Annotated in this window: 64 protein-coding genes and 3 pseudogenes (1 of these 67 running past the window's edge); 14 read left to right on the plus strand and 53 right to left on the minus strand. The window is 27.4% G+C overall.

Annotation, left to right across the window (positions count from 1 at the left end):
- The 6 genes from NGI68_RS09915 to NGI68_RS09940 form a co-directional block, all read right to left on the minus strand.
- Positions 1–1,416: P-loop NTPase family protein (locus tag NGI68_RS09915; RefSeq protein WP_251861323.1), on the minus strand; the 1,416-nt coding region annotated here is incomplete at its 3' end.
- Between the two features lie 179 nt (positions 1,417–1,595).
- Positions 1,596–2,387 carry an arsenite methyltransferase gene (gene arsM, locus NGI68_RS09920; RefSeq protein ID WP_251861324.1) on the minus strand — a complete coding sequence of 264 codons (792 nt, stop codon included), beginning with the start codon at positions 2,385–2,387 and terminating at the stop codon, positions 1,596–1,598.
- A 238-nt stretch (positions 2,388–2,625) separates the two neighbouring features.
- Positions 2,626–2,943: an ArsR/SmtB family transcription factor gene (locus NGI68_RS09925; protein ID WP_251861325.1), complete on the minus strand. Its 318-nt coding sequence runs from the start codon at positions 2,941–2,943 to the stop codon at positions 2,626–2,628.
- A gap of 599 nt (positions 2,944–3,542) precedes the next feature.
- Positions 3,543–3,959, minus strand: a complete 417-nt coding sequence (locus NGI68_RS09930) for an arsenate reductase/protein-tyrosine-phosphatase family protein (protein ID WP_251861326.1) — start codon at positions 3,957–3,959, stop codon at positions 3,543–3,545.
- A gap of 61 nt (positions 3,960–4,020) precedes the next feature.
- A complete protein-coding gene (locus NGI68_RS09935) occupies positions 4,021–4,605 on the minus strand; it encodes a sugar O-acetyltransferase (protein ID WP_251861327.1) in 585 nt (194 codons plus the stop codon).
- A 62-nt stretch (positions 4,606–4,667) separates the two neighbouring features.
- Positions 4,668–5,744: a helix-turn-helix domain-containing protein gene (locus tag NGI68_RS09940; protein WP_251861328.1), complete on the minus strand. Its 1,077-nt coding sequence runs from the start codon at positions 5,742–5,744 to the stop codon at positions 4,668–4,670.
- A gap of 426 nt (positions 5,745–6,170) precedes the next feature.
- Here NGI68_RS09940 and NGI68_RS09945 point away from each other — a divergent pair, with 426 nt between their 5' ends.
- The gene (locus tag NGI68_RS09945; protein ID WP_251861329.1) at positions 6,171–6,350 is read left to right on the plus strand and encodes a hypothetical protein; all 180 of its coding nucleotides are present in this window, start codon (positions 6,171–6,173) and stop codon (positions 6,348–6,350) included.
- 439 nt (positions 6,351–6,789) lie between these two features.
- Here NGI68_RS09945 and NGI68_RS09950 read toward each other — a convergent pair whose 3' ends face one another.
- The 9 genes from NGI68_RS09950 to NGI68_RS09990 form a co-directional block, all read right to left on the minus strand.
- On the minus strand, positions 6,790–7,524 hold the full coding sequence (locus NGI68_RS09950; RefSeq protein ID WP_251861330.1) for an SWIM zinc finger family protein: 735 nt from the start codon (positions 7,522–7,524) through the stop codon (positions 6,790–6,792).
- 17 nt (positions 7,525–7,541) lie between these two features.
- A complete protein-coding gene (locus NGI68_RS09955; protein ID WP_251861331.1) occupies positions 7,542–10,199 on the minus strand; it encodes a DEAD/DEAH box helicase in 2,658 nt (885 codons plus the stop codon).
- A gap of 236 nt (positions 10,200–10,435) precedes the next feature.
- Positions 10,436–10,558 carry a hypothetical protein gene (locus NGI68_RS17255; protein ID WP_502799383.1) on the minus strand — a complete coding sequence of 41 codons (123 nt, stop codon included), beginning with the start codon at positions 10,556–10,558 and terminating at the stop codon, positions 10,436–10,438.
- A gap of 197 nt (positions 10,559–10,755) precedes the next feature.
- Positions 10,756–11,466: a Fic family protein gene (locus tag NGI68_RS09965; protein ID WP_251861332.1), complete on the minus strand. Its 711-nt coding sequence runs from the start codon at positions 11,464–11,466 to the stop codon at positions 10,756–10,758.
- 385 nt (positions 11,467–11,851) lie between these two features.
- Positions 11,852–12,073, minus strand: a complete 222-nt coding sequence (locus NGI68_RS09970) for a YdbC family protein (RefSeq protein ID WP_251861333.1) — start codon at positions 12,071–12,073, stop codon at positions 11,852–11,854.
- Positions 12,074–12,481: 408 nt separating this feature from the next.
- A complete protein-coding gene (locus NGI68_RS09975; protein WP_251861334.1) occupies positions 12,482–12,709 on the minus strand; it encodes a DUF2922 domain-containing protein in 228 nt (75 codons plus the stop codon).
- Positions 12,710–12,733: 24 nt separating this feature from the next.
- Positions 12,734–12,955 (minus strand): DUF1659 domain-containing protein, encoded by a 222-nt coding sequence (locus NGI68_RS09980; protein ID WP_251861335.1) that lies wholly within the window; start codon positions 12,953–12,955, stop codon positions 12,734–12,736.
- Positions 12,956–13,675: 720 nt separating this feature from the next.
- Positions 13,676–14,605, minus strand: coding sequence for a hypothetical protein (locus tag NGI68_RS09985; RefSeq protein WP_251861337.1), 930 nt, complete (start codon positions 14,603–14,605; stop codon positions 13,676–13,678).
- 360 nt (positions 14,606–14,965) lie between these two features.
- Positions 14,966–15,739 (minus strand): ABC transporter ATP-binding protein, encoded by a 774-nt coding sequence (locus NGI68_RS09990; protein WP_251861338.1) that lies wholly within the window; start codon positions 15,737–15,739, stop codon positions 14,966–14,968.
- A gap of 504 nt (positions 15,740–16,243) precedes the next feature.
- Here NGI68_RS09990 and NGI68_RS09995 point away from each other — a divergent pair.
- On the plus strand, positions 16,244–18,523 hold the full coding sequence (locus NGI68_RS09995; protein WP_251861339.1) for an insecticidal delta-endotoxin domain-containing protein: 2,280 nt from the start codon (positions 16,244–16,246) through the stop codon (positions 18,521–18,523).
- A gap of 291 nt (positions 18,524–18,814) precedes the next feature.
- Here NGI68_RS09995 and NGI68_RS10000 read toward each other — a convergent pair whose 3' ends face one another.
- On the minus strand, positions 18,815–20,131 hold the full coding sequence (locus NGI68_RS10000; protein WP_251861340.1) for a hypothetical protein: 1,317 nt from the start codon (positions 20,129–20,131) through the stop codon (positions 18,815–18,817).
- A gap of 587 nt (positions 20,132–20,718) precedes the next feature.
- On the opposite strand from NGI68_RS10000, the gene NGI68_RS10005 reads away from it, so the two are divergent.
- From NGI68_RS10005 to NGI68_RS17260, 3 genes are all read left to right on the plus strand, one after another.
- Positions 20,719–20,934, plus strand: a complete 216-nt coding sequence (locus NGI68_RS10005) for an NfeD family protein (protein WP_251861341.1) — start codon at positions 20,719–20,721, stop codon at positions 20,932–20,934.
- A gap of 733 nt (positions 20,935–21,667) precedes the next feature.
- Entirely contained in the window at positions 21,668–22,933 is a 1,266-nt protein-coding gene (locus NGI68_RS10010; protein WP_251861342.1) for a zinc dependent phospholipase C family protein, read from the plus strand.
- Positions 22,934–22,991: 58 nt separating this feature from the next.
- Positions 22,992–23,273 carry a YnaG family membrane protein gene (locus tag NGI68_RS17260; protein ID WP_502799384.1) on the plus strand — a complete coding sequence of 94 codons (282 nt, stop codon included), beginning with the start codon at positions 22,992–22,994 and terminating at the stop codon, positions 23,271–23,273.
- A 283-nt stretch (positions 23,274–23,556) separates the two neighbouring features.
- Here the strand turns inward: NGI68_RS17260 and NGI68_RS10015 are convergent, their stop codons facing one another.
- A complete protein-coding gene (locus NGI68_RS10015; RefSeq protein WP_502799385.1) occupies positions 23,557–23,730 on the minus strand; it encodes a YvrJ family protein in 174 nt (57 codons plus the stop codon).
- Between the two features lie 214 nt (positions 23,731–23,944).
- Between NGI68_RS10015 and NGI68_RS10020 the strand changes: the two genes are divergently transcribed.
- Complete coding sequence (locus NGI68_RS10020) at positions 23,945–24,493, plus strand: hypothetical protein (RefSeq protein WP_251861343.1); 549 nt, start codon at positions 23,945–23,947, stop codon at positions 24,491–24,493.
- 111 nt (positions 24,494–24,604) lie between these two features.
- Entirely contained in the window at positions 24,605–24,847 is a 243-nt protein-coding gene (locus tag NGI68_RS10025; protein ID WP_353505377.1) for a hypothetical protein, read from the plus strand.
- A gap of 317 nt (positions 24,848–25,164) precedes the next feature.
- Here NGI68_RS10025 and NGI68_RS10030 read toward each other — a convergent pair whose 3' ends face one another.
- From NGI68_RS10030 to NGI68_RS10075, 12 genes and pseudogenes are all read right to left on the minus strand, one after another.
- Complete coding sequence (locus NGI68_RS10030) at positions 25,165–25,650, minus strand: CPBP family intramembrane glutamic endopeptidase (RefSeq protein WP_251861344.1); 486 nt, start codon at positions 25,648–25,650, stop codon at positions 25,165–25,167.
- Positions 25,651–25,697: 47 nt separating this feature from the next.
- Complete coding sequence (locus NGI68_RS10035; protein WP_251861345.1) at positions 25,698–26,183, minus strand: hypothetical protein; 486 nt, start codon at positions 26,181–26,183, stop codon at positions 25,698–25,700.
- An 865-nt stretch (positions 26,184–27,048) separates the two neighbouring features.
- A protein-coding gene (locus NGI68_RS10040) for an IS5 family transposase (RefSeq protein ID WP_251861346.1) occupies positions 27,049–27,818 on the minus strand; the annotation gives its coding sequence in 2 pieces (ribosomal slippage) (positions 27,049–27,491 and positions 27,491–27,818; 771 coding nt in all).
- A gap of 55 nt (positions 27,819–27,873) precedes the next feature.
- Positions 27,874–28,305: a response regulator transcription factor gene (locus tag NGI68_RS10045; protein WP_251861347.1), complete on the minus strand. Its 432-nt coding sequence runs from the start codon at positions 28,303–28,305 to the stop codon at positions 27,874–27,876.
- Positions 28,306–28,464: 159 nt separating this feature from the next.
- A complete protein-coding gene (locus NGI68_RS10050) occupies positions 28,465–29,691 on the minus strand; it encodes a pyridoxal phosphate-dependent decarboxylase family protein (protein ID WP_251861348.1) in 1,227 nt (408 codons plus the stop codon).
- A gap of 355 nt (positions 29,692–30,046) precedes the next feature.
- Positions 30,047–30,424, minus strand: coding sequence for an ATP-binding cassette domain-containing protein (locus NGI68_RS10055; RefSeq protein WP_286010108.1), 378 nt, complete (start codon positions 30,422–30,424; stop codon positions 30,047–30,049).
- A 119-nt stretch (positions 30,425–30,543) separates the two neighbouring features.
- Positions 30,544–30,879 carry a DUF1048 domain-containing protein gene (locus NGI68_RS10060; RefSeq protein ID WP_251861349.1) on the minus strand — a complete coding sequence of 112 codons (336 nt, stop codon included), beginning with the start codon at positions 30,877–30,879 and terminating at the stop codon, positions 30,544–30,546.
- Positions 30,876–31,205, minus strand: a complete 330-nt coding sequence (locus NGI68_RS10065) for a PadR family transcriptional regulator (RefSeq protein WP_251861350.1) — start codon at positions 31,203–31,205, stop codon at positions 30,876–30,878. Before NGI68_RS10065 ends, NGI68_RS10060 begins: the two co-directional genes overlap by 4 nt.
- A gap of 328 nt (positions 31,206–31,533) precedes the next feature.
- Positions 31,534–31,662: a hypothetical protein gene (locus NGI68_RS16950; protein WP_286010102.1), complete on the minus strand. Its 129-nt coding sequence runs from the start codon at positions 31,660–31,662 to the stop codon at positions 31,534–31,536.
- A 43-nt stretch (positions 31,663–31,705) separates the two neighbouring features.
- Positions 31,706–31,810 (minus strand): annotated as a pseudogene (locus NGI68_RS17100) (cysteine peptidase family C39 domain-containing protein); the annotation flags it as partial.
- 93 nt (positions 31,811–31,903) lie between these two features.
- Positions 31,904–32,673 (minus strand): IS5 family transposase gene (locus NGI68_RS10070; RefSeq protein WP_251861351.1). Its coding sequence is split into 2 segments (ribosomal slippage): positions 31,904–32,346 and positions 32,346–32,673, totalling 771 coding nucleotides; the frame shifts between segments, so codons are not numbered across the junction.
- Between the two features lie 55 nt (positions 32,674–32,728).
- A complete protein-coding gene (locus tag NGI68_RS10075) occupies positions 32,729–33,202 on the minus strand; it encodes a CPBP family glutamic-type intramembrane protease (protein ID WP_251861352.1) in 474 nt (157 codons plus the stop codon).
- Positions 33,203–33,572: 370 nt separating this feature from the next.
- Between NGI68_RS10075 and NGI68_RS10080 the strand changes: the two genes are divergently transcribed.
- Entirely contained in the window at positions 33,573–33,788 is a 216-nt protein-coding gene (locus NGI68_RS10080; protein WP_251861353.1) for a hypothetical protein, read from the plus strand.
- Between the two features lies 1 nt (position 33,789).
- A complete protein-coding gene (locus tag NGI68_RS10085) occupies positions 33,790–34,089 on the plus strand; it encodes a TIGR04104 family putative zinc finger protein (RefSeq protein WP_251861354.1) in 300 nt (99 codons plus the stop codon).
- Between the two features lie 174 nt (positions 34,090–34,263).
- Here NGI68_RS10085 and NGI68_RS10090 read toward each other — a convergent pair.
- The 12 genes and pseudogenes from NGI68_RS10090 to NGI68_RS10145 all read right to left on the minus strand — a co-directional run.
- Positions 34,264–34,590: pseudogene (locus NGI68_RS10090) on the minus strand (beta-barrel domain-containing protein); the annotation flags it as partial.
- A gap of 9 nt (positions 34,591–34,599) precedes the next feature.
- Positions 34,600–35,790: an ABC transporter permease gene (locus NGI68_RS10095; protein WP_251861355.1), complete on the minus strand. Its 1,191-nt coding sequence runs from the start codon at positions 35,788–35,790 to the stop codon at positions 34,600–34,602.
- Positions 35,791–35,792: 2 nt separating this feature from the next.
- Positions 35,793–36,479 (minus strand): ABC transporter ATP-binding protein, encoded by a 687-nt coding sequence (locus NGI68_RS10100; RefSeq protein WP_251861356.1) that lies wholly within the window; start codon positions 36,477–36,479, stop codon positions 35,793–35,795.
- Positions 36,472–37,728, minus strand: coding sequence for an efflux RND transporter periplasmic adaptor subunit (locus NGI68_RS10105; protein ID WP_251861357.1), 1,257 nt, complete (start codon positions 37,726–37,728; stop codon positions 36,472–36,474). Before NGI68_RS10105 ends, NGI68_RS10100 begins: the two co-directional genes overlap by 8 nt.
- A 96-nt stretch (positions 37,729–37,824) precedes the next feature.
- On the minus strand, positions 37,825–38,085 hold the full coding sequence (locus tag NGI68_RS10110) for a P-loop NTPase family protein (RefSeq protein WP_251861358.1): 261 nt from the start codon (positions 38,083–38,085) through the stop codon (positions 37,825–37,827).
- Positions 38,086–38,224: 139 nt separating this feature from the next.
- Positions 38,225–38,512 (minus strand): ATP-binding cassette domain-containing protein, encoded by a 288-nt coding sequence (locus NGI68_RS10115; protein WP_251861360.1) that lies wholly within the window; start codon positions 38,510–38,512, stop codon positions 38,225–38,227.
- A gap of 5 nt (positions 38,513–38,517) precedes the next feature.
- On the minus strand, positions 38,518–38,694 hold the full coding sequence (locus tag NGI68_RS10120; RefSeq protein ID WP_251861361.1) for a hypothetical protein: 177 nt from the start codon (positions 38,692–38,694) through the stop codon (positions 38,518–38,520).
- 1 nt (position 38,695) lies between these two features.
- Positions 38,696–38,998: a hypothetical protein gene (locus tag NGI68_RS10125; protein WP_251861362.1), complete on the minus strand. Its 303-nt coding sequence runs from the start codon at positions 38,996–38,998 to the stop codon at positions 38,696–38,698.
- Positions 38,999–40,180: 1,182 nt separating this feature from the next.
- Positions 40,181–40,375 (minus strand): hypothetical protein, encoded by a 195-nt coding sequence (locus NGI68_RS10130; RefSeq protein ID WP_251861363.1) that lies wholly within the window; start codon positions 40,373–40,375, stop codon positions 40,181–40,183.
- A gap of 55 nt (positions 40,376–40,430) precedes the next feature.
- Positions 40,431–40,931: a hypothetical protein gene (locus NGI68_RS10135; RefSeq protein ID WP_251861364.1), complete on the minus strand. Its 501-nt coding sequence runs from the start codon at positions 40,929–40,931 to the stop codon at positions 40,431–40,433.
- 16 nt (positions 40,932–40,947) lie between these two features.
- Positions 40,948–41,433 (minus strand): stage II sporulation protein M, encoded by a 486-nt coding sequence (locus NGI68_RS10140; protein WP_251861365.1) that lies wholly within the window; start codon positions 41,431–41,433, stop codon positions 40,948–40,950.
- Positions 41,434–42,428: 995 nt separating this feature from the next.
- A pseudogene (locus NGI68_RS10145) lies at positions 42,429–42,539 on the minus strand (cysteine peptidase family C39 domain-containing protein); the annotation flags it as partial.
- Between the two features lie 178 nt (positions 42,540–42,717).
- Between NGI68_RS10145 and NGI68_RS10150 the strand changes: the two are divergent.
- The 5 genes from NGI68_RS10150 to NGI68_RS10165 all read left to right on the plus strand — a co-directional run bounded on the left by NGI68_RS10150 (position 42,718) and on the right by NGI68_RS10165 (position 45,528).
- Positions 42,718–42,897: a leucocin A/sakacin P family class II bacteriocin gene (locus NGI68_RS10150; protein ID WP_251861366.1), complete on the plus strand. Its 180-nt coding sequence runs from the start codon at positions 42,718–42,720 to the stop codon at positions 42,895–42,897.
- A 77-nt stretch (positions 42,898–42,974) separates the two neighbouring features.
- On the plus strand, positions 42,975–43,100 hold the full coding sequence (locus tag NGI68_RS16955) for a hypothetical protein (protein ID WP_286010103.1): 126 nt from the start codon (positions 42,975–42,977) through the stop codon (positions 43,098–43,100).
- Entirely contained in the window at positions 43,093–43,413 is a 321-nt protein-coding gene (locus NGI68_RS10155; RefSeq protein ID WP_286010104.1) for a bacteriocin immunity family protein, read from the plus strand. Before NGI68_RS16955 ends, NGI68_RS10155 begins: the two co-directional genes overlap by 8 nt.
- 89 nt (positions 43,414–43,502) lie before the next feature.
- Complete coding sequence (locus NGI68_RS10160) at positions 43,503–43,988, plus strand: MarR family transcriptional regulator (protein WP_251861368.1); 486 nt, start codon at positions 43,503–43,505, stop codon at positions 43,986–43,988.
- Positions 43,989–44,283: 295 nt separating this feature from the next.
- On the plus strand, positions 44,284–45,528 hold the full coding sequence (locus NGI68_RS10165; RefSeq protein WP_251861370.1) for an MFS transporter: 1,245 nt from the start codon (positions 44,284–44,286) through the stop codon (positions 45,526–45,528).
- A 408-nt stretch (positions 45,529–45,936) separates the two neighbouring features.
- Here the strand turns inward: NGI68_RS10165 and ilvD are convergent, their stop codons facing one another.
- The 12 genes from ilvD to NGI68_RS10225 form a co-directional block, all read right to left on the minus strand.
- Positions 45,937–47,658: a dihydroxy-acid dehydratase gene (gene ilvD, locus NGI68_RS10170; RefSeq protein WP_251861371.1), complete on the minus strand. Its 1,722-nt coding sequence runs from the start codon at positions 47,656–47,658 to the stop codon at positions 45,937–45,939.
- Positions 47,659–47,668: 10 nt separating this feature from the next.
- Positions 47,669–48,670, minus strand: coding sequence for a sugar kinase (locus NGI68_RS10175; protein ID WP_251861372.1), 1,002 nt, complete (start codon positions 48,668–48,670; stop codon positions 47,669–47,671).
- Between the two features lie 3 nt (positions 48,671–48,673).
- A complete protein-coding gene (locus NGI68_RS10180; RefSeq protein WP_251861373.1) occupies positions 48,674–49,288 on the minus strand; it encodes a bifunctional 2-keto-4-hydroxyglutarate aldolase/2-keto-3-deoxy-6-phosphogluconate aldolase in 615 nt (204 codons plus the stop codon).
- A 53-nt stretch (positions 49,289–49,341) separates the two neighbouring features.
- Positions 49,342–50,388, minus strand: a complete 1,047-nt coding sequence (gene uxuA / locus NGI68_RS10185) for a mannonate dehydratase (protein ID WP_251861374.1) — start codon at positions 50,386–50,388, stop codon at positions 49,342–49,344.
- 58 nt (positions 50,389–50,446) lie between these two features.
- Positions 50,447–51,202, minus strand: coding sequence for a YhfC family glutamic-type intramembrane protease (locus NGI68_RS10190; RefSeq protein WP_251861375.1), 756 nt, complete (start codon positions 51,200–51,202; stop codon positions 50,447–50,449).
- A 35-nt stretch (positions 51,203–51,237) separates the two neighbouring features.
- Positions 51,238–52,584, minus strand: coding sequence for a glycoside hydrolase family 1 protein (locus NGI68_RS10195; RefSeq protein WP_251861376.1), 1,347 nt, complete (start codon positions 52,582–52,584; stop codon positions 51,238–51,240).
- A 15-nt stretch (positions 52,585–52,599) separates the two neighbouring features.
- On the minus strand, positions 52,600–53,436 hold the full coding sequence (locus NGI68_RS10200; RefSeq protein ID WP_251861377.1) for a type I phosphomannose isomerase catalytic subunit: 837 nt from the start codon (positions 53,434–53,436) through the stop codon (positions 52,600–52,602).
- 59 nt (positions 53,437–53,495) lie between these two features.
- Positions 53,496–53,801, minus strand: coding sequence for a PTS sugar transporter subunit IIB (locus tag NGI68_RS10205; RefSeq protein WP_251861378.1), 306 nt, complete (start codon positions 53,799–53,801; stop codon positions 53,496–53,498).
- Between the two features lie 25 nt (positions 53,802–53,826).
- On the minus strand, positions 53,827–55,257 hold the full coding sequence (locus tag NGI68_RS10210) for a glycoside hydrolase family 1 protein (RefSeq protein WP_251861379.1): 1,431 nt from the start codon (positions 55,255–55,257) through the stop codon (positions 53,827–53,829).
- A 92-nt stretch (positions 55,258–55,349) separates the two neighbouring features.
- On the minus strand, positions 55,350–56,717 hold the full coding sequence (gene celB, locus NGI68_RS10215) for a PTS cellobiose transporter subunit IIC (protein WP_251861380.1): 1,368 nt from the start codon (positions 56,715–56,717) through the stop codon (positions 55,350–55,352).
- 38 nt (positions 56,718–56,755) lie between these two features.
- Positions 56,756–57,082 carry a PTS sugar transporter subunit IIA gene (locus tag NGI68_RS10220; RefSeq protein WP_251861381.1) on the minus strand — a complete coding sequence of 109 codons (327 nt, stop codon included), beginning with the start codon at positions 57,080–57,082 and terminating at the stop codon, positions 56,756–56,758.
- A protein-coding gene (locus tag NGI68_RS10225; protein ID WP_251861382.1) for a BglG family transcription antiterminator crosses the window boundary here: on the minus strand, positions 57,072–57,671 show its 3' portion. 1,344 nt of this gene lie beyond the right edge of the window; only the last 600 of its 1,944 coding nucleotides appear in the window; its start codon lies beyond the right edge, outside the window; the stop codon is at positions 57,072–57,074. Before NGI68_RS10225 ends, NGI68_RS10220 begins: the two co-directional genes overlap by 11 nt.

Below are 57,671 nucleotides of genomic sequence, written 5' to 3' on the forward strand. Positions count from 1 at the left end.
AAATCTTTTTTCTTCTCCGCCTTTTACTTCTTTAAATGCAAATCCATTACCATTTATAATAGGGGCTAAAAATGCTAAGAATACTAATCTTCCATCTTCCTCTAAAAAAGTTTCTCTTTTCTTAGAGTATTCATGCTTCATAAATTCTTGAAAACTTAATAAAACTTTTTCCACATTTAATGTTCTATCTTTATTTAAATATTTTTCTTTTTCATTATAAATTTGAACATTCATTTTAGTTTGTACTAATGAAACCATATAATTATATATTCTTTGCTCATATATTCTGTTATTAATTTGAATCTTACCCTTTGAATTTTTAAATATTCCATATATTATTCCCATAGTTATTAGTGGATTATCCTGATTATAAGTAACTCTATATCCATCTAAAATTATTTTTTTTATTAATTCCTGTAAATCTTTATTATTTTCTATATTCTTAATTAAACTATCGAAATTGGTATTACTCTCTTCTAAAAGTTCTTTTACCGCCAACTCTAAATATTCTTTTTCCCATTTTAATTTATTTTTATCCATTATTTTTTCATCTATTATTTTGCAAAGTTTAGTTACCAAAAATGGGTATCCTGAAGTGTAGAAATAAATCTTTTCTCCATAGTATTCTTTATCTAAATCCACTGATTTGTTTTCCACATAATCATCTAACATAGTTTTTATTTCTTCTACAGAAAAACTCATGTCTATATCAAAATCTGAAGCTATATTCCATGGGCTATTGTACTTATGTTCTTCATCTGGTCTTATCTTTAATCTTTTTGTGAGGAAACTCCTGCTCATTTCTTCCCATGAGTAAGCGATCATATGAAAATCAGAGATTTTGGATGCCTGCTTAATGTCATGTACTCCTGCTAAAATCACACTATGAAAAGTATAATCTTTTCCTTCGTTTCTTAGCAGATATTTACTTCTAAGCATACCTAAAAAATCTAAAAAAAGCTGATTATTGCTACTTTTGTCCACTTCATCTACTATTAGAACTACTTTTCTTTCTGAAAATTCAATTAAATCTGTTATGAAAATGTTAAAATCATTCATAGTTATAATTTTATTTTCATGATGTTTTGTAAATTTATACATTTCTTTATTAGTAGAAAATCTAAAATAGTTAACTATTTGCATCATTATACTACTTAAAAATTTTTTAACTTCACTATAAGCTTCTGTATCTATAGCCTCAAAGCTTATTTTTATAGGCAAATATTCTTTCATAGTATTCAATCTTTTTTCTAATAAATATAATGTAGTTGTTTTTCCATATTGCCTTGGTCTATTTATAATAAAATACTCTTCATTATTTACTAATTCTAATATACTGTCTAGTTTATTAGATATATCCACCATATAGTGCTTTTCTGGTATACAGGTTCCAGTTACATTAAATCTCTTTTTCATATAACTTTCACTCTCCTCACATTATTATATTACCATAGAATAAAGCATTTAAACATATAAAGAAATTATACTGACTAAGATGAAAATTTTATATGTATAAATATTTTAAGCCTAGTTTAATCATATAAAATACATGATTAGACTAGACTAGACTTTAATTTAATTTTCTACTTTTCAGCTTATAATTTTATTGCTTTTATTGATGCAGACATAATGTATTCTCCAACTTTTAAGTTGTGTCCCCATTTTTCAGCATATTCCTTTGACACTTCTTTAGTTTCAATTGTAATATTACTAAAACCAGCCTTTTGTAAATATACTTTTAATTCTTCAGCTGAAGATGCTCCGGTAACTCATCCACAATAAAGCTTCTCATCTTGCTTCATTTCATCGGTCAATTCTCTAACAAGAACTATATCAGAAATAGCAATTCTCCCACCTTTTTTTAATACACGATAAGCTTCATTATATACTCTTTGTTTATTTGGAGATAGATTTATAACACAATTTGAAATAATTACATGGGAAGTATTATCTGCTGCAGGGAGATTTTCAATTTCACCTAGTCTAAAATCTACATTTTTATATCTATATTTTTTAGCCATAACTCTGGATTTACTAATCATCTCTGGAGTCATGTCAACTCCAATAATATATCCCTTAGGGCCAACTTTTTTTGAAGCTAAAAAACAGTCAAATCCTCCACCACTTCCAAGATCTATAACAGTTTCTCCTTCTTCAATATTAGCTATTAATTGTGGATTTCCGCAACCTAATCCCATATTAGCTTCCTGTGGAACGGTTGATATTTCTTCATCAGAATATCCAATTTTACGTGATATTTCTATAGAAGATTTTTTTAACTTAATAGTTCCACCACAGCAGCCATCCTCTTTTGCATTTCCTATAGCTATGTTCTTATAGCTGTTGCGAACAATATTTCTAACATCTAGCTTTTTTAAATCACTCATTCTTTTCCACTCCTTAACTCAATCCTTCATTAATAATTAAAAGTTATACCACTTTATCACTATTCTCATGTAATTTAATTATTTTTAACTATCTCAATTAAAGTTTTTATTTTGTAATGGTATATTTAACGCTTTTCCCTTAATTTAATCTATTGTTCTAATTAAAATAGCTTTACAAACCATATTTCGCTAAGTTAAACTTTGAGCCAATCTTACTTAAAGTTAAATTATTAAATTTCTAATTTCTATTTTTTTGCATATTACATATACAGTCATCCGTATCCGTTATAATATTCATCAAAAATAAAATTAATTTATTACAATTTGTAATATTCAATGAGTAGTGACTCCATAATCCCTGTTTTCTGGATTTTACTAATCCACAATCTATTAGAACCTTCATGTGATGAGAAAGTGTTGGCTGGGTAAAATCAAACTGTTCCAATATATCACAAGCACATTTTTCTCCACAGGATAATATATCAATTATTTTTAATCTACTACTATCAGATAACGCTTTAATAATTTTTGCATTATCCTTATAATTTAAGGCCATCAAATCCCTCCTATGTACATATTTATATTTATAATATAGATTATTATCTATGTAATGTCAATACATATTCTCTTTATAAGGATATTACTAAGTTATATATCTATAATTATCTATATAATAATATATATTCTGAATAACATATTAAATATAAATTTGAAAATATTAACTATAATCTAAGTATATATTATTTAAACCAGATTAATTAATATGAGTATTATCAAAATGCAAATCAATATAAGATTAAAATAATAATTAAGCTTACAAATATAACATAGATAATGTTTTTATCCCATGACTAACCGCTCTAATACTCCCATGGCACTCTGTGAAAGCGATTCGCACCAAATCGAAGATTTGGACTCTCTGCTTTTCTTGAAAGTTGGAGTAAAGAGCAGTTACCTCCCTGGATAACCATTTTCTCCTAAAGGATAACGACTTCTAAGGAGTAAAACTCCTTAGAAGTCTGTTAATAAGCTTTAGTGGGAGTAAAAGCTCCCTCTAAAGCCAATATAAAAAAAGATACTATGAGTATTAATCCCTATAGTATCTTTTATAAATACTTAATCTATATTATAAAATTTTATGTTCTTTATATCTCTTTATTTATCTAAATCAATTTGTTTATTTTTAATTCTATTTGCTAAATCCTTAATTTTATATTCTATAATTTTTGCTGTATTAATAAATTCTTCATCACTTTTCCCTATAGGGTCCTCTAACCCCCAATCTTCTGTATGTTTTGCTGGCAAAAATGGACATACTACATTACATCCCATTTTTATGGCAATATCAATCTTAGGAATATCATCTAAAAGCTTGGAAGCATGGGATTCATTCATATTTACTCCATATAATTTTTTTATAATTCTTACAGCATCTTGATTTATTTCAGGCTTAGTCTCTGTTGCAGCAGAATAAGATTCAAAAATATCTGATGCAAATAACTTTCCTAAAGCCTCTGCCATTTGGGATCTACAAGAATTATGAACACATATAAAGGCCACCTTTTGTTTCATAAAAACCACCTCTTTAAATATTTGCTTTTTATAATAAATATAATAAAAACTAAACTTAGAATTATTTTTGTAAATTGATTCTATCCTCTTCAGTAATTAACCGTAATACTTTACATGGGTTTCCAACTGCTATGACCCCTGCTGGTATACTCTTGTTTACCACACTGCCTGCTCCGATTATGCTCCCAGCTCCTATTGTTACACCTCCACATACCGTAGAGTTAGCACCAATCCATACATTATCCTCAATTGTAATTGGCTTTGATGTCCCAATTCCAGCAGCCCTTTGTTCTGGAATAAATGCATGTCCCGCACATGCCAAACAAACTCCTGGTGCAATAAATGCATTTGCACCAATATGAACAGGTGATGTATCCAATATAACACAATTATAATTAATCACAGTAAGGCCATAAGTATGAATATTAAAACCATAATCGCAACGAAATGATGGTTCTATAAAAGTAAGTTGGTGGCATGTACCAAATAGTTTTTGTAGAATATCACCCCTTCTTTCCATTTCACTTGGTTTTGTTTGGTTGTATTCCCAACATAATTCTTTAGCTTGCAGTTGTAAATCCGTAGGCATATCTGAATTATAAGAACAATATGCCGTATTTTCTTTCATAATTTCTAAAAAGTCCATATGTTATTGCTCCTCTCAAGTTGTAATTTATTATCTAAATCTAAGTGAATTATAGCATTTTTTCATATTTTACCTGAAGCATCTATTAATTCTTTAATAGCTTTTTCATAATCTTCAATTCCAGCTAAGACTTTAAAGTCTTCTTCATGTATAATAGATTTAAGCATTTTTTTTCTAATTATTTTCTGACCTTCAGGATTGATTTCTAGGTTGATTTTTTCAAAATATGGATTATCTTTATGATCATACTTCTGACACAGCACTTGTTCTACATAAATTTTGAACCACTTTGTAGCAGATTGTTTTTCATTTATTTTAATATATAGTTTACTATAATTGTATGCCGCTGAACCTAAGCCTATTTTAAACACTTTCTCTATATTATAGCATGTATCCAAATAAAACATTGCTTTATCGTAATGTCCTTTTTTCTTAGAAATATTAGCTAACATAATAAGCATAGTGGAACTGTGGATCATATAATTCAACAATTTATTACTGCATAATTTTATAGCATCCTCATCTTTTCCCTGTTTTAGATAAAGATTTACATATGTAACAGCTGGATCTATAGGACACAGAGGGAGACCTTTAAGTGCTTTCTCACTTTCTTCATAATCCTCCATTTCCATGTTAATATGTGCAATAGAGAAAAGTGCCATTGGAGTGTACTTAGGATCTTTACTGTTAACAACTTCATGGAGCAAATCCAAGGAATACATTTTTTTAGATTTTATAAATTCTTCTGAAAGCCCCTCTTCCATAATCAAATACATATAAATCAAACCTGCAACCTCATATTTAAGGCTAATGCTATTTGCATATTTATTTAAGTAGTTTAAAGACTTTTCTTCTCCTTTTTTATATCCCTCATGTAAAAATATTTCAATTAATTCTTGTTTAATATTCATAACTTCTTTTTCTGAAAGCTGAGGATGAAAACATAGTAAAATATCAATGGATGTATCTAGTGCACGAGCTAAGGGAGCCAACAGTGAAATGTCTGGAGTAGAGTTTCCATTTTCCCATTTACTTACTGCCCCTGCTGAAACTTCCACCATTGAGGCTAACTGCTTTTGAGTAAGCTTTTTACCTTTTCTTAATTGTAAAATTGTTTCTCCAATATTTAATCTATTCAAAGTGAATACCTCCAATTTTTATAATTCAAAGGTTTGGCATAAATTTATTATAATTGGAAATCCCTATACTAACAATGGACAGAAAGTTGAGTTTAAGTAAAAAAACTTGAATAGCGTTCAATTTTAGATTTTAAATACTTTAAGTTAAATTTTATAATAATACAAAACTTCACTGAAATCTAAACATATGTGCGTCTTAAGGAATTTTATTACCTTTATCTTGAAAAAACTAACAAACATTGAAATAAGATTTTAATAGAAAGTATCTATTAAAATTCACTAGCTATTTTTCAAGATAAACCAGGGTAATGCTTTTTCAAGTAATTTCACATAAAATATGATCTATATATAAAGTTTTTAAGTTTATACTTTTAAAAATCTGGGAAACAATAATATATATAAATATGAAGGGAGCAGTTTAAATTTATGGATAAGATGAAAAAAATTGAAGATTTGAAAAATATTCAAATAAAATCTTCATCAAAATATGCTAAGCCTTCAAAAGAACCTAATGATGGATATTTTATTGAAAAAGATCCTAATGATACTTTTAGTAGTGAAGGAACTGTTAGATATGGTGAAGAGCAGGATGCAGATGATTTATAGCATTAAAAACAGGACTGTTGCACTAAGAATAAATCCTACAATATATTTTGTTAACTTTAAACTTACAAAGCCATATATTGTGCTTAAATTCTTAAGTGCCACAGCCACTGAAAGAATATGTATCTGTTAAAAAAATTTACACATTAAAGTTTTTTAATAAATCATCACCTTATAAATTAAGTAATGATAAAAGTTGTTTCACTATGTAAAATTTTTTCAAACTAATAACCTAGGAATATAAATATCTACTATTAATTAATCATAAAATTTACTAACATTTATTTACATGTTAGGTAAAATAAATAGTTTATACTGTTCTACATTAAGTGGATTTTAAATTCAAAAACAACTAGAGCATTGAAATTACTTGTGTTGTAAGCTAATGGATGTAAAAAATCTCATTTATACTATCTATAAAAACTTGTTGCCAAATTTGAGTTTAATTATCTTCTGTATCAATTCCAAACATATCAAATATTTCTTCATTCTCAATAACTCTACGGCCTTTAATTTCTGATTTTTCAAGCATTGATTTAGCTTTTTTACTCACAGCTTGTGAAATAAGGTCATTTATATTAACCCCTCTTAAAATAAAAAACATTTCTGGATTATTATCTAAATATACAGCTACTCCATATAATGCAGCGGCTATATGTTTGCACATAATTGCAACATCTGGACAATTACATTTTAAATCTATTTCATTTGGCGAAGGAAATAATCCTTTTCCTTTTGATGTAAACAATGTTTCTAAGGATTTTGGAAATTTACCTTCTGTTAATTCTTCAATGGATTCTATCTTTCCTAAGCATTCTTCTATAATATTTTCCCATACTTTTTTATTAAGAGCATTTATTTTAATATTAACATTATAGGGTTCCCTTGAGCTTCCTAGCACTAATGCTTTTATATTTCCTTTTGCAATTTTAAGATCTAATACTGAACCATGCTTAACGTAACTTCTACCTCTTCCAATACGATTAGAATAATCTGCGTAATTCTCTAAATTTTTGGCCCAAGCTTTTCCCCACCAGCTTTTAGCAATAATCCTTCCTTCTATAATTACTGGTGAAATGCTAGGATTTTTCTTTTTTAATTTTTCTATAGCCTTTTTCGCTTTATTTTTTCTTTCTGCTACTGGTACATAAGGTGGAAATTCTCCGTAGTATCCCATATTTTTTCACCTCAAAATCATATTTTTAATTTAAATAAATCTAATAGTTCATTATTACTCATTTCTGTAATCCAATTTTCCTTGCTATCAGAAACAATTTCCTTTGAAAGTTTTATTTTATCTTCAATCATCATATCAATTTTTTCTTCAACAGTTCCTTTAGTTATAAATTTATGGACTATAACATTTTTGTTTTGTCCTATTCTAAAAGCTCTGTCCGTTGCTTGATTTTCAATTGCTGGATTCCACCATCTATCGAAGTGAATAACATGATTTGCAGCTGTAAGATTCAATCCAACACCACCAGCTTTTAATGAAAGTATCATAAAAGGCACATATTCTTCTCCTTGAAAAGCATCTACAAGTTCTTTTCTTTTTTTAACTGGAGTTCCTCCATGAAGTATAAGTCCCTTGTGATTAAAAATAGTTTCTAAAAAATCACTAAGTGGTTTAGCCATTTCTTTAAACTGAGTAAATACAAGTGCTCTTTCCCTTTTTTCATAAATAGTTTCACATATTTCTCTAAGTCTTTCATATTTACCACTTTCATTTTCTAAAAAAGATTCTTGCCCCAAATATTGTGATGGATGATTACATATTTGTTTAAACTTCATAATAGATGAAATTATTATTCCCTTACGTTTTATTCCTTCTTCTTCTGATTCTAGCTTTTCTTTAATATCTTTTACAAGATTACTATATAAAAGGACTTGCTTTTTAGTAAGTGAAGCATAAGTCTTCATTTCTATTTTTTCTGGTAGATCTGAAATAACAGACTTATCTGTCTTTACCCTTCTTAAAATAAATGGATTTACAACTTTTTTAAGCCTTGAATATCCTATTTCACTTTCTTTTAGGTTCTTTACAAAATCTGAAAATTCTTTAGACGTTCCAAGAAGTCCTTTATTTAAAAAGTCAAATAAAGACCATAAATCCGAAAGTCTATTTTCTATTGGTGTTCCTGTCATTGCTATTTTATATTTAGCTTTCAACTCTTTTACTGTTCTTGTTTGCTTTGTACGTGGATTTTTTATAGCTTGTGCTTCATCCAAAATTACAGTATCCCAAAGTTCATCTTTAATCCACTGATATTTGGAGATCATAGCATAAGTTGTTATAAAAATATCATATAACTCTAAACAATTTTTATCCATTTTATCTAGGTCTTTATTTTCTGATGGATGCAAAACATAATATTTAAGATTAGGTGCAAACTTCTTAATTTCACTAACCCAGTTTTGAATAAGGGACGCAGGAACTATTAGTATTGTCTTCTCTTTTTTATTTGTTTTTATATGATTTAAAAGTGAAATAACTTGAATTGTCTTTCCAAGTCCCATATCATCCGCAAGGCATGCTCCAAGTCCTAAGTTTTTCATATAATTAAGCCAACTTAACCCCTTTTCTTGATAAGAACGAAGCTTAGCATTAAAGTTATCCCCACAAGTTATGGATTCTATCTTATCTGGATTTTTTAACTTATCAAAAACTGAATTTAGCCACTGTCCATTAGTAACTTCTAATTCATCTTTATCTTCTTTAATCTCTAATACTTTTTCTGCATTTAATTTAAATCTTAATGCTTCTATAATACTTATGTCCTCATTTTCTGTTAATCTTTGGGCTTTTTCATAAGCTTTTAACATTTCTTTTAATTTTTTATGATCAACTTCAACCCATTTTCCTTTTATGAAAGCTAAACCTTCTGTTTCTGTAAGCATTTGTCTTATTTCATCTTCTGTAATCTCTTCTTCTCCTAAAAATATCTTAGCATTAAAGTCTACCAAAGCATCTTTATTAACTCTTGATTTTACTCTATCTCCTATGCTCACTGACATTTTTAAAGACTCATTTTTATTTTTCCACCATTTTGGAATACGGCACAATATACCTGAATCTTCATACATAGGTATTTCTTTTAAAAAGGTATAGGCCTCTTCAGCACTTAATCCTATAGGATGAAATATTTCTCCAGTATCTATAAGTTCATTTATAAATTTACTTCTTGAAGCTGCTTTATTTACTGTTGAAAGCAAGAATAGTAGTTTTTTGCTATTTTCTCCATATTCCATTAAAGCATTTTTTAAAGGAATATGCTTTGACTTGTCCTTATCTTTTATTGAATAAGTAGCTAAAAATGCAAAAGGATACTCCTGTTTTTTACTTTCTACCAAATGAAAAAAAACACGACCAGCTAAATTAATATTAGAATTAAATGTTGAAAAAAATTCTGAGACGTTACCTTTATACTTTGATATTAAATTACTAAAAGATTTATTTAATCTTTCAAAGAAACTTTTAATCCACTCTTCATTTAGATTCTCATTTCCAATTAAATAAGGTGCATCATCTAATAAATCTTTAATATCTGTATCCTCTATAGTAACTTTTGTTTTTTCTCTTAAATTTTCAATATCAGGATTTTTTGTTAATTTGTTTATAAAGGTAGCTATAATAGTCTTTAAATATCCAACAGAATCTGAAATCATTATTTTTTCATCCAAAAACCCTAAAAAAAACAATCCTTTATCTTTATCATCTTTAAAGTTATCTATTATAGTATGTTGTATATGAATTTGTTTTTCTTTCAACTTTCTAAGGGATTCTAAAAAATCAAACTGAAAATCTCCATTTTCTTTTATTATTACAATCAATTCATTTTTATCCTTAATCATAAAAAACTCTCTTTCGTAATTATAATTTTCAACTTAAAATTAAATTTCATTAAACCAATATTTTAATTATGCAATCAACTCAATTATAAAAATCACTTGATAAATCTAATAGCACTTATTGAAAATACGGTCTTGGCTATATATAAATTTCAGATATATAGTTTAAGCTTTTTTACAAAACTCAACACAGACCAAGGATTATATATAGCCTTATCTCTAAATCCATAACCATCGTATCATTTCTTAGCATTTTCTACTTCATATTGTTTATTATAATACTTTAATAACTCTTCTACTTCCTCATCCAAAAATCCAAAATAATCATTATATTCGTATCCAAGAATAGTTGAAACAGCCAAATTATTAAGTCCTGAAAAAATACTTTCCTTTGCTACTCTAAGTATTCCAGTTAAAACAGCCTTTTCTAAGTAAGTGTTGTCTTTAAGTCCACTGCTTAAAAATATCCTCCCTCCAAAATAGGTTTTTATTTTTCATAATTAAATAAACACTATAAAACAGGCTTTATTACTTAAGCTAATATTTGTGTCCTACTTGGCTAAAACATTCCTTCATTTTCTTTAATAAAATTCTTTTGTTTTTCTAAATAATCAACTAATGGTTTAACATTATTCCATGATGATACTTCCAAAGCCCTTTTGTATTCATCTGCTGATTCTCCGTTCATATATTTTAAATCTAATCTATTATCTAATAATTGCTTTAAATATATAAATCTACCTATTCTGCCATTACCATCTTGAAATGGATGTATACGCTCAAATTCAAAATGGAATCTTGCTATATCATAAATTGTAATTTCCTTTAAACTATAAAATTTCTCTATAATTGCATTTAATCTATCTTCTACTTCCCATGGATTTGATGTATCAAATTCAGCACCAAGTATTCTATTTTGATATTTTTTAAATACTCCTGCTAAACCCATATCATATAATCTTGTTCTATACATTAAACTTGCATGCCATTCTTTTATCATTTCTAAAGTAAGTTTTTCATCTATTGTATCTAATACCATATCAAAAGTATAAAAAGAATTAACAGTTTCCTGAACATCATCTAATGTATGAGTTCCCATTACTATATTTTTTTCAAATAAAAATTGAAGTGCTTCTGTTGTAAATGTACTTCCTTCTATTTTATTTGAATGATATATATAATCATATTTTAAAATTTCATTTAGAGAATTATGAATTCCCTTTGTTTCCTTTAATGTTTTTAGAAATTTATCATAATATTCCTTATCCATTCTACCCTTTACACTCCCATTAATTAAATTTCTTATATATTCTATTTTAAAATTTTTAATATACTAAGTAATGCTTGTAATGTACTTATATAATATATTTCTATTCTATACTAAACGAACTTCCAAGTACATATTATAATTATTCTCTTTTAATATTTTGTTTAATACATCAAAACATAAAAAGTTTTACTAACCTTAGCTAGCATTATTAACTCACTTTCAAATAATCTTGGTGAGGAATTTGGTGGAGAACTATATAAAATTAAGCCTATTTTATAGGTTATCAATTAAAATAAACTCTATAAAACAGGCTTTATCATTTTTAATTATATATGTTTTTTATTCCCACGGAATAATAATTTATTATTTCCGCCAATTATGAAGGTTACAGTTCCATATCATTTAAAATATCTCTAAGCTTTTTCAATTCTTCACTTGATAAAGTAATACCTTTTCCCATCTTTTCATGTTGTGGTGCCCAATCTCTTAAATCATATTTTGACTCTCTTCCATTCCAAGAAATTAAATTTAATTCTTTTGTCCATCCTTTTGGTGATTCTGATATAGTTCCTAATTCTTTTTCTATTTCAAATTTAATATCTGCCATATGGTTATCCCTCCCTTATAAACTACTTACCTTTAGCTGTAAATCTCTTGTATTTAATATAGTTAATATAAGATTTGTAGTCAAGTTTTTTAAGTGTATATCAATTATTAATGTAACTAAACTAGCTTTAAAACATAATATTTTTACACATTCCTTGAAAATTAACATTAAGTTTCTTGATCTTAATATAGAAGTCAAAAGCAAAAGCACACATTGCAACTAAGAATAATTGTGGTCTCTCTAATAATTTATTATGTTATCACCTAAGATACTCTAAAAATTTAGTCATAAAAAGCTCCCACATTTGTGAGAGCTTCTTAATTATTATTTTATCTCTTATTTAACATTGTAGGCAAATTGGATAAACGCTTGAACTTTTTAATGTTTAATTTAATCTTTAGCTTGTAACTATTGTTCTATCTGAATTTCTTCTGTGTCTGTGGTTATAATTCTAGCAACTCTTAAGCTTGAAAGATCTCCATTTTTAGTTTGAAATATATTTTGGTCTACTATAGCTTTTCCACAACTCTTTATTTCCTCTTCTGTTACTTCATCTTTAATCTTTGGAATTCTTATGGTTGAACTAGTATTCTCTACAGTTTTAAATACTAAATTTAAATATTTCTTTGTACTCATGCTTTACAGCCCCCTCTCATTTAATTATTTTAATAATTCATAGTTTTCTAATACTGTAGCTTCTGATATGCCCTCTGGCATCAATGGTTCTATTGCATCTACCACTGTCACAAGAGCCTCTGGTTCTGCATCAAATTTCACATTTTGGTAGGTAGATTTTTTTATGATGTTTTTTCCTTTCTCATCTAGTCCATCTTGATAAGATATAGCTAGACTTCTTTCTAAAAGATTTTTACTTGCTGCCATAAATTTGTACCTCCTTTATTTTGTTTAATTTCCCTTTCGCCTATATATATGACCTACAAGTATAAATCGCAGTAAATTTTATTAACTACCTCATAATCTACATCTTTTCTCCCCATAAGAATATTTTCAAGTATTGTTCCATTAAATATGAATGGTTTCTGACCAATACATGCAACATATAATTTGTTGTAAAATAAATGGTTTTATTAGTATTTTATATAGATTTTTAATCCTCTTATTCATTATTTATTTCCTCTCTTTAAATTATTAATATTGTTTTATGTTTCTCAAATATATAAAATAAGTAAACACAAAATAGCTTAAATATAAAATAGCAAACATACTTAAAGGCAATACCAATCCTGTAGTCAAAAATCCATTCTCTTTAAAAATTATATTAAATTGAGTACTAAACGCTCTATAAAAATTATACAGAAATAATAAAAAGCCTAGTATAGAAGATATAAAGGGTAAATTAAAAGAAATAAAAAGCTGTTTAAATACCAATAATCTTACTTGTTCTTTACTTACACCTAATTTATACAATATGCTATATTTATATTTGTTACCTATAGATTCTATTGAGTGTTGTACCGAAAGAATAGTTAAGCTCATAATAAGTAATAAACTTCCTATTAATAAGCATGTTATTTTTATAAGAGTCTGACCTATTTTACTAGATAGTTTTTCTTTTGAATCTGTTTTTATCTTAATTATGTCTTATTGTTCATACTCATAAGAAGGAATCCGCATTTTATATTTAGATTTATACCAATTACCTATATCCTCAAATATTATTTTATTTTCATTAAATGGTATTGGTTTCATTAAATTTGCAATAAAAGTTGTCTTAGCAACCTTTAAATCATTACATAAATCATCATTAACAATTATTGTATACTCAACATTATTATTAAAAATACTTCTCCCTAAATATTCATTATAGAATGCTTCATTTTTAAGTTGAATATTTTCATTTTTAAAATTAATGCCATTCTGAGTTATACACAAATCCTTTAATTGTTGTAGTAATATTCCTATATTTTCATAATGAATAGCAAATTCATTATTGTGTAAATTTATACTTTTATATCCATTTATTTTTCTTAAATCATTATAATCACTTAATTTCATAATTAATATAGGAAACTTCTTCTTTTTTGTTATATTAAAATCTGCATCTTTATAAAAATATAAATTATAGGATTTACTTTTATCTATATGAAATTTATTATTAATATAAATAAATATATCTTTAAAATCTGTTTCTATATTAAGTTTTTTATTTTTAATGAGTTCATAGTGAGTATCTATTTCTAAATCATATATATTGTATCTTTCAAGAGTTTTATTAGACCATAATTGTAAAATGTAACCTATAGAAAAAGCAATTAAAGAAAAAAATATTATCAAACATAATATTGTGTTAATCTTAGATTTGCTATTTATTTTTGACATAAGTTCATTTATAAAAAACACATTTGTTTTTATTTTGGTAAAATTTTTAAATTTATTTTTAAATAATTTTAGTAAATAAGATATATAATAATAAAATCCATATATTCCTGGTATAATTAATAATGTTATAACAAAATATATAATTCTATATTCTCTATCTCCACTTGTTATACTCTCTAAGAACTTATTCATATAATAAAATCCTAAGAAATATAAAAACATTGAAAGAATTAGAAATACAAGATTAACAAATCTATTTTTTATTAATACCTTTTCGTTTTTTGTAGATAATTTTAAGAAATGGATTATTTTAAACCTATATATTTTTAAATATGTTGAAAAATGTTATCACACAAAAGATTATAAAATAAAAAAACATAAGCTATTAATTTTATTTGTCTATACATAGAGTATATTCCTGGAAGTGCTTTTATAATATTAGTATCATAAATCAATGCATTACAACCATAAAATAAACTAGAACAAAATATAATAGTAATAAAATATATAGAGTATTCTTTGAATAATTTACTAATGTTTTTAAATGATAATTTAACGTATAACATCATCATATCTCTCCTTACTATATTCAGATGTTATACTTAAAATTTCTTTATATAATTTTTCTTTATTATTTTCATGTCTCTTTAGTTCTGTTACAATTTTACCATCTTTTATAAATAATACTCTACTGCAATAACTTGCTACATAAGAATCATGAGTCACTATAATTACGGTAGCATTAAATTCTTTATTTATATTCTGTAATATTTTTAATAGATTTTTAGCAGATTTAGAATCTAATGCTCCAGTAGGCTCGTCCGCTAAAATAATATCAGGATTATTAATTATAGCTCTAGCACAAGAACATCGCTGTTTTTGTCCTCCAGACACTTCATATGGATATTTATTTAATATATTATCAATTCCTAGTTTTTTCGATATGGATTGTATTTTATCATCCATAACTTTGGGGTTGCATCTATTTATGGATAAGGATAATTGTATATTTTCGTATAGTGTTAATGTATTAAGAAGATTTAAATCTTGAAAAACGAATCCTAATTTTTCTCTTCTAAATTTTAATAACTGTTTATTATTCATCTTTGTTAAATCTTCATTATTTATAAGTATATTACCACTATCTACAATATCTATTGAAGATAATAAGTTTAACAAAGTACTTTTACCTGAACCAGATGAGCCCGTTACAGCCAATAATTCTCCTCTTTGAACATTAAAACTTATATCATTAACAGCTTTTACCAAATTATTATCTTTCCCATAATACTTTTTTACATTGTTAACACTCAAAATAGTATCCATTATTTCACGCTTCTTTTTTAAATAATTTTTCTATTTCTTCATCACTTAATCTTAAATATATATGTATTAGAGCTTCTTTTACATATTTACAATAAAGTTCATGTGGTTTATTTACATCTACTGCATAAACATTTCTACCTATCTAATTCCCCCTATTAATGTATTTTTAATATATATGCAAAATGCATTTTGGATAATTTGTGAATCATAGTAATAATATACTATTTATTTTCCCTTATATAAATACTTTTTTTATAATAATTATATAAATATTGCGCATTTAAGTTTTAAAATTTTTATTAATATATTAAACAAAAAATTCTATAATATTACAAATAAATTTTACAAAACTTGTTAGTATGAAAAATATTATAATATTATTAAATTTTTAATAATATTATATTGAAAATTCTTAAAATTTATATTATTATTATTTTAGCAAACATGAATATATATCCATATTCATTAAATTTAACTAATAATAGATAAAAGAGGTGAAAGGTAATGAATAAAAAAAAGTTAATGAGTCTCATTATATCTGCTGTAATAGGTTCTCAATTAATATTAGGAACTTATAACAGTATCTATGCAGTAGATATACCAAAGGAAATTACTAATAATTTAAGTACCGATGTTAAAAATTTGTTAGATCAATTAAAAGATGAAGAAAACCCAACAAAAATAAGAGAAATAGTAAAGGATAATATCTTTGACAGGAATATGCCTATAGAAAGCATAGAGCAAGTAATGAAACAATTTACTAGTGTAGCAATTGGAAGCTTTTCTGCACCAGGATATGATCAAGCTAAAAATTTTATTATTTCCCCCCTTATGAATCTGCTTTGGCCTAATGGTGATAATGACTATCTTTGGAAAGCAATGAAACCAGAAATACAAAAAATGATAAATAATTCAATAAAAGATTATGATTTTGGTCTTAAAACTCAACAAATAAGTGGTATAAGAAGTGTGTTTGAAGATTATGCAAGCTGGCTTGGGGATGAAAACAAATCACAGTCTGAAATTCAAAGAAAATTTAGCACTTTAGATAGTTTATTTGTACAACTTTTAGGAGAACTTAAAAGTGAAAACGCTCAAGGTGCCCATAAACTAGAATTACTTCCATTATACACTGTTACTGCTAATTTTCATTTAGTAGTAGTTAGCGATATGGTAAGACACGCTGAAGCAAGAGGTTATGATACTAATACTGTAAATGGATATAAAAATAGATTAAAAGAAAGAATTAGTGAATATACTAATTATATTGATACAGTATACAAAGAGGGTCTAGCAAAAAGAATTCAAGACTCTTCAAGTATACAAGCTATAAATGGAGCTGGAGCCAGTGGAGACTTAAATGACAGAGATGGAAATCATCAAAAAGAAATGACAGCTAAAAAGCAGTGGAATTACGTAAATGATTATAAAAGATTTATGCAACTTTATGTGTTAGATTTTGCTGCTTTATGGCAATATATGGACCCTGATATGTATAATAAAAATGTCAATTTCCAGATATCAAGAGAAATTTATACTGATATAGTTGGCCGTCAAGTAGGAGTTACAGATAAAAATAACATAAACTTTTCAAGAGGAAGTTATGAAGATGGCGATTATCTTGGAGAGTTCGTGGGAGCAGATATATGGAGCTATAATAGAATAGATAGGTTTACTCCTTTATATAATAGAGGAAATGTAGGGAAAAATTATTGGCCATACAGCCTTGGTGGGAGTGGTGGAGCTCGTCTTTGGCTTACTGGTAATGGAGATGTAACTGAAACTGGATTAAATAATCCTAATCCAATAACTAAAGTTGCAGCCTCTGCTGAAATTGTTCCTTGGGGGCTTCATTTTGATCATAAAACTGCCACAGGTGAACAAAACTTTGGTTCTTGGCGTTTTGGTGGTAATGCACCAGGAGCTATCAAGACCACATACTATTCTTATGCTAACAATAAATTATCTTCTATTCATGGCCTTGGAATAGGAAACTATCCAGGAGGAGAAAGAAATGTTTCAGGTCTTGTTTTCGGATTTAGACCAGATACTTTAACTCCAGCTAATAATTTATCTGAAAACACAATTTCTGTATTTTCCTCTCAAAAATACTTAGATAAAAAAGGTTTTTCTCCACAAATAGAGCACATACTTGGAGGAAATGCTATGAAAACTTCTAAACAAGGAGATTTTATGACCTATTCTCTTAATTCAGAGAAGGATGGAAAATATAAAATAAGGCTTAGAGTTTCTTCTAAGACTCCTTCTAAATTGGCTGTATATGTGGCAGGTACTAAAGTTGGTGAAATAAATGCTGATGCAACTAACACAGGAGTTCAAGGAGAATATGGCAAATATCAAATTGTAGAAGGTCCTGAAATTAATCTTAAAGCAGGAGCTAACTTAGTTAAAATAGAGAATGCTAACGGAGGAGAATTCTCTGTATCTAATATTGAATTGGAACATATGAGAGAAGTTCCAAAGCTAATATCTATAGCAACAGTAGATCATTTACCAAATGTGGAGATAATTGAGGTTACTAAAAGTAATGGACAGTCCCCTGTATATGATATTAAAAACAAAGGATTTAGTGTAAGTAAAGGTTCTACTCTAAATATAACTATCAAAAAAACAAGTACAGACACATCACTATATAGATTAATGGGAACTTTCGGTGGTTCTATGATGCAATTAGGTAACTCTATTTCATTATCACAAGGAGTGAATAATATTGAAGTAAAAATACCAACAGATGGTGTGCTAAAAAATATTACACTTTATTAAATGAGATGGTTTATCTGTACAAATTTTAGTATGATTAAATAATAAATAAAAAAGATTTTATTTAAAAGAAATGCCCTTGATGCAATTAGCTATAGAAATGAAAATGCGAGAGTGTAAAATAATCTGTGTAAACTCCACTACACAATTATTTTACATTTGGTCTTAACTTTGTGTAAAGAGGATTGATGTAACTCCAAATAATATTATTAAAAGCTTTTCATTATAACATAATCTAATAAATTTAAAAGTGAAAGAATACCACAAAATTGAGGTATTCTTTCACTTTTATTTTTATTTTATATTATTTCCACTATTTATGGTAGCTTGTCCTTCTTCAATATCTACAGCAGTGAACTCTCTGGTTTTTACTTCACTAGTTCTATTAAATCTATACTCTATACCATTATCTTTAGTATAGTGACTTGCTAGATCAAACTCTTTCATTCCGAAATTTTCGTTATATTGACTATTAGGAATTTGCTCAAATGTTTCTACAAATTGATATAATCCAACTTTACGATTTGTATCTCCTTTTTCAAATACATGTCTAATATTATCTGATTCTTTTTGAGATACTGAAATAGTTCTACTAAATGTTTTAGTTAAACTATCTTGAATAGTATAGTTTATAGTTCCACTGCCTGTACCAATTTTACTGGCACCAATATTTCCACTTATTGAAAGGCTAGTTCCTGCAGTTTTTGCAATACTAATAGCTTCTCCTTTATCTACGCCATAAGTTGTATCCTTTGTTAGATTAGTGCTTTGATTTTTTCCTAAGGTAGTACCTATACATAATTGCCAGTAAGATCTATTAATTACCTTTGTTCCTTTTACCATAGGATCATTAGCATTTATTAAAACACTGTACAAAACATCCCCTTTTTTATAATATCCATCAGGTAAGCTTTTAGCATCTTTATATACATTTCCATCTTTATCCATATATCCTTCTATTTTTGTGTGGGCTAACATGGTAAGGTCAATTGAGTAACGTGGTTTATAAGTAGATTCAAAATAATCTACAGCGTTTGCATCGTAGCAAATACCATCCTTTATTTCTTTATCTTCTTGAGCTATTATATCAATTATAACCACATCAGGAGAACTTTCTACCTCTCTAACCTTTACTTTTTCAGGAAGTCCTGAATTGTACCAATTAGGATTTTGAACTAAAGGTATACTTTCAGAATTTTTGTAAGTATTACTTAATCTTTTTTGTTCTCTTTCTACTTTAATTTCTGTAACTTCTGTAATTCTTTTTCTAAGACTTTGAGTTTTATTTTTTATTTCCACAACTAACGGATCCCATGTATTTAATTGGTGTTTTTTAACTAAATCCCTTCTTACCTGAACTACATCATTTAATACTTTGTTCATTTCTATAAGATTTTCAGTAGAAATAACACTATATACCTTTCTCATGGCCTCATTGACCATTTCTACTGGTGTTTTGCTTTCATTATTAACAGCAGTATTTGTATTTGGGTCATTATTATTTGTGTCATTACTGGCAAAAGCTTGTGTCGCTGAATTGGCTACCAAAATAGTTAATACAGTGGCAGTTGTTAAAACTTTCTTTAATTTTTCATTCTTTTTGTTTAACATGTTTTTACCATTCCTTTCACTTTTTCTTAAATTATACTAAAATGATATCAATAAAATCCAGAATTGTAAACACATTTCATTACATTTATTTTAAATTTTTCAATAAATTTCAATATTATATGGACTATTTTCGAGACTTTATGACAATAAAATACATTTCTTAAAATGATTTGTAGAGTTGTATGACTAATTAACTAATTAAGAATAGAGTAAATATATAGACTATTCATATATTTATCGGAATTATTGATAAAAAATCAACAACAAAATTATGTTTTTATTGATATAAATAAACATTATTACACTAAAATAACTCTATAATTATTTCCAATAGCTATAAATCTTATTATTTATATAAAAACCATATTATTTATATATTAAGAATACTAGGTATAGGCTTCTCATTATATGGTGTGATCTGGATGGGAGTAGAAAAATATTCTGATCTTCCATTCTTTTATGGAAAAAGCAAAGTGCAGGTTCCAATGCTAATGGGGTGTTTGTCTATTCATCAGGAATTGTTATGATATCTCATTCTTTTTTACAAACTATAATTCTTATATTGATTTTTGCCCCAATAATTTCTATTGAACGATATGTTATTGAATCCAAGAGAAGAAAAATTTCTTTGGCAACAAGGAATAGCTTCTGAGGATTTCAAATATAAAGGCAAAGGATTATTCTCAAATGGCGTAAAAAAAGTTTATTCTAAAGATGGTATAATAAAAAAAGGTGAACCAATTATGGTAGTGGCAATAGCTGGATTTGATCTAATTATAAAAAAAGCAACCGTTGCAAAATAAAATTGAAAATTAATTGTAATTTAGGAGTACCCCATTATAATGAAAAATTTTTTAATTAATTACAGCTTTCTGTGATAATATACAAATTCACAGAAAGCTTATTTTTTATGTATTCTTTACAATGATCCTATTAATATGCATTCTTCACTATGCTTCTACTAATATAATAGATTTTCCATTAATTTAATGTTGAACCTATGATTTTATAAACTAAATTCGTCATGCACAATAAAATAAATGCATCCTATATAATAAAACAAATTCATCCTATACAATAAAATAAATCCATTCTATACAATAAAACAAATTCACCTTGGAAAATAACGCAATTTAAGAAATCCCCCTAATAAATTTAAGTAAATATATGTAATTTTAATATTAAATATAATTATATATAAAAATTTATTAAAAATATAATAATTTATAATAAAGATTTAGAAAATTCTTACGACTATAAAATAGAAATACAAATAAAATATACCAAAAGCCTATTAAGAAAGTTTATATTATCAATATTTGTAAACGTATTCTTTTTATAGGTTTAGGCATATGGGCTATCAAATTTTTTTATTCTATATAGATCTAATAAAAAAACTAACTCATTATTTAATTAAATATACCTAAGCAATGTATATGGTAATATTTTATAACCTTATTAAAAATCCTATTACACAGCATTAACTAGAATAAATTTTATAAAAAATAAATTAACAATATATTAGGGGGTATACAAATGAAAAGAACCAAAGCAATAATTAGTTTTTTATTATCAACAGTGATTACTCTTACAGTTAATGTATCAGTACTAGCTTTTCAGCCAACCAGTCATTGTACATTAATTGAAGAAATATCAAAGGATCTGCCAAAAGAAAGTTTAATTGCCAAGGCAATAAACACATATCCTAATGTGGCAAATTGGGGTGCAAATGCTCCAGATTTACCTTATCTGCAACCTGGACAAGTTCTTGAACGCTCTCCTTGGGCAGATAGATTTCATTATTATAAAGTAGGTACTTTTGCGTCAACACAACTAAAGAAAGCATTAGATTCTAAAGATCTAAAAAATATAGCTTTTGCAGCAGGATGGGTTTCACATATAACTGGTGATTTAGCTTGTCATGGGGTATTTGTTAATGCAGAATGTGGGGTATATCTTCATAATGATTGTACAAGAGGCCTTCATAAAGAATTAGAAAATAACGCTGAAATATATATTTTCACTAAATTTGGTGGAAATAAAATTTCAGATTACAATAAAACAACCATATCTAATAAATTTAATAATTCTGGTGATATTCCTTTTGCATTTATGAATGAAGTTACAAATGAAGTATATGGACAATCCTCTAGTGAAACAGAAGAATCTATGTGGACCAAAGCCCTTCAATTAGGTATTAACACTGGAATAGGATATAATTATATTGATTACGAAAATTCTCAAAAAATACTATCCCAAAATAATAGAATATCTAGACTTGAAAGTGCTTTTGAACAAGCAAAAAAACATGGGGTTACCCTTTTGACTCAAGCAGAATCTGGTGACTATTCAGGATTTACAGATAGATGGAACTTGGATGTTGGCTTAAGTAAATCCCCTATGAGCTCTCTTACTGTTACTGTAGAAACTGGTAAATCCCTAGGCGCTGGCACTGATGACCATATCTATTTTTCTGTTGAATTGAAAGATAGTACAGTTAAAGAATGGAAACTGGATAAAGTCAATTATAATGATTTCGAATATGGAGATTCTGATGAATACTATTTATATATAAATGATATAAACTTTAATCCTAAAGATGTGGCAAAAACTTATTTAACTAAGAAAAATGTATCTAGCATAGGTGCTGATTGGTATTTAAAAGGATTCAATGTTAACGTTAATGGTATGGATGTAGTAGAAAAAGAATCCAATAAGTGGATTGACTCCAGCAATAACAAAGAAATTGTAAATGTTGATTGGAGTAACGTAACTAACACATCTGACCCTTCCATTGAATAACTTCATATATTTATATGTAAGATGACATTACATGACATTACATGAAGGAGGCATTAAAATGAATAGAACTTTTTTTAAAGTTTTAAATTATATATGCGTAATTTTACCTATATGTAGTATATTCATATTTGTAAACTATTTTTGTAAAATAATTCCATTTATAAAACTAAATAATATTTCTCTTTATATTCCCCTATATATATCAATAATTGGCATTATTATCTGCATTATAACTTTAATTCTTAATAATTCTAAAATAGTTAAAATAGCTTTAACAATTAATATCTTTATCGTTTTATTATATTTCCTATTTTTATTCACAGCAAAAATAGGTGGTTAATATTCTAATAATATTTACTGATAAAATTTTCTTATATTAAATCAAAAGAAAATAAATAGATTAATATATTAATTAATCCATTATACTACTTAAAATGACTTTAGCAATGATATTTGGCTAAGTTAAACTTTCAGCCAATGTTATAACAATCTATAAAAATATTAAAGCTTACCTTCTCTTATAGAAATGTAAATTAAGATCTCAAATAATAATAAAGCATATAAAAACTTTAAAGAGAAAGGCCTTAAATTAAGACCTTTCTTTTTTGGTGCTCCGTAGCATTTTATAATCTTTTAGTGTAATCATTGAAAGCCTTAATTAAATCATCCAGCTTTTTCTCAATTCTAACCAAAAGATATACACTAACTGCTACTGGGAATCCTACATTACTTATAAGCTGTACAATGTTGTCATACATATTCCCACCACCTTTAAGTAGAGAATCCCAATCTATCATTTACTGAGAATCACTTACTTAGATTAAATACAAATCTGAGTTACATTTCCTATACTCATATTTATATATGCTTTTTAAACCTATTTTGTATTTTATATTATATTATTTTTTATATTATATAGAAATGATATAATGTAATTGGTAACAAATTACATACATAATACTATAACAATATCTATAAAATACACACTTACTAAAACTAGGAGGATAAATCATGCTTTTTAAAAGAACAATTAAATGGATTTTTTTAATTATTATGTCTTTAGGATTAATTGGTTGTAGATTTGTTAAACCTATAAATCCAAGTAAAGCCCTTGAGGAATACCCTATTCCTAAAAACTCATTAGATAAAATAATTAATGAACATGTAGAGCCAATATCTGTAAAACCTTCTTTCGGTGGCAAACCCTTTTGTAATTATACAATAATAGGCTCAGATAAAAATAACAATACAATTAAAATATATCTTATTTTACTAGCTCAAGAATATTATATTAAAGATGATAAATTGGTTGAGGGTACAGGTGGAGAATTTGATGGAATTCTTACAATAAAACAAGAAAATAATAATTACAAATTCATAGACTGTAATATATCACAACAAATACAAACTGAAGAATCTATTAAGATATTTCCTAAGCATATTAGAAAAAAAGCACTTAAAATACATATGGAATCTTCTTCTAGTGATTCCTCAATAAAAAAGATTGAAAAAAAGGCTGAAACTTATTTCAAAAAAACTGTGGTTAAAACATATATGTGAAAAGTAAGCACCTGTCTTGCTACTGGTGGTGACTTTGTATTTTCAGTTGAGCATCCTATATTTACATCCTATGGAACACAGGATTGGTATTATGATGATAATGGAGATATAATGCATTGTCCTGTGGATAGATATTTTACAGAGGGAATTAGAAAATCTAATTTTTTAGGCACAGATGTTATGAAATACCATAAAACCCTAACTACTTATATAAATGGATTAATTAAATCTAGTTTTGAAATAATAAAACTTGTGGAACCAGAACCAGAAGAATCTATGTTAAAAGATAATGTTGAAATGCAAAATGAATTACGTAGACCAATGATGCTACTTATTTCAGCTAAAAAGAAATAATTGTTATTTATAACACACATAAACTCTGTTGTTTAGGCTTTATGATAGATTTAAAATTTTTGTTTCTAGTTAATAAATTAATCTATTGTGCTAGTTAAGGTAGCTTTAAAAATCATATTTTGCTAAGTTAAACTTTGAGCCAATCTTAATTTTCATAAGCTGAATAGGACGTTCAGCTTATGCCTACTGATAGGAAATCAGATTAGGTATGTTAGGAAATTTTAAATAAGCTAATATTACTGTCAGTTAATTTACCGTTGGTTTAATATGCAAAATATGATCATGTAAGCTTAGTTTAACTAGCACAAGGAGTTAAATCAAAGTGCAAGTGTTGCTAAAAATGCTATTAAATTTCTTAGACTATGAATTATAGCGGTTACCCAAAATCCGGACTGTCCTTTGTGTTCATAAACAATAAAAGAATAAGCTAACAAAATCCCTATTATAAATGTATCTAAAATATATATGGCACTATAAAAATGACCTAACCCAAATGTTATTGCTGAAATTATAATCAAGACTAATTTCTTATCCTTAAATTTTCCAATATTGCTGAACAGTGCTATAACCCCACATTGATGTATTAAAGTTTCAAGTATAGGGGCAATTATAACAACTGCTAAAAAACATATTATCTTATTGTTTTCTTGAAATCCACCCATGGGTCCAATATGGTTCTCATATAAAATATGTATTGGAATCAATGGAATTAGTGCTAAATAAGTTAAAGCTAATATAGCAAAAATAAACTTAATCTTAGACAAATTATATAATTTGTTATGTATCTTCATTATTATATTCATGGCAATATCCTTTCAATTATTAAACTTAAATTATAAAAATATTTTCCTTAACCATTAACTATGGAGTATTTAGAAAATATGTCAATTAGTTTGTCCTTATTTAAATTATCCTTTAATCTTATATTTTTTATCTCATCATCTTTAGAATTTATTACTAATTTATCATCATAAATATCAACTTGTCTTATTTCACTCCACTTAAAATAATCAAATGAGTATAATAATCCTGATTCACTAACTAATATATTTCTAGAAAAGCAGTAATCAATTATTGCCCAAACTAGAAACGTCAATCTAAATGCAAAATTATGTATATAACTTGTGGTAACAATCCCTTCTACTATTTTTATACCACCATATATTGAGAGAATATATATAAAAACTGAGCTTTTAGATAACTTAGTATTTATCTTCATAGAAAACTCTTTTTTGTTAAATGATTTAGCTCTCTTTATAATTTTAAATGTTTGAAATAACATTACAATAAAACAAATAAAATAAGCTATATCTAATATGGTTTTTAACTTATTCATATGTTTACGCCCCTCCCCCTTTAAAATAATTTATATTTCTATAAAAGACTAAGCTCTTTAGTTATTATAAATGAAAACTTATATTTACCTAAATATAGTAATAAATACATTTTCATTAAAACGTTCTAATTAATAAAACCATTTATTCTAATTAATGTCAAATAAAAAATAGTTAATATTTTAACAACATTTTGAAACACCTCTTAAATACCCATTATTTTTAAGTTTCTGTAATTATTATAACTAAATTTTAATCTTTATAAATAACATGTACTAATAGTATAATTTGATATGATGGATTAGCTATACTTGAAATATGCACTTAAACTAGATAATTATTGAGTGATTTTTTTATATCATACTAAGGAGTTGAGGACTTGAATAAAATTCTAAGGTCTTTCATAATGCCTTTATCTTATTTAGTAAGTTATATAATTGTTATTAAAATAGATAACAATTATAAACTGCTAAATAAAATAAATATGAAAATACCTATATGTAAGAAGTGGAAACCTACATTATATATAACATTTTATTTTATGTGCATTATATTAATAGCGCTTTGTGGATTATTTTCCGATATAACTATTAATATTTTGAATGGAGTTTTATTAAGTATAATAATTAATCTTACACAGGAAAATTCCAAAATAAATAAAGCTTAATTAATAATGAATTGGAGAAAATTTATGAGTAATTTATTCAACATAAATATAAGTAAAATTTTTATGATAATCATTAAACTGGTATTAGTTTTAATTGCAGGTTTTTATATAGGATATTGTAATGGTAATAGTAAATGTAAAAAATAGTTTAATAAAAATAAATCATATTAGGGCGTGTCTGAAAACAATATATCAAGAGCTTATTTAGATAAAACAAAAATGGCAGAAATATAAACAAATGCAAGAAAAGAAGAAGAAAGCATATCATATCTAGTAGCAATTCTTCTAAAATGCTTCACTTTATTAAAAAAGCATTCAACTAGATGACGCTCCTTATATATCCACCAATCACAAGGCCAAGGATTCTTTGAATTAGATTTTGGTGGAATAGTATATGAGGCTCCCTGTGACGTTATATATTCTCTAATTTCATTTGTACCATATGCTTTATCAGCTAAAATATTACTACTTTGTATATCAATGTTTGAAAGGATATCTATGGTTTGTGTACTGTCATGTAAATTACCAGATGACAATTGGAAGTATACCGGATTGCCAAGGGCATCCACAACTGCATGAATTTTTGTCGTATGTCCTCCGTGGCTTAATCCAATATGTTGTTTCGTTTCGTTGTTTACAGCCCCTTTTTAGCACCTGCACTATGTTGGTGGGCTTTAATGCATGTTGAATCGATACTTAAATTTTCATAATCTGCTTCTGAGGTTAGCTCTTTAAAAATTACTACTAAAGTACCGTCATCACGCCACTTACAAAAACGACTATATACTGTTTTCCATGACCCAAAGCGTTCAGGTAAATCACGCCATGCAGCACCGCTTCTTGCAATCCATAGTATGGCATTGAACATAATTCTATTATCTTTGGGTGGTCTTCCTGTTTTTGCAACAGGAAATAAGTTTTTTATTTGATTCCATTGTTCATCTGATATTTCGTAGCGTTTTTGTGTCATTGTTTTAACCTCATAGTTTTTTATATTATTATAGCTAAAATTTAAGTCTTTTGCACTAGTTAGTTTTCAGACACACCCTAATATAAAGTTTCCCATCATCATAACAATCTATATGTGCTTTATCCTTTATTTTATTAAATAAAACCTTAACTTTCCTCTTAAATACACTTATATGAAAAGGCTTTGTGATATAATCATCTGCCCCTAGATCAGATCCTTTTATCATATCATTTTCCATGTCCTTGGCAGTTAAAAAGAATACTGCAGTATTTTTATGTTTAGATTTAATTTTAGGGCATAAATCAAATCCATCTCCGTCAGGCAAATTTATATCCAAAATTATAAGATCATATTCTTTTTTATTAATATATTCTATAGCTTGTCTCTTAATTAAAGCGCAATCTACAATATACCCTTCCTGTTTTAAATTGTAAGATAAAGTTTTATTTAATAAATTATCATCCTCTACCACTAATATGTTTTTCATAGTATTGCTCCTTAAAAAATTTCATTTTATGGTGACATTTATAATTAAGTTGTATATAAATCATAATAAAAACCTTTTAATTTCATTAATCTTTCATAAGTTCCCTCTTTTACATAATGGAATACCATTTTATCCAATAATAGTATCCCCTTTATAATTTTAGTGACTTAAATCATGTATCAAAGAATTTAATATATCTAATTCCACATGATCCATAACAACTATTTTATACCATTTATTCGTACTATTATGAGTTTCTGGTACTAAGAAGTATTTTTCTGCTATTTCTTTATGAACATACTTCTCTTCCATAGTTACTATGTTCATACTGTTCTCTTTGTAATATTTAATGCCTATATTATCCAATTGTCTACATAACCATTCAGTTCTATTTCTTAATTTATTTATCTTTTCAATCCATCCATATGGTCCATAGCTAGCAAGTATCATCCATACAGCTACAGCATTAGCCCCTGAACGGCTGCCACTTAGTGTCACATCTAAATTTTCTATGTAAGTTGCTTCTTTTGTAAGAGTATTGTGTATTAAATTTTTTCTGCACACAAAAATTCCTGTGCCATATGGTGCTTGTAACATTTTATGACCGTCTAATGTTATAGAACTTACATTTTTATTAGAAAAATCCGTTTTACACTCTTTGTTATTTATAGGATATATAAATCCTCCGAAAGCTCCATCCACATGAATTTTATATTCTAAATTATATTTATTAAAAATATTAGCATATAAATCCGGATCATCCACTGAACCAAACATTGTACTGCCCATATTAGATATTACTATAAAATATTTTTTACCAGTATTTTTTGCTTCTTTCACAATGCTATGTAAAGTATCTTCTTGAATTTTACGACTATGAAAATCTACTGGAACTTTTATTATATCTATATTTAATAAATCAGATGCTTTATATGCTGAATAATGGGTATCTGCAGATGTGATTATAGCTATTTCTTCATGTTTTGCTTTTCTTTCCTTCTTAAAATAATTTCTATAAACCCATATAGCTTGTATATTAGCTTCTGTCCCTCCCTGAGTTACATATCCATCAAATTCTTTATCCTCTCCGTTAAGAACATCAATTGCTAGCAATTGAATAAGTTCTCTTTCTATATCAAAGGTTCCTCCGAATAATATATCTGCTTTATCATATGTATGACACCCTATGTGATTGGGATTCTGTATAAATGTTCTTAGATATGGTGATTGCTTTACAAAACTATAATCTTCATAAAAAACGGCATCATCTAATTTAGTTCCTGGTATTCCTATAGTTCTAGTATTATCATAGTTTAAAGTTCTCTCTAAAGATTCAGTTATTTTTTTATCTATTTCTTCTTGAGTATACTTTTTCCAAAACTTCATTTATTAATCCCCCTTATGTTTTGTCATTAATATAGTATCAATTTTTTTAAATTTGAAATATTTACAAAATAATAATAACATATTATTTACAATTAATACAACATGTTACAAAGATAATAAAATGTGCGTCCTAGTATATTCTATTTAGTGTATAATTTATTCTTAGTACCACAGCCTATTTTTATTTTCATATATTTTTATTATCTATAAAATTAGAAAACTTTGCCATATATTTTATAAGAAAAAATGCTAAACATCACTATGATAACTAATAACCAACAAAATGTTTGAAATAATTGTGGAAATTCAATAATTTTATTTGTCAAAAGCATTCTAGATGATTCAACAATAGATGTCATTGAATAATTTCTGGATCTCCCATTAAGGACATTGCAATATCTAGTCTACGCCTCATACCCCCAGAGTATGTTGCTCCTTTTCTCATTAAAAAATCTGATAAATCAAATCTCTTTGATAGCTTTTCAATCTCTTCCTTAGGATTTTTAACCCCTCTTAATTGGGCAATCAAACTCATATTTTCATACCCTGAGAACAATTCATCCACAGTTGTGGATTGTGCATTTAAGCTAATGTTCTCTCTTATTTTTTCAGGATTTTTCTTAACATCATAACCAGATATCATAACATTTCCACTGTTTTGTTTTAACAATGTGGTCATAATTTTTATTAAAGTAGTTTTTCCAGAACCATTCTCTCCAAGTAAAGTATATATTTCTCCTTTTTTTTATATTTAAAGATACACCGTCTAACACATTTATATCTTTAAAAGATATTTGAACATTATCTATAGAAATAATGTATTTATAATTTTGGTTATTCATCATAAAACATCTACTCCTCAATTTTCTCTATTTTTTCATTTAACTTTTTCCTAGCATTTTCAAACCACAATTCTTCAGGATATTCTGCCATAATATTATCTGCAAATTGGGCTGGATCTTCCCCTATAATTTCAGTTACAGAACTTTTATTGCGGGCACCATCTTGAAATAACTCTAAAATATTTTCTAGAACCAGCATAAAGTTATCTCCCCCAGCAAAATTCCACATATATTTTTCTAAAGCATCTAGTCCTTGCCTATACACCATAGGTAAATCTTGTTTTTGTCTTTTATATTCCTTATATCTCTTTTTTGATTCTATAGCTCTTGATATCCAATTATTCATATCAAATCTTCCTTTCTTATATCATTTAATGTTAATTTTAAGAAATCCCATTTTGTCCAAAAAACATCTAGATATTCTTGCCCTTTATCATTTAACCGATAAAATTTTCGAGGTGGTCCCAATTCTGATTTCTTTTTTTCTACATCCACCAATTTCTTTTTTTCTATACGGATCAAAATTGTATACACAGTTCCTTCCACAATATCTTCAAATCCTAGATCAATTAAATATTTTGTAATTTCATATCCATAAGTTTCTCCTAATTTAATTCTTTGAAGTACAACTCCTTCTAAAACTCCCTTTAACATTTCAGTAATATCTTTCATTACATTTCCTCATTTCCCTAGTTTTTATCTTTCAAAACTAACTACCTAGTAATACTTAGTTCTACTATAGAATATTACTAGGTACCGTTAATGTCAATAAATAAAATTCACATAAATTTATCTCTGAATCTAACTATAATTATTTTTTTCATCAGTCTACTATGTTAAATTAAAACAAAATAAACAAATAAATATATATTTTATAATAAAATAAAACTTATCACTAGAAATAGTTATAACCTTTATATAGTGACTATTTCTATTGATAAGTTTTTTCTCTTTAAATATCAATTAACTTATTATATATTAAATTTATCTATTTTATTATTCATAACACCACTAATTCAAATACAATTGAAAAAATACACATTATAGTTATTCCTATAAACCACCAATGAACTATTTTTATTTTTCCTTTTGCATTATTAGCTTTTTTAAACTCATCTATATGTTTCATATCAACATAATTATTTACTTTAGCTAATTTTATAATAAGAAGTATACTTTACACCATACTGCTTGTATATAGTTGCAAGGCAAGCACATCCACAATCTTTGTAGTCATGTTGTTTAATACATATGTATTTGTTAAGAAATCGTCTCATAGTTCATCTTTTTTTAACTACTAAATCTAATTCAATATTACAAATGCAAATTTTATTAAATTAGGGCGTGTCTGAAAACAATATATCAAGAGCTTATTTAGATAAAACAAAAATGACAGAAATATAAACAAATGCAAGAAAAGAAGAAGAAAGCTTATCATATCTAGTAGCAATTCTTCTAAAATGCTTCACTTTATTAAAAAAGCATTCAACTAGATGACGCTCCTTATATGTCCACCAATCACAAGGCCAAGGATTCTTTGAATTAGATTTTGGTGGAATAGTATATGAGGATCCCTGTGACGTTATATATTCTCTAATTTCATTTGTGCCATATGCTTTATCAGCTAAAATATTACTACTTTGTATATCAATGTTTGAAAGGATATCTATGGCTTGTGTACTGTCATGTAAATTACCAGATGACAATTGGAAGTATACCTGATTGCCAAGGGCATCCACAACTGCATGAATTTTTGTCGTATGTCCTCCGTGGCTTAATCCAATATGTTGTTTCGTTTCGTTGTTTACAGCCCCTTTTTAGCACCTGTACTATGTTGGTGGGCTTTAATGCATGTTGAATCGATACTTAAATTTTCATAATCTGCTTCTGAGGTTAGCTCTTTAAAAATTACTACTAAAGTACCGTCATCACGCCACTTACAAAAACGACTATATACTGTTTTCCATGACCCAAAGCGTTCAGGTAAATCACGCCATGCAGCACCGCTTCTTGCAATCCATAGTATGGCATTGAACATAATTCTATTATCTTTGGGTGGTCTTCCTGTTTTTGCAACGGGAAATAAGTTTTTTATTTGATTCCATTGTTCATCTGATATTTCGTAGCGTTTTTGTGTCATTGTTTTAACCTCATAGTTTTTTATATTATTATACCTAAAATTTAAGTCTTTTGCACTAGTTAGTTTTCAGACACACCCTAATTAAACTATGAATTATAGCAGTTATCCAATATCCAGAATTTTGTTTATCTTCATAAACAATAAAAGAATAGGCTAAAAGAAGTCCCATTGTAAATCCATAAAAAATATATAATATACTATAAAAATGATCTCCGCCAAAAAATATTGCAGAAATAAACATCAATAATAATTTGTTACTTTTAAATTTTTTATTTAAACTAAAAAGCTTTATTATACCCATCTGAAATATTAATGTTTCCCATAACGGTGCTATTATTGCAATGCTTATAAATAATGTTGTTAAATTTTTTGTCCCTGGTCCTCCCATAGCTCCCATATATTTTTCATATATAATAGTTATAGGAATGAAAATGACTGATATTATAAAACTTAAAATTACTATAGTACATATGAATTTTGGCTTTGATAAATTATACATCTTACCATTAATTTTTTCTATTGAAATCATTATATATTCCTTTCTATATACATTTTTATATATTGCCCTAATTAATTTAATATAAAATACCGATATATATTCAAAATAATACATTATTTTCATTTTATCCTCAAAATATCTGATTGATAACTGGGTAAATTATTCTTAAATCCCTTGTTATCTTATTAACAATACTTTATTTTCATAGTTATTTTCATTTTTAGATATTAATGTATTAAAATAATTTAATTTTTTAATAAAAATTCTATATAAATCACATCTCAATATTTACTTAAATCCATTTTAAATCTATTGTTTAACATATTAAGTGCATTATATTTAATTCGAAATTAGTAATAAGTTGTAAAATTGTTCGTGTGAAATTAATATGGAGGTATTTATGATAGAACCTTATATAATCAAATATTTTATGGCATTTATAGTATTTATGGAGATATTAGCATCTTATTTTATAGTAGATGGAATATTATTTGCCTATAAAAAGAAGCTTGTTTCAAAAAGAAAATTTATTGCTTATATAAGTACAATAGTTATAATTATTGGTACTACTGTTATTATATTGGTAATAATACTTAAACGATTGGGAATTTTTTAATATGTTTAATACTAAATGCAAGAAATGCTGTCATAAAATAAAGTGGACTACTCTTCTTAGAGCTTTTACTATATCCATGGGATATAAATTTGAATGTGATAATTGCAAAACTAAATATTATATAGGATACCTTTCCCGCACAATAATGATTTTAATAATGATATTGCCAATTATGCTATTACAAGAATTTATAGAAAACATAGTAAACAGCTGTTATCCTATTGTTATTTGGCTTGTATGGATGATATTAGTAGCACTTATTTCCCCATTTTTTATATCCTTATATCCACAAGAAAAATAAATTCACGTATTATATATAAAAAAATTTCTACTACTTTACTTCATGGCATAACTCAATTATTAAAATTTATTACTATATGGGAAATGAAAGAATATACACATAAAATCCTAGTTCACAAAAGAGTATTGTTGAATACCCTCATGCTAATGCATGAGGGTAGAAACCAATATATTTTTAATCTTTCAAATTTATCTTTTCTAATAAATAATAAAGCATTTTTTCTTTTCTTGTTATTATTTTTGCAGTACATACCATACCAGATTTTATTTGTGCCTTTTCTCCCTTATGACTGTATAAAGCCTTACTATCTATGGATGCTTCACCGGTATAAAAACTTATTCCGCTTTTTGGGTCCATTTTTGAATCCGGGCTTATTTTTTCTAATTTACCATCTAAATATCCATATTCCTTATAAGGTAGAGACTGAAAATCATATTTTATAGTAGTACCTTTTTTTATATTTGCTATGTCTTTATTAAGTATCATAAGATCTATTTTATAAGTTTTATATTATTTATAAATCGCTTTTATAGGATCAAGCTTTGAAGCCTTTGACGCTGGAATTATTCCGAATATTATTCCTATTAATATTGATGTTATTGATGATCCAATAAAAATTTTAAAGGTGAATATTGGTTTTAGTGGGGATAGCAATCCAACAATTTTAGATAATCCATATCCAATAATAATACCTAATATTCCTCCCAGTAAAGTTATTAATATAGATTCTATTAAAAATTGAGATAATATTGTTTTAGATTTAGCTCCAATTGCTCTCCTTATGCCTATTTCTCTTTTTCTCTCTGTAACTGATACATACATAATATTCATAACACCTACTCCTGAAACAAAAAGAGATATTCCAGATACTACAGCTATAAATCCTGTTATTCCACCAATTACAGATTGAAATGCTTTTGTCATGGCCTGAGGGTCAGCCTTTATATACTCTCCATTTACATCTGGATGTAATCTTTCCAGCTCCTCTTTAATATCTTTAAATACATCATCTAAGTTATAGCCTTCCTTAACCTTAACCTTTATACTTATAATTTCATTTTCTGACTTAAAAGATTCTTTTAAAAAACTTGGTATATAATCTGAATTGCCTTCAAATGAAGTTGGTAGTGGATCTTTTATAATTCCTATTACCTCTAAATATATACCATTTAAATCTATAGCTTTACCTAATCCTTCTTCATAGTTATCTCCAAACAATTCTTTTGCATGTTTTTCTGTTATTAAAATAACTGGATTTTCAGAATCATTATCATTTTTTGTTATACTTCTACCTGCTGAAATATTTAAAGACTGATTTTTATATTCATTAAACATTAAATATGTACTTCTATCAAAATAAGTTCCTTGTCCTCCTAAATTTAAAAACCCCATAATGCCATCATTATCAGCACCAATATTAGTAACTCCATCTATATTTTTTAATTGATTAAAATCACTTTTATCAAAAGGTTGTGCAGTGTCGCCAGCATTAATTTCTTTACTTTCAAATATTATACTTAATGAATTAACATCTGTAGTATTAACTGATTTAGAAACATTATTCTGTAACCCAGCACCTATAGATAAAATAACAACTTCTGTACTTATTCCTATAATTATACCTATCATAGTTAAAAATACTCTTATTTTATTTGCTTTTAAGCATAAAAGAGAACTTTTTAGCAACATATTAAAGTTCATATCTATAGCTCCTTCTCTTGGACAAAGACACCATCTTTTAAGAATACTAAATGTGAAGCATATTTTTTAAAGTCTTCATCGTGAGTAACCATAATTATAGTTTTTCCTTGCCTGTTTAACTCAATTAAAAGATTAATGATTTCCAGCCCTGTTTTACTATCTAAAGCTCCTGTAGGTTCATCAGCTACGATAATATCTGGATTATTAACTATAGCTCTAGCTATAGATATTCTCTGTTGCTGTCCTCCTGATAATTCATGTGGAAAACTTTTGCTCTTCTCAAAAAGATCTACTTTTTTTAAGGACTCATCTATACGTTGTTGTCTTTTATTTTTACTATTAATACCATTATATATAAGGGGTAATTCTACATTTTGAGAAATATTTAATGATTCTATTAAATGAAACTGTTGAAATATAAAACCTATATTTTTATTTCTAAAATCTGAACGTTCATTATCAGTCATTACTGTAACATCAATACCATTATAAATATACTTACCTTCATCAAACTTGTCTAATAAACCTAGAACATTTAGAAGTGTAGTCTTTCCACTACCTGATTTACCCATAATAATAACAAAAGAACCCTTTTTTACCTTAAAATCTAATCCTTTTAATATTTGAAATCTATTTTTATCTTGTTGATACCATTTAAAAAGCCCTTTAACCTCTATTAGATCATTCAATTTTCTGCCCTTCTTTCATAGTATCCTTAGCTTCACGAACAATTTTATCATTAAAATTTACACCATTTTTAACTTGTACATATTTGTCATTCCAATTATCTACTTCTATTTCTTTATTTTTTAAAATTCCATTATTAACAACCCAAACATAACTTTTCTCCTTATTTTTAAATATGGCCGTTTTGGGAATCTTAGGAATATAACTTTTAGCTTTAGTTGATATTTGCACATGAAATCCTGGATAAATATCTTTAATGTTATCAATTTGAATAATAACTTCATAAGAATTAATTGTTGCTAAATTTGGGGAACTACTTTGAGATCCTGATCCCTGCTGTACTGCTCCTTGAGGTACTGTTACTTCCGGTGAAGGATTTTTATCTATATTTTTAATCTTACCATCAATAGATTGTCCTGTTCCTAAAATGGATACTTTTACAGTTTGCTCTTCAGTTAATTTAAGTATATCCTTTTCCGAAACTCCACACACAACCTGCATATTCTCACTATCTAATGTTAATATAGGCTTAGAAGGTTCTATTTCACTATATCCACCAATTTTAACAACTCCATCAAAAGGTGCTTTTATGTATACATTACATTTATCATTAATATTATTTATTTTATCATTTAAACGATTTTGTTGTTTAATATTATCATTTAGTTCACTCTGTAATTCGGACTTAGATTTTTCAGCTAAAACTTTTTGTTGCTCTAAGTCAACAGTATCTATTTGTTGTTGTTTTTCTTTATCTTGTAAAATTGATTCTTTTTGTTCTTCTGTTTTTTGTTCTTTGTTACTCTGCTGTTGTATTTCTTGTTTTTGTTTCTTTTGTTTATTTTGTGCCTGATTAATCCTATCACTAGCCGAATTTAATTCTTTTTTAATTTTATTATATTTATCTTTCAAAGTGCTTAATTCATATTGTAAATCATCTTTTTGCTCAATAAATTGGTTATTCTTATAAGTAAATAAAATATATCCTGATTTAACTACTTGCTTATCTTTAACATTTATTTTATCTACAATACCTTTAGTGGTATCTGCTTGCAGAATAACACTTTTAGAACTTTTAATTTGTCCCTCAAAAAATACATTTGGAGCTTCCTTTACTGTATATAAAGATACTTTTTTAGTATTACTTTTAGTATTATTTTTAAGTTTATTTATTGTTATTACTGTAAGGCCTATTAAAAATATAATAGCTATTATAATCGAACTAATAGTGATAACACGTTTTTTTTTCATACAATCCTCCTCTTTAAGTATTTTAATAGTTAATTTTCTGTATTGTTAAATTACTATTACATGTCAAATTATAAATATTTATACATAATCTTAAATTTAGTTATTGCTATCCAGATAAACCTTAGAATTAATTTTATTTATAGTTGTAATTATAGTTCCATCTAAGGAATTATTGGATTTTTCAAGGCATATGAATTTATCTAAATATTCAATTATTAAACTGCTGTGAGTAGCTATTAGACACAATCTATTTTTTTCCTTTGTCCATTTTCTTAATTCCTCCAGTATATTACATAAAGATTTTTTATCTATATTTTCTAATCCCTCATCAAAAATTATAACATTTATATCTAGCATCATATAAATTATAAATGTAATCTTTTGTTTAGTTCCTTTTGATAAATTTTTAATAATTTCATTAACAATAACTTCTTTCCTATTCTCACCAATTTGATAATGCTATCAAATTTACTCTCATCAAATTGTTTTCCATAAATTAGCAAAAATATTGTACTACTTCAATTGGTGTTAGATATTCCAAACCTATAAAATCGTCTGATATATTCGCTATTTTATCATTATATCCTGGTATTAATGGTTTATTATTATAGGTCATCTTTACAGTAGAATTTATCTCTCCGTTTATCATATTTAATATAGTAGATTTTCCCGTTCCATTTTCACCTATTATTCCTACAATATTTCCACTTTTTAAATTTAATTGCTGATTCTTAAAAAGTATTTTTTGATCAAATCCAAATTTGTGGATATAAACTTTCAACATAATTTTTAAACTCCTTTATAAAATAAAATTAGCCCTAAAATTGATGCTATTAAGCTTATTAAAGCAAGAATTATAATCAAATAATTAGGTCGTAAGCCTTTCTTTATTGAAGTATAAGCTTTTAACAAGTTATGTATTGAAAATAATGTAAGAAATATAAAAACTATTGGTTGAATTTTCATTTTATAATCTCCTTCTTATATTTAATTTAAATATTAACATATAATTTAAAGTTTTTATTATTGATAAAATAGCTCCAATCCAAATTATTAATTGTATAATAAAAATAACTGTATTAACCCTAATAAGATTATTTACCAAGCTACTTTGAATGTCTTTATTCAAATGTAAATTTATAAACAGGCTTGTAATTACAAACATTGATGATAAAAACAATGCTTCTATAAAACTCATATATTTTTTAATATCTTCAGGCTGTTTTGTCACATCAGATTTGTTCTTTTCTACATACACATTTGCGGACAAACATATTAATAAAATAAAAATATGAGCACTCCCTAATGAATATATAGTTTGAAAATTATACTTCAAATTTGATAATATAATTAAATAAGTAGTTCCCCAAAATATAGAAAACATGAAAAATATTATAATTAATATTATTTTGAACATATAAATCCAAATAATGTTAAGTTTTAAAAATTCCAATTTAGTTATAGAAAAATAAAAGCAGTCATCATATTCAAGTAGTCTTATTTTAATGTATGAATAGTAAATAACAAAATATATACATACTTGCACAATAACTATAATTTCATTATTTGATAAAAAAGGTATTTTATGTAAAGTATAACAAATCAATAAATATATTATTATATAAGAAGGAAATATAAAACTCATAAATTCTTGTGGTGTTTTACTTAATTTTCTAATTAATTTTTTTATATTAATATTTATAATATAAAATTTATTTAATTTAACAATAGACTCTTTATTTGTTATCATCTTTTTTTCATATAGATAAAATATGCTAATAATAATAATAAACACAGATGTTGAAACAAAAAAATTTATATATCGATTTAACATTACTGCTGTAATAAAAAAATATATAAATCCATAAATATATAAGAATAGATTATTTATATTATTTACTTTTATACAAAATAAGAATAAGATTAATAGTATAGTTATAATACTTTTTATATCCAAAATAATTATTAAATTAAAACAAATTATAACAATACCATAAAACTGAAATACAGCATCTTTAATAAATAATTTATGAAAGTAAGTTCTAAGATTAATAACTTTTAACTCTTTCATTTTAGTCAAATATGTAATAAATAAAATTGCACCAATTATATACTTTAAATTTATGGGATAAAATATAGAAGCTATTGGTAAAGTTAAATTAAATAAAATTTCCCAAAATGAAATTATTTTACTTATCAATGTACATGCATTTTTATTAACATAACTAAATTCATCATTGATATATGCAATTTTTTTTGAAAAACAGATTCTATATTGTTTTTTTACAAAAAAAGCTATATAATTATTTATTATTATAATTTTTTTTTTTAAATTCATACTGCCTCCATATAGTTGATATTATTAAAATTTATTTAAATAAATCCGAATATTAGGAAAGAAGTAAAAAATATTAATTAATAACACTTTTTACTTCTTATCACTAACTACTTATTACCAATTAATAATAGTTTTTCTACCAGCCCATTTAATTAAAGCTGATAAACCTTTTTCTAGGGCAAATGCTGCACCACCAGCAAGTCCCGCTACAAGATAAAGGGCTGATGCAATAGTCACACCATTTAATATCATATCAACTATTGGAGCAGCTATAGAAGCTGAAATTCCTGTTGCTATTAAATCAAACATATTCTCACCTCCTTTCACAAATTAAGTATTTATTTACAAACATTACAGTTTGGCACTACAATGCAAATATTAACAGTGCCCCTGTAATAATTTGAAATACCATGTCTTTATTGTTTTTTTCAATATCACTTTTTATTTTAAATACAAATATATATATAACATACCCTGTTAAAGCTAACAAACTTATCCATACAGATTTCACAATAAAGCCTGATGCCATAATAATTTGCAATACTATAAGTAAAAATATCTTTATTGATAATGGTACAAAGTATGATTCATTTAAAAATGATTTGTCCTTATTACCTTTATAAGCAAGTTTAAATACTAACTGTAGTAAAAATCTTGCCAGAACTAAAATTACTACTAAAATAAAAACTGTTACTAAACTTCCAATTAATATTGTTGCAATTAATACATTATCAGATACTTTTCCTGATAATTTCATTATAGATCCAACTTCATTTTTTCTTATGGTACAATTTAAAGTGAATAAAGTTAAAATATAAATTATTACATTTATAAAAAATACTGTTTTTTGCTTCTTAGATTTCATATTTTCCCTCCTCATATTATGCCCTAAGCCTTATAACTTCCACTATTGCAGCTAAAATCAAAAATATATTAGCTACACAAAAGTTAATCAATAATCCATCTTTTTTAACGTGATTCTTGTACTTTGAAAATACTGAATCTAATATTTTTCTTGAAATTTTAAATGCTATTGCTAATATAATTAATATCTGTATTGACTCCAAAATAAAATGTGGGTAAGTTCCTAATGCAATTAGAAGACCATTTTTTCTAAATACAACTGCAAAACTGTCTCCGAAAACAAAGTATGTAATAATTACTGGAATAGAAGGTCCTATATAAAAGAATATAGATAAACAAATAACTACAATTGAATTTAAAAAATTATGAGAAATTATTTGCCATAAAACAAAACTAACCCCTGTATTATTAAAATTGATTCGTGTAATAGTTGAATTAGTATCAAATAAATATCCATATATTAAACCAGCTAAAGTACTAATAACAATAGTCCCTAATGCCAATCCATGTTCAAAAGATAGAAATCTTTTAATTTATCACACCTCCTAACTAAAGTATTGCACTTTTGGTTGATCATCTCATTTCTTAGCTTATTATTTTATTCTTAATTAGTGATATTTTATATACAGTGATCTGCATCTGTTTACTATCAGAATATATTTTTGAAATCTATAAAATTCCATTTATTTCTATTATGTATTTAGTATATTATTCATTAATTGTTGAAGATCTTTGTACTTTGAATCTTGACAAAACAGGACAATAAATTTATACAAAATATTCTTTAACTTATAATTCTTTTAATGATCATCCTGAAATTTTTATATCATTTATATTACTGTCTAAGTTTAAATTTTATAATTATTTTAAAGCAATACAAAATATTATTTATTTTCAGAATCAAAGTATTTATTCCAAATTTATAATTATTAACTTAATATATTTCTATTTTAATAAAATAATATATTATTTATATTATTTTGTCAAAAATTATAAATGCTGTTTATATTAATTAACTTCTAAATTATACTTATATCGGTAATTTTCGACAATTTATATAATTATCTTAATATTTATATTTTAAGAATAATTGTGATTATTGAATTAATATCTATAAGAATTATTTATACATAAATTTTATTTAATCTAGTTTTTGACAAATTCATAAACTAAATTAGATTTATCTATATAACTAACTTTTATTCAATTTATACTATTTGAAATTATATAATAATATATAATTTTCTATGTGTTATATTTTATTTTGATTTTATAATAATTTCTAATATTTTATTAGAATAAATTAAACTAAAAATAAATCATATATAATATAAACTTATGTTTTAAGAAAAAAAGGGCAAGTCTAAAAGCTTGTCCTTTTTATATCAATATAAGTTGAACACATATATAAATTACTAAACAGCTTCATTTCCTATATTTAAATGAGCACTTGTCTGTGCCCTCCTTATCCCTTCCTGCAACTCTCTCTTATTTTTCAAATTGGATACTTTACACCATATCGCTTACATAGAGTAGCAAGACAAGCACATTCACAATCTTTGTAGTCATGTTGTTTTATACATATGTATTTGTTAAAAAAATAACTCATTTGCCACCTGTCTTTGTTTCATATACATTATATATAGTCAATATAATGTATATCATATACTAAAATAATATTTTTTCATTATTTAGGATAAAATTGGTTTAAAAAATAATATTTATTTGTTATAATTATAACAACTTTTCGAAAAGACTATAAAGATTTATTACAAGAGGAATTTTTTATGGAACAAATTAATTTGATCCAGTTAAAAGAAGTTAATGGAGGTACATATTATGGTAACGGCGTTAGCTGTGACAAGAATGGATGTACTGTAGATCGGAGTAAAGCTTGGTATTGTGGAGTTAATAGATGGGGTGCAGCAGTTGCTACTGGTGGTAAAGCTACTATTGGTAATTGTTAATTATTTGTTTTCAGATTTATTAGTAATTGGAGAGGTGCCCCCTCTCCTTTATCAATTTATAAGGGAGTAAATGGTGAATGAAAAAGAAAAAAGATGAGCAAAAATTAATTAGCTTATTTGATGAATTTAAAAGGTTGATTTTTGAAAAGAGTTCCCAAGACGAAAGATATTTTAGAAGGAATCGGGTGTTAGATTTTGAGTAAAAAAGAAAAAAGAATAGCAACGGAAAATTCTTTATTATCAAGGGTTTATGATTTGATTCTAAATACACAAACTATTGATGATGAACGTTCTAAATTAGCTGAATTTAAAAGTGCAGTTGAAAATGGAAAAGACTTCGAGAAACAATTGATGAACTTAGCAGAAGACTTAAGGCAACTAGCAGTTTACAAATTTAAGAATAAAGAAACACTTAGCCCAGAAGTTGGTAAATTTTATATGGATATTTCTACTACTGGATTACTTGAAAAAAATTTAGGTATTGGCTTCACTGCAATTAGCTTTTTAGCTAAATAAATTAGTATATCCCTACCCAATGGTTAGTTGAAATGGAAACAAAAGTTTAATATAATATTATTAATACACAAATTGTGGGGGGATAAGCCATGAACAAAGAACAACAAGTCCTAGCAAATTTCAGAGACTTATTCAACAAACTGTCTTGGCTTAATAGTTTTAAGATGAAAGCCAGTCTTAAGGAATATACGCCTTCTGAAATACATTGTATGGAATACATTGAAAAAAATGTGGATCCCAATGTTACAAAACTTGCGGAGTCCTTTTATATGACTAGAGGTGCCATAAGTAAATTAACTAAAAAGCTCATAAAGAAAGGTCTCATAGAAAGCTATCAAAAACCAGACAACAAAAAAGAACTGTATTTTAGGCTTACTAATGAAGGGAAAGCAATTAACAAAATCCATGATGAACTGCACCAAGAATTTCAGCAGCGGGATAAAGTAGTATTTGATCAGGTAACGGAAGAACAATTTGATAAAATGCTTGCCTTCGTAGAAAAATACAGTAAACATTTGGATGAAGAAATAAAAAAACTAGGTGTAGACATAACAAATGGAAATTATCTTTTATAATAAATTTATATAAAAAGTAGCCTAACTGAGGCTGTATCAACACACTGGAACATCAGTGTATGATACAGCCTTTCGATTTATTCGATAACTACCCGCTCTAATACTCCCATCTTCTTCAAAGTGGGAGTAAAGAGCGGGTACGTCCCTGGATAACGATTTCTAAGCTTTAGAGGGATTAAAAACTCCCTCTAAAGCCAAGAACTCTGTTTATTGTTGACAAAGAAACAATAAAGGAATAGAATAATTATGTTGACAAGGAAACATAATTATTCTTTTTAAGAGGTGAACATTTTAAATGGGTAAATTAAAATCAAGCAATACACAATCTACAAACCAAGCTTTTAATAAAAAGGCTTTAACATTTGGTCTTACTTCTGTGCTTCTTTACGGCATGGGTTTTGGAATCACAACACCTGTTGTGCCATTTTTGGTACAACCCTATGTAAAAAGTGGGGCAAATCAAGCTATGGTCATTGCACTACTAACATTCATTTATGCAGTGTGCGTGTTTTTAGCAGCTCCTGGACTTGGAGCTTTGAGCGATCGGTATGGTCGTCGTCCTGTACTGATAATATGCCTTTTGGGATCCGCAGCTGGATACCTGATTTTTGGTATAGGTGGAGCTTTATGGGTACTATTTCTAGGACGTATAATAGACGGTCTAACAGGTGGAAACATAAGTATAATCTTAGCATATTTTGCAGATATCACTCCCAAGGAGCATCGAATCAAATACTTCGGATGGGCTGGAGCAGCTGCTGGTATAGGTTCCATAATCGGACCTACTCTAGGGGGGCTGCTTTCTAAGTTTGGTTATTCTACTCCCATGTATTTTGGAGTGATAATAACTTTATTAAATGTTCTCTATGGAGCCATTTATATGCCTGAAAGCCTTAAGAAAGAACACAGAGTGGATAAAATCTCCCTTGTTAGTTTAAATCCATTTACTCAATTAGCCAGTGTACTTTCTATAAAGAATCTAAAATGGCTTTTTATTTCAATATTTTTGCTAGGGGTACCTTCTGGTTCTCTACAAGCATTTTTTTCACAATTCGCCAAAGATACATTTGAATGGGGTCCTACCATGATAGGAATTGCATTCTCTATTTTGGGAGCACAAGATATTATTGCTCAAAGTCTTATAATGCCCAAGCTTCTGATAAAGCTTAAAGAGTCACAAATAGCAGTTCTTGGTATGGTTTCAGAAATTATAGCTTATGGACTAATTGCGGCATCTGGTATATTCTCATACTTTCCTCTATTTATTGCAGGTACAATTATATTCGGTTTTGGAGACGCTATTTTTTGCCCAGCAGTAAATGGAATAGCTTCCAATGCTGTCAGTTCTGAGGATCAAGGCAGGATTCAAGGAGGAAGTCAATCTATTCAGGCTTTAACTAGAATAATTGGTCCTATACTTGGTGGCCAATTATATATATATCTTGGTCATTTTGCCCCTGCCATAATGGGCATGATTCTTGTGGCAGCAGCAATAGGAGCTATGCATAAAGGTACTCATGTAAAGTTTCAGGTTCAGTAATAGATTTTTATCTTTCCAAGGGATAAAAGTTAAGAATCTTTAGAAAGTCCTTTTACTAGTTTTATTGTTTTTTACTATAGAAATAATAAATTCTTTATTGTAGATTTTTAAAAACAAAATTTTATATAACAATAAAAAGAGGCAAGTTAATAGCTTGTCCCTTCTTATTTGTAGATAGAAGTTAATATAATTTGAAATTTTATAAAGTTTTTTCCTCCCTCCTTTTTTAAAATTGTAAACATTTACTAATTTAATTATATAATATAATTAAATTAAATTGGACAGGTCATACCAGTGTTAACAAAAAGTTAATATTACTTTTTATGAATAACCAATAAGCATAAATTCCAACATGGCAATGTAGGAATTTATGCACTTTTATCTATATCTTTAGGAATGTTTTTTGCCCTAGTCCCATATTTTAATAACTCCTCCTTCCATGCCAGAGGTAGCTAAGCTTGTGTACATTCCAAGTACCCCTTTAGTATATTTAGGTGATTTTGATTTCCAATTAACTTTTCTTTTATTTAATACTTCATCTATTTCTTCTTTTGTTTTTTCTTCTCCATTTATTCCTACTATATTTATTCCTCTAGATTCTATGTCTATATGAATAATGTCTCCATCTCTAACAAAAGCTATTGGTCCTCCATTACTGGCTTCTGGTGATACATGCCCTATGGCTGGTCCTCTGGTTGCTCCTGAAAATCTTCCATCTGTTATAAGTGCTACTGTTGAATTCAACTTTTCATCTGAAGCAATTGCTTCCGTTGTGTAAAACATTTCTGGCATTCCGGAACCTCTAGGGCCTTCATATCTTATTATTATTGCATCTCCTGGTTTTATGGTTCCATTTATTGTTGCTTCAAAGGCTTCTTCTTCTGAATCAAAGGCTTTTGCATTTAATTTTATATTTCTCATATTAGCTGGTAAACTTGAATGTTTTACTACACATCCCTCTGGCGCTATATTGCCCTTTAGTACTGATACTGCTCCTATTTTGCTTATGGGATTTTCCGCATCATATATAACTTGTCTATAATCCATTTTAGGCGCAGATTTTAAATAAGTTCCATAAACTTCTTCCTTATTAAATTCTTCTAAATTTTCTCCTAAAGTTTTTCCTGTAACTGTCATAACATCTAAATATAAATGTTTTTTTATTTTATTCATTATTGCAGGCACCCCTCCTGCATAAAATACATAATTTGCAGGCCACTGTCCACTTGGTCTTACATTCAGTATAAATGGTATTTTTCTGTGAATCTCATCAAAATCCTCTGGTTTTATTTTTATACCCAATTCTTTAGCTATAGCTGGTATATGAAGAAGTGCATTAGTGGATCCTCCTATAGCTGCATGAACCATTATTGCATTTTCTATAGATTTTCTATTTACTATATTTGAAACCTTTATTCCTTTTTCTATTAAATCCTTTAGCGTTTTAGCAGAATTTTTTGCATATTCTTTTACTATTTCTGAAGTTGATGGTAATAAAGCTGCACCGGGAAGTGTTAATCCTAACGCTTCACTAAGTACCTGCATAGTTGCTGCAGTTCCCATAAAAGAACAAGCTCCACAGCTAGGACATGCTTTTTCTTTGTAGAATTCATACTCTTTTCCTGTTATCTCTCCTCTTTTATACATAGCGCTATAAGTTCCTACTTGGTTTAGTGTTAATAGATTAGGTCCTGCATTCATAACTCCACCTGGTATAACTAGGGATGGTATGTTTACTCTGCACATAGCTACTAGGTTTGCAGGCATACCTTTATCACAACTTGCTATAAAAATTCCTCCATCAAATCCTGTTGCATTTACATGTATTTCTATCATATCTGCTATTATTTCTCTGGATACTAGAGAGTAATTCATTCCATCATGACCTTGAGCTTGTCCATCACATATATCTGTAGCATAGTAATCTGCTGACTTTGCACCTAAATTAGTTAATTCATCCATAACTTCATTTACTATTCCATTTAGATGAGCACTTCCTGGATGACTCTTTCCATAAGTACTTTCTACTATTACCTGGATTTTTTCTAAGTCTTCTGTATTCCAACCCATTCCTCTTTTTAGAGAATCCATTTCTGGAGCTATCTTTCTCACCTTTTGAGAATATAACATAATTTTCACCTTACCTATCTATAGCATTTTTTTCTAGCATTATCTTTTCCACATCTTCTGGAATTACCAACATATTATCACCTTTAATTGTACATTTTAATGTAGCTGATGCTGCTCCAAAGTCTAAGGCTTCTTTTAAACTTTTCTGTTTCATAATTGAGTAAATTACTCCGGATACAAATGCATCTCCACTGCCTACTCTTTCAACTATCTTAGTTGTTAACTTAACGGATTCTGCTCTTTGTTCTCCTAATCCATAAGCGTAGTAGATATTATTATCCTCTTTATCATTTTCCCTTTGTGTATGAAAAATATATTTAAATCCAAATTTGCTCTTTAATTCTTCCATTCTTTTAAATACATCTTCTTTAGTAGCTTTTTCTCTATTAAACATGGTTATATCTTTATCATTTACCATTATAGGCTCTATTCCAAAGCACATATCCACATAAGGTGCTAATTCTGTAGCATAATTTTTAGCTTCCATAAAACTTGTCATCTTACTTCTAAAATTCAAATCCATGCTTATAAATATATTTCTTTTCTTTGCTTCTCTTACTAATTCTCTTACTATTTCTCTAGAATTTTCTCCAACTGCTAAGGTTATTCCACTAAAGTGAATCCACTTTACTCCTTCTAAAGCCTTATTTATATCTATACATTCTAGAGTTAGTCCGAAAAAGCTACTATGTTTTCTATCATATATAACACTACTATTTCTAACCCCTGAACTTCTTTCTAAAAAATAATATCCTATTTTCTCTCCTTTAGTTATTATATTAGATGTATCTACTCCCACCCCTCTAAAATATCTTTTTATATTTTTAGCTATATAATTATCTGGCAAAGCTGAAAGAATAGAAGTTTCTATATCCCAAGCAGCTAAGATTGAGGCTATATTAGCTTCTGAGCCACCATAAAAGTACTCTAGTTCATTAGATATTCCACATATATCAAAGTTCTTTGGAGTAAACCTTATGAGTATTTCACCTATAGAAAGAAATTTTCCCATTATTTATCCCTCAACTTTCTCTATAAATTTTCTTGCATTTTCAGATATTTTCACTTTATCATTATTGGTGCCTGAAGATAATATACTTCCTATCCCCACTGAATCTGCTCCATTAATTAACCACTGTTTTAAATTATCAAGGTTAACTCCACCTGTTACCATTATCTTCACATCTTTAACAGGTGCTTTTATTGCTTTAATATAACTAGGTCCTAGAGTTTCCCCTGGAAATAACTTAATAATCTTAACACCAGAATTTAAGGCATTTACTATTTCTGTTGGAGTAAAACAACCTGGTATATAATCTACTTTATTTTCTATACAAAAATAATTTATATCACTATCAAAGTTAGGTCCTACTATAAATTTTGAACCTGCCTTTACAGCTTCTCTGCATGTTTCTATATTTAAAACGCTTCCTGCTCCTATAACTACGTCTTTATATTTTCCTACTAAGTTTTTTATAATTTCTGAAGCATCCTTATTGGTGTAAGTTACTTCTATAATCTTTATTCCTCCTTCTATAGCTCCTTCTATTATATTTAGTGCTTCTTCTTTGTTATTCCCTCTAATTACTGCCACAATTTTATTATGTAAAATCTTTTCTACTACACTCATTGAAAACTCCTCCTAAAAAAACAAGCCCCACCTTAAGTGAAGCTTGTTTTTCTTTATTTTTGGTTCCCTTTTTTTATAGCTTCATATAAGCCGTTTATATAAGTTGCTCCTAATGCCCTATCATATAACCCATATCCAGCTCTTCCTACTTCTCCCCATATCATTCTTCCATGATCTGGTCTGAAATATCCTTGAAAGCCAGTATCATAAGCAGCTTTAACTAATTTATACATATCTAAAGAACCTTTTTCTGACAAATGAGCTGCTTCTTCAAATCCTTCCTCTGTAATTTTTACGTTTCTTAGATGTAAAAAATGTATTCTTCCCTTTGCTCCAAAGTAACGTATTAGTTCTTCTACATTATTGTTTTGTGATGCTCCAAGAGAACCTGAACATAGGGTTATTCCATTATTCACACTATCATTTATATTAATTAATCTTTCTAGATTTTCTTTACAAGTAATAATTCTTTTTAATCCAAATATAGACCAAGGTGGATCATCTGGATGAATTGCCATTTTAATGTCTACTTCATCGCATACAGGAATTACTTTATTAAGAAAATATTCTAGGTTTGTCCATAAATCTTCCTCTGATATATTTTCATACTGCTTTAAAAGGGATTTTAATTCTTCTTTAGTATAACTAGAATCCCATCCTGGAAGAGATAAATCTGAGGTTAATGGATTTAAGTTTTCCACAGTTTTATGAGAATATATTAATGCATTTGATCCATCTTCTAGTGGATGAGCCAATTCCGAACGCATCCAATCAAATACTGGCATAAAATTATAACATACTACTTTTATGCCGTATTTGGCTAATGTTCTTAAAGTAATACAATAATTTTCTATATATCTGTCTCTAGTTTCTAAGCCTAGTTTAATATCCTCATGAACTGGAACACTTTCAATAACTTCCAATTTTAATCCCTGTTTTTCTACTTCTGCTTTTAAAGCTAGAATTCTCTCTTCATGCCAAGCCTCTCCTACAGGAATATCATATATGGCAGAAACCACTCCATACATTCCTGGTATTTGTTTAATGTATTCAAGGGTAACTGGATCATCTTTTCCATACCATCGGAAAGTCATTTTCATATTATAACCCCCTTTCTCTTTTCATTTAATACTTAAATCTATCTTTATAAAATTTCATTTAAAGTATGCTTAATTTTTTATTTTTAAAATCAATCTTCATAGTTATAAATACTAATATGCCTATAATTAAAACTGAATATATAACCATCATTACTGAAGATAAAATTCCAATATAAATTCCTAAAAGTCTTACTACTATAGCTAAAATTGTAAGTTTTAATAATAATTTTTTATTGTTACTTCTAATTGAATAAACTACTATAACAGTTATTAATATTGATAATATTAAATTTCCTATTTCTTGAATAGCTGATGCTACATATGAAAACCCACTGGTAGTAGTTAAAACAGAAACAATTTTATTAATAGTATTTATGTCCACGCCCTTCATATTATAAATGCTTCCATCCATTATGGTATTTGCTAATGAAATATTTGACACAGAAGAAACACCTATCAAAAATAAAATGCTTATTATCCCTTTACCCATACCATAAGATACAGCTTCCATATATGATCTATTATTTTTAGAACGGGATATGGATAACCATGTTAAAAACACATCAGAAGCTACTATAATAGCTACAGTTATAAATTGGGATATCCATTTATTGTCCATTAAAGAGAATTGTTTCATATATTTTAAAATAGGAGAAGAGATAAGCATCTGTGAAATAATAAATGTTAACATACCCATGCTAAAAGATTTCATTTTTAATGTTTTTTTCAATGCTAAGTATAGTACAAGTAGTAAAGGAATTATTGTACTAATTAATAGAGCTGTATACATTCCCATCATAGTGCTTTGATTCATTTAACTCTCCTCCTACACAAAATTATTTTTGATATTTATAAATTCTCTCCATTACTTGCAATAACTTCTTTGTACCAATTGAAACTTTTCTTTGGTATACGTTTATAGTCTTGATCTTTATCTACATATACAAAACCATACCTTTTATTAAATCCTTCTCTTGTAGAATAAAGATCTATGGCAGACCAAGTTAAGTATCCGATGATATCTACCCCTTCTTCATAGGCTTCTTTCATTCTTATTATATGGTTACGTAAAAACTCAATCCTGTAATCATCTTGTATAGTACCGTCTTCTTCTAAAATATCTCTGTAACCTAGGCCATTTTCTAATATAAGGATAGGCATTTGATAACGATGATAGTAATCTTTTAAGAAATGTTTAAGTCCATAAGGATCAATATTCCATTTCCATTCCGTTTGTTTTAAATAAGGATTTACAGCCTTTAAATTAGACTTTACTATTAAATTCTCTTTTCCCTCATCTTTTATAATACTGCTATGATAATATGTAAGAGATAAGAAATCTGGTTCAGCCTGATGTATAATATCTAAATCTCCTGGTAAAATAATTTTATCTAAGTCTAAATCTTCAACTGTTTTTAAATAATATTTAGAATATTCACCTCTTGCATATACATCTGCATAATTGTATCCAATCATATATTTATAAGTTTCGCAGGCTTCTACATCCTCCACTTTACAAGTTGCTGGATAAGGGCATATATTTCCTACGTTTCCTCCAGTCTTAGCTTGTGGATCAATTTCATGTATTAGTTTTGTAGCTCTTGCATAAGCAAGATTTATATGATGTTCCATAGTAAAAGATTCTGTTCTATCTTTTGCCATGTATCCTACTGTATACAATGTATCAAATCTTAAAAGATTCTGTTCATTAAAAGGAACCCAATATTTAACTCTACCTTTAAAGGCTGTTACAACTGTGTTTACATAATTTATATAGTCATCAATACATTCTCTTGACAAAAATCCATTGTATTTTTCTACTAAATGATAAGGTAAATCATAAGCATATAAAGTTACTACTGGCTTAATATTATATTTTTCTAATTCATCAAGTATTTTACTGTAAAACTCTAATCCTTCCTTATTAGGTTCTAAGTCATCCCCATTAGGAAATATCCTTGTCCAGGCTATTGTGAATCTATAAATTTGAAATCCCATTTCATTTAAATAAGCTATATCTTCTTTATAATGCTCATAATGGTTACTAGCATTTTTAAAATCTTCAAAATTTGCTTCTAGGTTAGCATTAGGCATAGTTCTTACATCTGCAATGGAAACACCTTTATTTCCTTTATTCCATCCCCCTTCAAATTGTTGAGCATTAGTTGAACTTCCCCATAAAAAATCTTTATTCATAATAAAACACCTCTCTTATAATAAATAATGTGCTACACAGCACTCTACAGTTTCAGAAAATACTACTTCTTCATTAGGTTCAAGAATTATGCTAGTCCCCATTTGTACATTTATATCTTCAACTATGCTCTTCCCCTTCACTATTGTGATAACCTCCAAGGTATTTAATGTATTGTTATATTTATGTCCAATAAATTTTTTAACAGCATACTTTTTTTCTAGTATTTCTTCTTTAGTGAATCTTTCAGTTTTAGATTTTAATTTAATATCCACAGCCCTTTTAGCTTTATCTATATGAAGTGGCCTAGTATTGCCATTTTCATCTATACGATTATAATCATAAAAACGATAAGTTAAATCACTATTTTCTTGTATTTCATATACTAGAGATCCTGAACCTAATGCATGTAATGTTCCTGCCTCTACAAAAACGTAATCTCCTTTTTCTACTTTTAGATGATCTATAATATTTTCAAAGTCTTTATTATTAACTTTTTCATAAAAACTATTATAGGTATCACATAAACATCCATTAACAATATATCCACTATCAGGCTCTTCTAGAAAATACCAAGATTCTGTTTTTCCAAAAGGAACTCTTTCTAATTCCTCTGCAATTTTATCATTAGGATGTACCTGAACGCTTAAATCTTCTTTAGCATCTACCAATGCTATTAAAAGTGGATATTCATCAAAGGGAATATTATATTTTTCTTTATTATCTTTATAAAAATCATAAAAAGTTTTTCCCTTATATTCTCCATTTAATATTTCATTGCTATTATTTTTAATACTGCTTACTGTATAAAGCTGTCCTATATTATCTTTATTGTATTTATCTACATAGGGCATTAACCGTGTCCCCCCCCAAATTGTTGGGAAGGGAATTGGTTTTAATATTTGCATTCTTCTCACGCTCTTTTCATTGATAAGGCTTGTTTTAATACATTTTTACCATTACAAGTACCGTAATCACTGGAGTTAATTACTTCAACAGGTACATTTAATTTTTTTCCTTTTTCTTTTAAAGATTCTAGCATAAATTTAATTTGAGGACCTATTAACACTACATCTGCATGAGCCATATTTTCATCTGCTGAATCAGTTGATACCGCCCAAATTTTAGATTCAAAGTTAAGATCCTTTGCTACCTTTTGCATCTTAGTTACTAATAAACTTGTTGACATTCCAGCGGAACAAATTAATAAAATATTCATATACTTTTCCTCCTTAAAATTATATTTAACGATATTCAACTTCTAAATTTCTAAACTCAAATTCTTTGTTATCCCTAGTATTTCTAAACCATTTACCAGATTTTTTAATGTGACGTGCTAAGTTATCTTCTAAATCTATTTCCACTAAACCGTAGCGATTTTTAAATGCATTTGAAGGAGATACGCAATCTGTAAATGCCCATAACATATATCCTTTGCAGTTGCTTCCTTCTTCAACGGCTTTCAGTAGCCAAGCTAAATGTTCACTTATATATTCAATACGATAATCATCTTGAATAATACCTTCTGAATTTTTATATTTCTTTTCACCCTGAACACCCATCCCACTTTCTGATACAAGCCATTCTATATTTCCATATTCATTTTTCATTCTCATAGCCATATCATACATAATCTTAGGATAAATCTCCCATCCTCTGTATGGATTCATCCTTTTACCTTGAAGATCATGAGTATCAAAATAGTATGATGGATGGAAAGGTATTTCTGGATTCCATGCACTATTTCTTGCCTTTACTCTCATTGGGAAATATAAGTTTAGCCCTATATTATCACAGGTATTTTCCTTTATTATTTGTAATTCTTCTTCTGTATAATCAAATAAACAGTTGTGGAATTTTAATACTTCAAATAATTCTTTATCTATTTCTCCTTTTACTGCTGGGTCTAAAAACATTCTGTTATAGAATAAATCGTACATATGAGCTGCTTTAACATCATGGTCTGCATCTGATCTTGGGTAAGCATATTCAATATTAATAACTACCCCAATCTTTCCATGTAATCCTAAACTCTTATAGGCCTGAACAGCCTTAGATGTTGCTAGTATTTTATTATAATTCCATTGCATTGCAAGTTTTGTATCTTGTTTAAATGGATATCTTAGCCCATCAAGAATTGTTCTGGTTTGAACTACAATTGGTTCATTAAAAGTAAAAAATTGCTTTACTTTATGTCCATAACGTTTAAATACTTCCTTTGCATATAGTACAAATAAATCTACTACATGCTTACTTTTAAATCCTCCATATTTCTTGTATAATTCACCTGGGAAATCAAAATGCTCTAGACAAATCATAGGTTCAATTCCCTTTTCTATCATTTTGTCTATTACTTTATCATAAAATATTGCTCCATCTTCATCTACTTCTCCAGTTTCAAAATCTTTTATAAATCTTGACCAGTCTATAGAAGTACGATATGAATCCAATCCACATTCCACCATTAAATCTATATCTTCTTCATATCTATGATAAAAATCTGTAGCATTTTTAGGGCCATAATTTTCATACCATAAATCAGGAGTTGCCTTATACCATAAATCTACAAAGGTATCCTTTCCTGGTTTTTTTCCACTCCATCCTTCAGTTTGCCATGCAGATGAAGCTGCTCCTAGTATGAAATCTTTTGGAAGTTCATATTTAAATTTATTCATATAACTCTTTTCCCTTCTTTCTAAAAATTTTATGAATATTTTTTATGTAACTATGTGCTTTATTAAAACACATAGTTACATAATTTTATAATTTATTTCTTTTGAATTGAATTAACTAAGGCCGCTAATTCATCATCAACATTTTCTTCTTCTGCAAGTTGTTCTTCCTCAATCTTTTTCTTATCCCATATTTTTAAGAAAGGATAATATACTACAATTGAAATTAAAAGGTTTACTGCCTGAAGTATTACAGCTCTAAAGTCTCCACCTGTGGATAAAAATCCTGACATGAATATAGGAACTGTCCATGGTACTGCAACTCCTGCTGGAAAAGAAACCAATCCAAGAGCCATTGACCAATATGTAACGGTACCTATTAATAAAGGGGCAACAATGAAAGGAATAATCATAATAGGATTCATTATAATAGGTAAACCAAACAATACAGGCTCCGCTATATTAAATATAATTGGTCCCACTGCAAGTTTTCCTAATGATTTTATCTGTTTAGATTTAGCTACGAAAAGCATTAATATAACAAGTCCCATAACAGCTAGACCACCAGCATTAGTAAAACAATCATAGAATTGCTTTGTTATAATATTAGGTAATTCTTTTCCAGCTTCAAAAGCTAAACGGTTTTGGTCCATAGATGGAAGTAATATTGAATCCATAACTCCAAATACAACACGGCTTCCATGGATACCTAATGCCCAGAATACGTGAATCATACTAACTGTTAAAAGCATTCCACCAAAAGATAATCCTACTTTAGATAATGGGCTTGAAACAAATTCTGAAATAAATCCAAAGATTGTTTGGAAACTAGTTGCCTCAAAACCTAATCTAACTAACCAGCATAGTGTCAATATTATAGCTGCTGGAGTAATTGCTACGAAAGATTTAGATACAGCTGGGGGTACACTATCAGGCATTTTAATTACCCAATTTTTCTTAACCACATATGCGTATATTTCAGCACTAAATATAGAAACTATAATACCTACTATTAATCCACCGGCGGATAAATAAGTGTTTGTCTGAATTACACGTCCTAAATTTACTGTAGCGTTCCCTATAACAACATTTTTAATATCAAATACAGGTATTAAAGATACAAATGCAGCTACTGCAACTATAGATGATGATAATCCATCTACATCTCTTTGTTTTGCAACCTGATAAGCTACTGACATAACTGCTACCAATGTCAAAATATCAAAGGTTGCACGGATAGGATATGTTATTTTTGCCACAAATCCATCACCAAAGATTCCATTCACAAAATCTGCATATCCTGCTATTGGTAAATTGGCTAGTAGCATAAATATAGATCCCACAATTACCAAAGGCATAGTAACAGCTAAACCATCACGTAAAGCACGAATATAACGTAAAGATGCAATCTTAGAAGCAACGGGCATTACTTTGTTTTCTAAAAAACTCATCAGTTTATTCATATTATTTCCTCCAAACATTTATTTGAATCTTCTGACTTTTATCTATGCAAAATTGGCTTAATAATTTTATATATATCTAAAATCTCTTTTGCATGATCTTTTTCTATCATTGCCATTGTTAAATGATCTTGAGCATGTACCAAAACTATGTTAACTTCAATCATATGTCCCTGAGCCTCTCGTTGAATCATATCAACCTGAGATTTATGTGCTATTTTTAATTCTCTTTCTGCTTCTTCTAAATATTTTTCTGCTTGTTCAAATTCAAATTTTTTAGCTGATTCAATTGCCATTTTAGAGGCTGATTTTGAATTCCCAGCATTTAAAATCAATTGAAAAGCTAATGAGTATTTATCATCGTCCATAATTTTCTTTCTCCTTTTCTTTTTCAATTTTCATTAGTGATTTTAAAAATTCTTTATAATCTTGTTTCTTTATTAATTCTTTAATACATTGACTGTTTAAAAGGAAATTAGAAGTAATTTGATAAAACTTTTGTAAATCTGTATTTTTGTTGTTTTCTACACATACTAAAAATATAACCTGAATATGTTGTTTTTCCCAAAGGATAGGGTTGTCTAATATTCCAATACACACAAAAGTTTCTTTACTAATTGTTTCTTGTGGATGAGGCATAGCCACCATATTTCCAAACTCAGTTTTTGCTGATTTTTCCCTTTTTAATACGGATTCATAAAAATATTCTGGTAATCCTTTCTTTTCTATAACATAATCACATAGATACTTTAGTGCTTCTTCTTTATTCTTGTGCTTCATATGAGTTATAAACAACTTATCACTATAATATTTTTCTATGGGAATAGTCATATCGTGTACCAGCATTTTTTTAACATTCCTTCTATCTGACTCTTCTAAAAAATATTGAACTTCCATTATTGGAACTGGAACATTTTCATGAATTGGAACCGTAGTAAATACATAATCTATTTTAGT

This window comes from Clostridium sp. Marseille-Q2269, from assembly GCF_943736985.1.
Lineage (GTDB): Bacteria > Bacillota > Clostridia > Clostridiales > Clostridiaceae > Clostridium_F.

Coding starts and splice junctions, on each gene's coding strand:
- NGI68_RS10030 (WP_251861344.1), bottom strand. CDS start 25,650: ATGAATATAATAATGAAGATACATAACAAATTATATAATTTGTCTAAG.
- NGI68_RS10190 (WP_251861375.1), bottom strand. CDS start 51,202: ATGAATCAAAGCACTATGATGGGAATGTATACAGCTCTATTAATTAGT.
- NGI68_RS10150 (WP_251861366.1), top strand. CDS start 42,718: ATGGAACAAATTAATTTGATCCAGTTAAAAGAAGTTAATGGAGGTACA.
- NGI68_RS09980 (WP_251861335.1), bottom strand. CDS start 12,955: ATGGCAGCAAGTAAAAATCTTTTAGAAAGAAGTCTAGCTATATCTTAT.
- NGI68_RS10210 (WP_251861379.1), bottom strand. CDS start 55,257: ATGAATAAATTTAAATATGAACTTCCAAAAGATTTCATACTAGGAGCA.
- NGI68_RS10050 (WP_251861348.1), bottom strand. CDS start 29,691: ATGAAGTTTTGGAAAAAGTATACTCAAGAAGAAATAGATAAAAAAATA.
- NGI68_RS09985 (WP_251861337.1), bottom strand. CDS start 14,605: ATGAATAAGTTCTTAGAGAGTATAACAAGTGGAGATAGAGAATATAGA.
- NGI68_RS10175 (WP_251861372.1), bottom strand. CDS start 48,670: ATGGGAAAATTTCTTTCTATAGGTGAAATACTCATAAGGTTTACTCCA.
- NGI68_RS10080 (WP_251861353.1), top strand. CDS start 33,573: ATGATAGAACCTTATATAATCAAATATTTTATGGCATTTATAGTATTT.
- NGI68_RS17260 (WP_502799384.1), top strand. CDS start 22,992: ATGAATAGAACTTTTTTTAAAGTTTTAAATTATATATGCGTAATTTTA.
- NGI68_RS09955 (WP_251861331.1), bottom strand. CDS start 10,199: ATGATTAAGGATAAAAATGAATTGATTGTAATAATAAAAGAAAATGGA.
- NGI68_RS10160 (WP_251861368.1), top strand. CDS start 43,503: ATGAACAAAGAACAACAAGTCCTAGCAAATTTCAGAGACTTATTCAAC.
- NGI68_RS10110 (WP_251861358.1), bottom strand. CDS start 38,085: ATGCTAGATATAAATGTTATAATTTTTGATGAGGGATTAGAAAATATA.
- NGI68_RS10095 (WP_251861355.1), bottom strand. CDS start 35,790: ATGAACTTTAATATGTTGCTAAAAAGTTCTCTTTTATGCTTAAAAGCA.
- NGI68_RS16950 (WP_286010102.1), bottom strand. CDS start 31,662: ATGAAACATATAGATGAGTTTAAAAAAGCTAATAATGCAAAAGGAAAA.
- ilvD (WP_251861371.1), bottom strand. CDS start 47,658: ATGTTATATTCTCAAAAGGTGAGAAAGATAGCTCCAGAAATGGATTCT.
- NGI68_RS10165 (WP_251861370.1), top strand. CDS start 44,284: ATGGGTAAATTAAAATCAAGCAATACACAATCTACAAACCAAGCTTTT.
- NGI68_RS09975 (WP_251861334.1), bottom strand. CDS start 12,709: ATGAGTACAAAGAAATATTTAAATTTAGTATTTAAAACTGTAGAGAAT.
- NGI68_RS10220 (WP_251861381.1), bottom strand. CDS start 57,082: ATGGACGATGATAAATACTCATTAGCTTTTCAATTGATTTTAAATGCT.
- NGI68_RS10085 (WP_251861354.1), top strand. CDS start 33,790: ATGTTTAATACTAAATGCAAGAAATGCTGTCATAAAATAAAGTGGACT.
- NGI68_RS10015 (WP_502799385.1), bottom strand. CDS start 23,730: ATGATAGATTGGGATTCTCTACTTAAAGGTGGTGGGAATATGTATGAC.
- NGI68_RS09950 (WP_251861330.1), bottom strand. CDS start 7,524: ATGGGATACTACGGAGAATTTCCACCTTATGTACCAGTAGCAGAAAGA.
- NGI68_RS10180 (WP_251861373.1), bottom strand. CDS start 49,288: ATGAGTGTAGTAGAAAAGATTTTACATAATAAAATTGTGGCAGTAATT.
- NGI68_RS10105 (WP_251861357.1), bottom strand. CDS start 37,728: ATGAAAAAAAAACGTGTTATCACTATTAGTTCGATTATAATAGCTATT.
- NGI68_RS10010 (WP_251861342.1), top strand. CDS start 21,668: ATGAAAAGAACCAAAGCAATAATTAGTTTTTTATTATCAACAGTGATT.
- NGI68_RS09930 (WP_251861326.1), bottom strand. CDS start 3,959: ATGAAACAAAAGGTGGCCTTTATATGTGTTCATAATTCTTGTAGATCC.
- uxuA (WP_251861374.1), bottom strand. CDS start 50,388: ATGAAAATGACTTTCCGATGGTATGGAAAAGATGATCCAGTTACCCTT.
- NGI68_RS09965 (WP_251861332.1), bottom strand. CDS start 11,466: ATGGATAAGGAATATTATGATAAATTTCTAAAAACATTAAAGGAAACA.
- NGI68_RS10195 (WP_251861376.1), bottom strand. CDS start 52,584: ATGAATAAAGATTTTTTATGGGGAAGTTCAACTAATGCTCAACAATTT.
- NGI68_RS10035 (WP_251861345.1), bottom strand. CDS start 26,183: ATGAATAAGTTAAAAACCATATTAGATATAGCTTATTTTATTTGTTTT.
- NGI68_RS16955 (WP_286010103.1), top strand. CDS start 42,975: ATGAAAAAGAAAAAAGATGAGCAAAAATTAATTAGCTTATTTGATGAA.
- NGI68_RS10065 (WP_251861350.1), bottom strand. CDS start 31,205: ATGAAAGATATTACTGAAATGTTAAAGGGAGTTTTAGAAGGAGTTGTA.
- NGI68_RS10045 (WP_251861347.1), bottom strand. CDS start 28,305: ATGAAAAACATATTAGTGGTAGAGGATGATAATTTATTAAATAAAACT.
- NGI68_RS09970 (WP_251861333.1), bottom strand. CDS start 12,073: ATGGCAGATATTAAATTTGAAATAGAAAAAGAATTAGGAACTATATCA.
- NGI68_RS10200 (WP_251861377.1), bottom strand. CDS start 53,436: ATGCCCTATGTAGATAAATACAATAAAGATAATATAGGACAGCTTTAT.
- NGI68_RS10135 (WP_251861364.1), bottom strand. CDS start 40,931: ATGAAATCTAAGAAGCAAAAAACAGTATTTTTTATAAATGTAATAATT.
- NGI68_RS09990 (WP_251861338.1), bottom strand. CDS start 15,739: ATGGATACTATTTTGAGTGTTAACAATGTAAAAAAGTATTATGGGAAA.
- NGI68_RS10115 (WP_251861360.1), bottom strand. CDS start 38,512: ATGTTGAAAGTTTATATCCACAAATTTGGATTTGATCAAAAAATACTT.
- celB (WP_251861380.1), bottom strand. CDS start 56,717: ATGAATAAACTGATGAGTTTTTTAGAAAACAAAGTAATGCCCGTTGCT.
- NGI68_RS09935 (WP_251861327.1), bottom strand. CDS start 4,605: ATGGACTTTTTAGAAATTATGAAAGAAAATACGGCATATTGTTCTTAT.
- NGI68_RS10130 (WP_251861363.1), bottom strand. CDS start 40,375: ATGTTTGATTTAATAGCAACAGGAATTTCAGCTTCTATAGCTGCTCCA.
- NGI68_RS10025 (WP_353505377.1), top strand. CDS start 24,605: ATGCATTGTCCTGTGGATAGATATTTTACAGAGGGAATTAGAAAATCT.
- NGI68_RS09925 (WP_251861325.1), bottom strand. CDS start 2,943: ATGGCCTTAAATTATAAGGATAATGCAAAAATTATTAAAGCGTTATCT.
- NGI68_RS10060 (WP_251861349.1), bottom strand. CDS start 30,879: ATGAATAATTGGATATCAAGAGCTATAGAATCAAAAAAGAGATATAAG.
- NGI68_RS10205 (WP_251861378.1), bottom strand. CDS start 53,801: ATGAATATTTTATTAATTTGTTCCGCTGGAATGTCAACAAGTTTATTA.
- NGI68_RS10000 (WP_251861340.1), bottom strand. CDS start 20,131: ATGTTAAACAAAAAGAATGAAAAATTAAAGAAAGTTTTAACAACTGCC.
- NGI68_RS09945 (WP_251861329.1), top strand. CDS start 6,171: ATGGATAAGATGAAAAAAATTGAAGATTTGAAAAATATTCAAATAAAA.
- NGI68_RS09995 (WP_251861339.1), top strand. CDS start 16,244: ATGAATAAAAAAAAGTTAATGAGTCTCATTATATCTGCTGTAATAGGT.
- NGI68_RS10075 (WP_251861352.1), bottom strand. CDS start 33,202: ATGATTTCAATAGAAAAAATTAATGGTAAGATGTATAATTTATCAAAG.
- NGI68_RS10120 (WP_251861361.1), bottom strand. CDS start 38,694: ATGAAAATTCAACCAATAGTTTTTATATTTCTTACATTATTTTCAATA.
- NGI68_RS10020 (WP_251861343.1), top strand. CDS start 23,945: ATGCTTTTTAAAAGAACAATTAAATGGATTTTTTTAATTATTATGTCT.